50 protein-coding genes (1 of these 50 running past the window's edge) are annotated in these 57671 nt (G+C 66.1%); 40 read left to right on the top strand and 10 right to left on the bottom strand.

The genetic code is table 11. From position 1 onward, the window contains the following. Positions 1-90: the final stretch of a 50S ribosomal protein L1 gene (gene rplA / locus A8G08_RS19700; RefSeq protein ID WP_068277997.1), read on the top strand. Its footprint begins 627 nt before the window's first position; the window shows 90 of its 717 coding nt (coding positions 628-717); its start codon lies beyond the left edge, outside the window; the stop codon is at positions 88-90. A gap of 66 nt (positions 91-156) precedes the next feature. Here rplA and A8G08_RS19695 read toward each other — a convergent pair whose 3' ends face one another. After that, positions 157-1068 carry an alpha/beta fold hydrolase gene (locus tag A8G08_RS19695; RefSeq protein ID WP_068277996.1) on the bottom strand — a complete coding sequence of 304 codons (912 nt, stop codon included), beginning with the start codon at positions 1066-1068 and terminating at the stop codon, positions 157-159. Positions 1069-1391: 323 nt separating this feature from the next. Between A8G08_RS19695 and rplJ the strand changes: the two genes are divergently transcribed. The 17 genes from rplJ (at position 1392) to A8G08_RS19610 (ending at position 22846) form a co-directional block, all read left to right on the top strand. After that, positions 1392-1925, top strand: coding sequence for a 50S ribosomal protein L10 (gene rplJ / locus A8G08_RS19690; protein WP_068277995.1), 534 nt, complete (start codon positions 1392-1394; stop codon positions 1923-1925). A gap of 74 nt (positions 1926-1999) precedes the next feature. Next, positions 2000-2386, top strand: a complete 387-nt coding sequence (gene rplL, locus A8G08_RS19685; protein ID WP_068277991.1) for a 50S ribosomal protein L7/L12 — start codon at positions 2000-2002, stop codon at positions 2384-2386. Between the two features lie 314 nt (positions 2387-2700). Continuing rightward, positions 2701-3759, top strand: a complete 1059-nt coding sequence (locus A8G08_RS19680) for an ABC transporter ATP-binding protein (RefSeq protein WP_068278071.1) — start codon at positions 2701-2703, stop codon at positions 3757-3759. Between the two features lie 4 nt (positions 3760-3763). Further along, on the top strand, positions 3764-4561 hold the full coding sequence (locus A8G08_RS19675) for an MlaE family ABC transporter permease (RefSeq protein WP_068277988.1): 798 nt from the start codon (positions 3764-3766) through the stop codon (positions 4559-4561). Between the two features lie 4 nt (positions 4562-4565). Further along, positions 4566-5426 (top strand): MlaE family ABC transporter permease, encoded by an 861-nt coding sequence (locus A8G08_RS19670; RefSeq protein ID WP_068277985.1) that lies wholly within the window; start codon positions 4566-4568, stop codon positions 5424-5426. Continuing rightward, positions 5423-6742, top strand: coding sequence for an MCE family protein (locus tag A8G08_RS19665; RefSeq protein ID WP_068277984.1), 1320 nt, complete (start codon positions 5423-5425; stop codon positions 6740-6742). The genes A8G08_RS19670 and A8G08_RS19665 overlap by 4 nt, the downstream gene beginning before the upstream one ends. Further along, positions 6739-7803: an MCE family protein gene (locus A8G08_RS19660; RefSeq protein WP_068278070.1), complete on the top strand. Its 1065-nt coding sequence runs from the start codon at positions 6739-6741 to the stop codon at positions 7801-7803. The genes A8G08_RS19665 and A8G08_RS19660 overlap by 4 nt, the downstream gene beginning before the upstream one ends. Further along, on the top strand, positions 7803-8810 hold the full coding sequence (locus tag A8G08_RS19655) for an MCE family protein (protein WP_068277983.1): 1008 nt from the start codon (positions 7803-7805) through the stop codon (positions 8808-8810). Before A8G08_RS19660 ends, A8G08_RS19655 begins: the two co-directional genes overlap by 1 nt. Then, a complete protein-coding gene (locus A8G08_RS19650) occupies positions 8810-10078 on the top strand; it encodes an MCE family protein (protein ID WP_068277981.1) in 1269 nt (422 codons plus the stop codon). Before A8G08_RS19655 ends, A8G08_RS19650 begins: the two co-directional genes overlap by 1 nt. Further along, a complete protein-coding gene (locus A8G08_RS19645; protein WP_068277979.1) occupies positions 10075-11298 on the top strand; it encodes an MCE family protein in 1224 nt (407 codons plus the stop codon). Before A8G08_RS19650 ends, A8G08_RS19645 begins: the two co-directional genes overlap by 4 nt. After that, positions 11295-12542, top strand: coding sequence for an MCE family protein (locus A8G08_RS19640; protein ID WP_068277977.1), 1248 nt, complete (start codon positions 11295-11297; stop codon positions 12540-12542). Before A8G08_RS19645 ends, A8G08_RS19640 begins: the two co-directional genes overlap by 4 nt. A 43-nt stretch (positions 12543-12585) precedes the next feature. Beyond that, the gene (locus A8G08_RS19635; RefSeq protein ID WP_084436562.1) at positions 12586-13200 is read left to right on the top strand and encodes a hypothetical protein; all 615 of its coding nucleotides are present in this window, start codon (positions 12586-12588) and stop codon (positions 13198-13200) included. A 46-nt stretch (positions 13201-13246) separates the two neighbouring features. Beyond that, positions 13247-14017, top strand: a complete 771-nt coding sequence (locus A8G08_RS19630) for a hypothetical protein (RefSeq protein WP_068277974.1) — start codon at positions 13247-13249, stop codon at positions 14015-14017. Positions 14018-14382: 365 nt separating this feature from the next. Then, positions 14383-17904 carry a DNA-directed RNA polymerase subunit beta gene (rpoB, locus tag A8G08_RS19625; RefSeq protein WP_068278068.1) on the top strand — a complete coding sequence of 1174 codons (3522 nt, stop codon included), beginning with the start codon at positions 14383-14385 and terminating at the stop codon, positions 17902-17904. Positions 17905-17994: 90 nt separating this feature from the next. Continuing rightward, the gene (locus A8G08_RS19620) at positions 17995-21948 is read left to right on the top strand and encodes a DNA-directed RNA polymerase subunit beta' (RefSeq protein WP_068277971.1); all 3954 of its coding nucleotides are present in this window, start codon (positions 17995-17997) and stop codon (positions 21946-21948) included. Positions 21949-22222: 274 nt separating this feature from the next. After that, a complete protein-coding gene (locus tag A8G08_RS19615; protein ID WP_068278067.1) occupies positions 22223-22639 on the top strand; it encodes a VOC family protein in 417 nt (138 codons plus the stop codon). A gap of 9 nt (positions 22640-22648) precedes the next feature. Next, complete coding sequence (locus tag A8G08_RS19610) at positions 22649-22846, top strand: hypothetical protein (protein ID WP_068277968.1); 198 nt, start codon at positions 22649-22651, stop codon at positions 22844-22846. A gap of 76 nt (positions 22847-22922) precedes the next feature. Here A8G08_RS19610 and A8G08_RS19605 read toward each other — a convergent pair whose 3' ends face one another. After that, entirely contained in the window at positions 22923-23318 is a 396-nt protein-coding gene (locus tag A8G08_RS19605) for a VOC family protein (protein WP_068278066.1), read from the bottom strand. A gap of 141 nt (positions 23319-23459) precedes the next feature. On the opposite strand from A8G08_RS19605, the gene A8G08_RS19600 reads away from it, so the two are divergent. Next, complete coding sequence (locus A8G08_RS19600) at positions 23460-25112, top strand: hypothetical protein (protein WP_245672910.1); 1653 nt, start codon at positions 23460-23462, stop codon at positions 25110-25112. Positions 25113-25184: 72 nt separating this feature from the next. Here the strand turns inward: A8G08_RS19600 and A8G08_RS19595 are convergent, their stop codons facing one another. Both A8G08_RS19595 and A8G08_RS19590 read right to left on the bottom strand, forming a co-directional pair. Next, positions 25185-25679 carry a SixA phosphatase family protein gene (locus A8G08_RS19595; protein ID WP_068277962.1) on the bottom strand — a complete coding sequence of 165 codons (495 nt, stop codon included), beginning with the start codon at positions 25677-25679 and terminating at the stop codon, positions 25185-25187. Beyond that, entirely contained in the window at positions 25676-26479 is an 804-nt protein-coding gene (locus A8G08_RS19590; protein ID WP_068277959.1) for an acyl-[acyl-carrier-protein] thioesterase, read from the bottom strand. Before A8G08_RS19590 ends, A8G08_RS19595 begins: the two co-directional genes overlap by 4 nt. 124 nt (positions 26480-26603) lie before the next feature. Here A8G08_RS19590 and A8G08_RS19585 point away from each other — a divergent pair, with 124 nt between their 5' ends. Continuing rightward, on the top strand, positions 26604-27683 hold the full coding sequence (locus A8G08_RS19585; protein ID WP_068277956.1) for a DNA polymerase IV: 1080 nt from the start codon (positions 26604-26606) through the stop codon (positions 27681-27683). Between the two features lie 15 nt (positions 27684-27698). Here the strand turns inward: A8G08_RS19585 and A8G08_RS19580 are convergent, their stop codons facing one another. Next, complete coding sequence (locus tag A8G08_RS19580; RefSeq protein ID WP_187344492.1) at positions 27699-28712, bottom strand: zinc-binding alcohol dehydrogenase family protein; 1014 nt, start codon at positions 28710-28712, stop codon at positions 27699-27701. A 76-nt stretch (positions 28713-28788) separates the two neighbouring features. Here A8G08_RS19580 and A8G08_RS19575 point away from each other — a divergent pair, with 76 nt between their 5' ends. From A8G08_RS19575 to tuf, 11 genes are all read left to right on the top strand, one after another. After that, positions 28789-29763, top strand: coding sequence for an NADPH:quinone oxidoreductase family protein (locus tag A8G08_RS19575; protein ID WP_068277950.1), 975 nt, complete (start codon positions 28789-28791; stop codon positions 29761-29763). Positions 29764-29771: 8 nt separating this feature from the next. Next, positions 29772-30875 (top strand): winged helix DNA-binding domain-containing protein, encoded by a 1104-nt coding sequence (locus A8G08_RS19570; RefSeq protein WP_068277946.1) that lies wholly within the window; start codon positions 29772-29774, stop codon positions 30873-30875. Between the two features lie 162 nt (positions 30876-31037). Then, positions 31038-33617 carry a carboxylate--amine ligase/circularly permuted type 2 ATP-grasp protein gene (locus tag A8G08_RS19565; RefSeq protein WP_245672909.1) on the top strand — a complete coding sequence of 860 codons (2580 nt, stop codon included), beginning with the start codon at positions 31038-31040 and terminating at the stop codon, positions 33615-33617. Between the two features lie 80 nt (positions 33618-33697). After that, positions 33698-35497, top strand: coding sequence for an N-acetylglutaminylglutamine amidotransferase (locus tag A8G08_RS19560; protein WP_068277943.1), 1800 nt, complete (start codon positions 33698-33700; stop codon positions 35495-35497). Next, positions 35484-37382, top strand: coding sequence for an alpha/beta hydrolase family protein (locus A8G08_RS19555; RefSeq protein WP_068277938.1), 1899 nt, complete (start codon positions 35484-35486; stop codon positions 37380-37382). The genes A8G08_RS19560 and A8G08_RS19555 overlap by 14 nt, the downstream gene beginning before the upstream one ends. Positions 37383-37392: 10 nt before the next feature. Further along, a complete protein-coding gene (locus tag A8G08_RS19550) occupies positions 37393-37917 on the top strand; it encodes a DUF3558 domain-containing protein (RefSeq protein ID WP_157108674.1) in 525 nt (174 codons plus the stop codon). Then, complete coding sequence (locus A8G08_RS19545) at positions 37917-38456, top strand: DUF3558 domain-containing protein (protein WP_068277934.1); 540 nt, start codon at positions 37917-37919, stop codon at positions 38454-38456. Before A8G08_RS19550 ends, A8G08_RS19545 begins: the two co-directional genes overlap by 1 nt. 269 nt (positions 38457-38725) lie before the next feature. After that, entirely contained in the window at positions 38726-39100 is a 375-nt protein-coding gene (rpsL, locus tag A8G08_RS19540; RefSeq protein WP_068277931.1) for a 30S ribosomal protein S12, read from the top strand. 1 nt (position 39101) lies between these two features. Next, positions 39102-39572 carry a 30S ribosomal protein S7 gene (rpsG, locus tag A8G08_RS19535; RefSeq protein WP_068277928.1) on the top strand — a complete coding sequence of 157 codons (471 nt, stop codon included), beginning with the start codon at positions 39102-39104 and terminating at the stop codon, positions 39570-39572. Between the two features lie 107 nt (positions 39573-39679). Then, positions 39680-41782 (top strand): elongation factor G, encoded by a 2103-nt coding sequence (gene fusA, locus A8G08_RS19530; RefSeq protein WP_068277925.1) that lies wholly within the window; start codon positions 39680-39682, stop codon positions 41780-41782. 108 nt (positions 41783-41890) lie between these two features. Continuing rightward, positions 41891-43081, top strand: a complete 1191-nt coding sequence (tuf, locus tag A8G08_RS19525) for an elongation factor Tu (RefSeq protein WP_068277922.1) — start codon at positions 41891-41893, stop codon at positions 43079-43081. A 196-nt stretch (positions 43082-43277) separates the two neighbouring features. Here tuf and A8G08_RS19520 read toward each other — a convergent pair whose 3' ends face one another. Together A8G08_RS19520 and A8G08_RS19515 are read right to left on the bottom strand one after the other, a co-directional pair. Then, a complete protein-coding gene (locus A8G08_RS19520; protein ID WP_068277919.1) occupies positions 43278-43907 on the bottom strand; it encodes a TetR/AcrR family transcriptional regulator in 630 nt (209 codons plus the stop codon). A gap of 11 nt (positions 43908-43918) precedes the next feature. After that, positions 43919-44284, bottom strand: a complete 366-nt coding sequence (locus A8G08_RS19515) for an SPW repeat protein (RefSeq protein WP_068277916.1) — start codon at positions 44282-44284, stop codon at positions 43919-43921. Positions 44285-44494: 210 nt separating this feature from the next. Between A8G08_RS19515 and A8G08_RS19510 the strand changes: the two genes are divergently transcribed. From A8G08_RS19510 to A8G08_RS19495, 4 genes are read left to right on the top strand one after another with little or no spacing between them, the layout of a single operon-like run. Then, positions 44495-45190 (top strand): SDR family NAD(P)-dependent oxidoreductase, encoded by a 696-nt coding sequence (locus A8G08_RS19510; protein WP_068278063.1) that lies wholly within the window; start codon positions 44495-44497, stop codon positions 45188-45190. Next, positions 45187-46374 (top strand): NAD(P)/FAD-dependent oxidoreductase, encoded by a 1188-nt coding sequence (locus A8G08_RS19505; protein WP_068277913.1) that lies wholly within the window; start codon positions 45187-45189, stop codon positions 46372-46374. Before A8G08_RS19510 ends, A8G08_RS19505 begins: the two co-directional genes overlap by 4 nt. A 51-nt stretch (positions 46375-46425) precedes the next feature. Further along, positions 46426-47223, top strand: coding sequence for a glutamate racemase (locus A8G08_RS19500; RefSeq protein WP_068278062.1), 798 nt, complete (start codon positions 46426-46428; stop codon positions 47221-47223). Then, positions 47220-47987: a DNA alkylation repair protein gene (locus A8G08_RS19495; RefSeq protein ID WP_425394584.1), complete on the top strand. Its 768-nt coding sequence runs from the start codon at positions 47220-47222 to the stop codon at positions 47985-47987. Before A8G08_RS19500 ends, A8G08_RS19495 begins: the two co-directional genes overlap by 4 nt. 6 nt (positions 47988-47993) lie before the next feature. Here A8G08_RS19495 and A8G08_RS19490 read toward each other — a convergent pair whose 3' ends face one another. The 3 genes from A8G08_RS19490 to mftR form a co-directional block, all read right to left on the bottom strand. Further along, the gene (locus A8G08_RS19490; protein WP_068277910.1) at positions 47994-48443 is read right to left on the bottom strand and encodes a nitroreductase/quinone reductase family protein; all 450 of its coding nucleotides are present in this window, start codon (positions 48441-48443) and stop codon (positions 47994-47996) included. A gap of 156 nt (positions 48444-48599) precedes the next feature. Further along, positions 48600-49655 carry a ferredoxin--NADP reductase gene (locus tag A8G08_RS19485; protein WP_068277907.1) on the bottom strand — a complete coding sequence of 352 codons (1056 nt, stop codon included), beginning with the start codon at positions 49653-49655 and terminating at the stop codon, positions 48600-48602. A 101-nt stretch (positions 49656-49756) separates the two neighbouring features. Next, the gene (gene mftR / locus A8G08_RS19480) at positions 49757-50440 is read right to left on the bottom strand and encodes a mycofactocin system transcriptional regulator (RefSeq protein ID WP_084436574.1); all 684 of its coding nucleotides are present in this window, start codon (positions 50438-50440) and stop codon (positions 49757-49759) included. Positions 50441-50571: 131 nt separating this feature from the next. On the opposite strand from mftR, the gene A8G08_RS19475 reads away from it, so the two are divergent. From A8G08_RS19475 to A8G08_RS19455, 5 genes are all read left to right on the top strand, one after another. Further along, positions 50572-52539: a mycofactocin system FadH/OYE family oxidoreductase 1 gene (locus tag A8G08_RS19475; protein WP_068277904.1), complete on the top strand. Its 1968-nt coding sequence runs from the start codon at positions 50572-50574 to the stop codon at positions 52537-52539. Then, a complete protein-coding gene (locus A8G08_RS19470) occupies positions 52536-54494 on the top strand; it encodes a mycofactocin system FadH/OYE family oxidoreductase 2 (RefSeq protein ID WP_068277901.1) in 1959 nt (652 codons plus the stop codon). The genes A8G08_RS19475 and A8G08_RS19470 overlap by 4 nt, the downstream gene beginning before the upstream one ends. Beyond that, positions 54491-55174, top strand: coding sequence for a mycofactocin biosynthesis peptidyl-dipeptidase MftE (gene mftE / locus A8G08_RS19465; RefSeq protein ID WP_068277899.1), 684 nt, complete (start codon positions 54491-54493; stop codon positions 55172-55174). The genes A8G08_RS19470 and mftE overlap by 4 nt, the downstream gene beginning before the upstream one ends. A gap of 62 nt (positions 55175-55236) precedes the next feature. Continuing rightward, positions 55237-56634, top strand: a complete 1398-nt coding sequence (mftF, locus tag A8G08_RS19460) for a mycofactocin biosynthesis glycosyltransferase MftF (RefSeq protein ID WP_068277897.1) — start codon at positions 55237-55239, stop codon at positions 56632-56634. Beyond that, the coding region (locus tag A8G08_RS19455) for a GMC family oxidoreductase N-terminal domain-containing protein (RefSeq protein WP_068277894.1) at positions 56627-57671 on the top strand (1045 nt) is incomplete at its 3' end. The genes mftF and A8G08_RS19455, both read left to right, overlap by 8 nt.

Here is a 57671-nt window from a genome sequence, read left to right as displayed (position 1 = left end):
AAGAAGATCACGGTTTCGACCACCACCGGACCGGGCATCCCGGTGGACCCGAACCGTACCCGCAACCTTCTCGAAGAGGCTGCAGAGTAGGCACCCGCACCAACGACGAGGGCCGGCACGGACTTTCCGTGTCGGCCCTCGTCGTTCTTGCTGTGGTCAGCCGAGCGCGAAGTTCTTCAGCAGCTCACCCGTGATCTCAGGGATCAGCGGCGCGGGCAGATCGTGGCCCATGCCATCGATCATGTGCAGCCGGGATCCCTTGACCGCCTTGGCAACGGCTCGCCCGCCCGCCGGGCGGATCAGCGGGTCTTCCTTGCCGTGGATGACGACGGTGGGGGAGCCGATCCGTCGGGAGTAGTCGAGCAGACTGCCGGTGCCGCTCACCGCGGCGAATTGGCGTACCACACCGGCGGGGTAGTAGCTGCGGTCGTAATCACGTGCGGCGTCCGCGCTCACCAGATCGTCGGACTCGGGGTACCGCGGGCTGCCGATGACCTTGCGAGCACGCACCGATTGCGCGATCACCTGATCACGGGTCGGGTTCGCGCCGGGGCTGGCAAGCAGTGCTTTCAGCGCCGCCGGGGCGGGCGGCGGCAGCAGCGGCTGGTTGGTGCTGGAGAAGACGATGCCGAGGGTCCGCACGCGATCCGCATACTCGGCGGCAAAGATCTGCGCGATCATGCCGCCCATCGACGCGCCGACGATATGGGCGGAGTCGATGCCGAGGTGATCGAGCAGGCCGACGGTGTCCTTGGCCATGTCGTGCAGGGTGTACGGCACCGAACTCGCCCGTCCCAGTTGGAATTTCGCCAGCCGGCGCCATAGCGCGCCATCCACCCGAACACCGTCAAGTTTGCTGGACAGCCCGATATCGCGGTTGTCGAACCGGATGACCCGGTAGCCGCCGTCGACGAGGGCCGCGCAGAACTCGTCGGGCCATAGCGTCAACTGCGCGCTGAAGCCCATGATCAACAGGACGGGTGGGTTGCCGGGATCGCCCATATCCTCGTAGGCGAACTCGAGCCCGTTCGCCGGGGCAGTACCGCGTCGGATGTCGGGAAGGGTCATGGGGTTAGTTCTACACGGCTCGTTTTGGCAGTTCGCCCAGGTTGCCGCTATGCTGTCTCGCGGTGTTCGTTTATCGGACGCCAACCCAATCACGTTCTACCCAAGACCGTTGGTTACCGCGCTTGCGCGGTTGAAGGTCCGGAAGTTTCCGGCGGCCCACGCAGGTTGATCGAGGTAGGGATATTGCCCGCAATGCGGCGTTGTATCTCGTAAGCCCCGGTGTGCCCTGCGCCCGGGGCGTTTGTTTTTTCCGCCTTCCTTCCGGTCCGCAAGTGGAGCAATGGTCCTTCACCGGACCAGACCGTCAAGAGAGGAGGCGAAGTATGGCAAAGGCTGAAAAGGTCACCGCGGTTGCGGAGATCGCTGAGCAGTTCAAGGGTTCGACGGCTGCTGTGGTCACGGAATACCGTGGTCTGTCGGTCGGCAAGATCACCGAGCTGCGTCGGGCACTCGGTGCCGGCGCTACTTACTCCGTCGCCAAGAACACCCTTGTCAAGCGCGCAGCCGTTGAGGCTGGCGTCGAGGGCCTCGAAGATCTGTTCGTCGGTCCGACCGCCATTGCGTTCATCGCGGGCGAGCCGGTCGACGCAGCGAAGGCGATCAAGACCTTCGCGAAGGACAACAAGGCACTCGTCATCAAGGGCGGCTACATGGACGGCCGCGCGCTGTCCGTGGACGAGGTCAACAAGATCGCGGACCTCGAGTCCCGCGAAATCCTGTTGGCCAAGCTCGCCGGCGCGATGAAGGGCAACTTGGCAAAGGCCGCAGGCCTGTTCAATGCTCCCGCCTCGCAGGTGGCCCGCCTGGCCGCCGCGCTGCAGGAGAAGAAGGCGTCCGAGGGCGCCACCGAAAGCTGATCCGCACCAAGCGCATCACCAAACCCATCCCGGTCGCGGATCGCTGACAGGGACTTAAAGGAAGGACCGCCACCATGGCGAAGCTCAGCACTGACGAGCTGCTCGACGCGTTCAAGGAACTGACCCTGCTCGAGCTCTCGGAGTTCGTGAAGGCATTCGAGGAGACCTTCGAGGTCACCGCTGCTGCCCCGGTTGCCGTTGCCGCCGCGGGTGCCGCTCCGGCCGCCGCCGACGCTGCCGAAGAGCAGGACGAGTTCGACGTCATCCTCGAGGGTGCCGGCGACAAGAAGATCCAGGTCATCAAGGTCGTCCGCGAGATCGTTGCGGGCCTCGGCCTGAAGGAAGCCAAGGACCTCGTCGAGGGTGCGCCGAAGGCGATCCTGGAGAAGGTGGCCAAGGACGCCGCCGAGGCCGCCAAGGAGAAGCTGGAAGCCGCTGGCGCCCAGATCACCATCAAGTAGTCCTCGCCTCGGCGCAACGCGCCGAGCTGCGGTACTGCATGAACGGCAGGGTGGTTCCCGTAAGGGAGCCACCCTGTCGTTTTTGGTCGTAAGCCCAGCTGTTCGAGGGGAGACCCCCAATTGTCTGGAACTTTTACTTTGAAGTAAGTTCTGTCCGAACCCCGGGGTGATCGTGGTCGAACAAACCGTCCGCACAAAGTTACTCATCGGTAGTGCCGACGGCGACGAACGGCACGGCCATACGCTAGAGTGACGCGAACCATACCGGGGGTAAGGATTCGTTGCAGCTCAAGTGGGCTGAATCGGGCGGAGGAATAGTGGGCGTCGAAGTCAGCACGCGGGGTGTCACGAAGCGATTCGGGTCGCAGACGATCTGGCAGGACGTGTCCCTGACATTGCCGTCCGGTGAGGTGTCCGCGCTGCTTGGCCCGTCCGGTACGGGTAAGTCCGTGTTCCTGAAGTCGTTGATCGGTCTCCTGAAGCCCGAAGAGGGCTCGATCTTCATCGACGGTGTGGACATCACCCAGTGCTCGCACAAGGAGCTCTACGAGATCCGCAAGCTGTTCGGTGTGCTGTTCCAGGACGGCGCTCTGTTCGGCTCGATGGACCTTTACGACAATGTCGCCTTCCCGCTGCGTGAGCACACCAAGAAGTCCGAGTCCGAGATCCGCCAGATCGTCATGGAGAAGCTGGATCTCACCGGCCTCATCGGGGCCGAGAACAAGCTCCCGGGCGAGATCTCCGGCGGTATGCGTAAGCGCGCCGGCCTGGCGCGGGCGCTCGTGCTCGATCCCCAGATCATCCTCGTCGACGAGCCGGACTCGGGTCTGGACCCGGTGCGTACCGCGTACCTGTCGCAGCTGTTGATCGATATCAACGCGCAGATCGATGCCACGATCCTGATCGTCACGCACAACATTTCGCTGGCGCGCACGGTGCCGGACAACATCGGCATGCTGTTCCGCCGCGGGCTGGTCATGATGGGTCCCCGTGAGGTGCTGCTCACCAGCGATGAGCCGGTCGTGCGGCAGTTCATCAACGGCCGCCGTCTCGGCCCCATCGGTATGTCCGAGGAGAAGGACGACGCCCAGATCGCCCAGGAGCAGGCGATGGTCGACGCCGGCCACTCCGACGGCGGCGCCGAGGAAATCACAGGCATCATCCCGCAGATCCGCGCGACCCCCGGAATGCCCGAGCGCAAAGCGGTGGCGCGGCGCCGCGAGCGGGTACGAGAAATCATGCACACCCTGCCCGCAGAGGCTCAGGCCGCGATCCAGGTCAGCCTTGAAGAGTCCGAGGACGCCGGCACGTACTACACCGGTGACCCGGATACCGAGGTGATTCCGGTCGTCTCCGCCGCTGCGGGCCGGTAGCCGAATGGCAAGTAAAGCCCAGTCCAGGCTGATGAGACCGATCAACGGCGGTCTCGCTCAGGCGGGCAATATTTTCGAGCTCTTCGTCGACGTGTTCCGCAAGCTTTTCGTGCGGCCATTCCAGTGGCGCGAGTTCATCGAGCAGTCGTGGTTCATCGCGAGCGTCTCGATCCTGCCGACCGCGCTCGTCGCGATCCCGTTCGGCGCCGTCGTCTCGCTGCAGACCGGTTCGCTGATCAAGCAGCTCGGCGCGGAGTCGTTCACCGGCGCGGTGAGCGTGTTGGCCACCGTGCAGCAGGCCGCGCCCGTCGTCACTGCGTTGTTGATCGCCGGTGCCGCCGGCTCCGCTGTTGCGGCAGATCTGGGCTCGCGGACCATCCGCGAGGAGATCGACGCGATGCAGGTGCTCGGCATCGATCCGATCCAGCGCCTGGTCGTGCCGCGGGTGATCGGCATGGTGCTTGTCGCGATCCTGCTCAACGGTCTCGTGTCGGTCGTTGGTATCGCCGGCGGCTACTTCTTCAACGTCTTCATGCAGGACGGAACGCCGGGTGCCTACCTGTCCTCGTTCTCCGCACTTGCTCAGCTGCCCGACCTCTACGTCGGTGAACTCAAGGCGGCGATTTTCGGTCTCATCGCGGGCGTCATCGCGTGCTACAAGGGTCTGCACCCCAATCCCGGCCCCAAGGGCGTCGGCGAAGCGGTGAACCAGTCGGTCGTGATCACGTTCCTGGTGCTGTTCTTCGCGAACCTCATCCTGACGCTGGTCTACCTGCAGATCGTTCCGCCCAAGGGGGCCTGACGCGATGACAATTGCGCACGGTCGCTACGACCGGACCCTCGCTCGTGCCCGAAATGTCGCGCGGATACCGCTCAATGTGGTCGACCGCGCTGGCGAGCAGATGTCGTTCTACACGCGCGCCATCGCCTGGATGCCGCGCACGCTGCAGCACTACCGCAAGGAAACGCTTCGCCTGCTCGCCGAGGTCACTTTCGGCAGCGGCGCGCTCGCCGTCATCGGCGGCACCGTCGGCGTCATCCTGCTGATGTCAGGTGCGGTCGGCGTGGTCGTCGGCCTGCAGGGCTTCGCTGCCCTGGATCAGCTTGGTAGCTCTGTGCTCACCGGCTTCATCACCGCGTACGCCAACACCCGTGAGCTCGCGCCGCTGGTCGCGGCGTTGGCGTTGTCGGCCACCGTCGGGTGTGGTTTCACCGCGCAGCTCGGCGCGATGCGTATCTCCGAGGAGATTGACGCGCTCGAGGTCATGGCGGTGCCCAGCGTGCCGTTCCTGGTCTCTACCCGCGTGATTGCCGGATTCATCGCGGTGATCCCGCTGTATATTGTCGGCCTGCTCTCGGCGTTCCTGGCCTCGCGGTTGGTGAACACCTGGTTCAACGGCCAATCGACTGGGTCCTACGACCACTACTTCAACTTGTTCCTGCCCCCGCAGGACGTGCTCTATTCGTTCGCGAAGGTGCTCATCTTCGCGTTCGTGATCATCCTGATCCACTGCTACTACGGCTTCCATGCCACCGGCGGTCCGGCCGGTGTCGGCGTGGCCGTTGGCCGCGCGGTGCGTGCCGCGATCGTGGTGATCAACGTGCTGGACTTCTTCCTCAGCCTCGCGATCTGGGGCACGACCACGACGGTGCGGGTGGCCGGATGATCAGATCTGGGTCCGCTTTCACCCGGCGCATCTTCGGTATCGCGTTCTTCCTCGTTGTTGCGCTTTTCATCTGGCTCACGATCTCGATGTACAACAAAAGCTTCAAAGAGGTCGTCAAGGTCGACATGATCACCGACAGCGTCGGCAACGCGTTGCCGCAGTACGCCGACGTCAAGATGCGCGGGGTCCTCGTCGGTGAGGTGCGCTCGGCCGAGCCGCAGGGCGAGCAGGTCAAGTCGGTGCTCGCGCTGGAGCCCGGCCAGGTGTCGGAGATTCCGTCCAACGTGACGGCGCGACTGCTGCCCAAGACGCTGTTCGGCGAGCGCTACGTCGATCTCGTTGTGCCCGCCGAGCCCAGTGGCGAGCCGATCGCCGCGGGCGACACGGTCATGCAGGATGTCAGCGGCAACGCCGTCGAGGTCGGGAAGCTGCTCGACAGCGTCCTTCCGCTGCTGGAGGCTGTGCCGCCGCAGGATCTTTCCGTCACGCTGAGCGCGCTCGCGCAGGCGCTCGAGGGGCGCGGCGAGCAGCTCGGCATCACCATCGACCGGCTCGAGACGATCTTCCGCGAGGTCAACACCGAGATGCCGGCACTGCAGTCGGCGATCCAGGATTTCGCGACGTTCACCGAGACCTACGCCGATGCCGCGCCGCAGCTGGTCAGTGCGCTGAACAACCTGCGCACGACCAACGCGACGATCGTTCAGCGCCGCCCGCAGGTCGACGTGCTGATCGCGAGCCTGACGCAGACGGCGCCAACGGTGACCGACTTCCTTGCGGCCAACCGGGACAACATCGTCTCGATCGCGGCCGACTCGGAAGAGGCCTTGACCCTGCTGGCCACCTATTCGCCGAGCTTCCCCTGCACGCTGCACAACTTCGCGCAGCTGTCGCCGCGAATCGATGAGCTGATGGGTGTCGGTACGCCCTACCGCGGCCCGCACGTAACGATCGAGCTGACCAACCCGCGGGGGCGCTACCTGCCCAACCAGGACGAGCCGCGCTGGTTCGATACACGCGGGCCATGGTGTGAACCCGAGCCACCGCTCGGTGTCGACCCGGGCCAGTACCCGGGCGGCTCGATCAACGACGGTTCGTACCAGCCGCCGACCCGTAACCCGGGCGCGGACCCGACCATGTACCCGATCCCGCAGTTCAAGGCGATGCATACGACCTCGATCGGTTCGCCGCTCGAGCGGGCAAGTCTGTCCACGGTGTATGGCGTCGCGAGTGGGGTAGCACCGGAAGACATTCCGGAATGGACAACGGCAATCGGTGCACCGGCGCTGCGCGGGAAGGAGGTGAGCGTTCGATGAGAGGTCTGACCGGCCCCTTGGTGAAGCTGATCATCTTCGCCGTGGTGACGCTCTTCTTCACCGGCATCCTGTTCGTGTCGATCGCGAACTTCGGCGGCGGCGGTACTTCGTTCAAGGCGCGATTTGCCGATGTAACCTCCCTCAACGAGGGCGATGAGGTCCGTATCGCGGGTGTGCGTGTCGGCAAGGTGACCAAGATCGAGGTCGCCGAGAAGCGCGAGGCCGAGGTCGAGTTCGAGCTCAGTGATCGCGACTGGTTGCCGGCCAGCACGACGGCCGCGATCCGGTTCCGCAACCTGGTCGGCCAGCGATACATCGCGCTCGACCAGGGCTCGGGGCAGCAGGGTTTCAAGCTGTCCGACGGCGGCACCATTCCGCTGGAGCACACCAAGTCCGCGGTCAACCTCACCACGCTGTTCAACGGCTTCCGGCCGCTGTTCCAAACGCTGTCCGCCGAGGACGTGAACAAGCTCTCGTTCGAGATCATTCAGGTCTTCCAAGGCGAGCGCGGCACGATCACAGACCTGGTGCGCGACACCGCGAACCTGACCAACAAGATCGCCGACAAGGACGCCGTCATCGGTGATGTGGTCAACAACCTGAACGTCATCCTCGAGACCGTCAACGCGCGCGACGATCAGCTGAGCGATCTGCTCGTCAAGACCAGCCAGCTTGTCGAGGGCCTTGCCCGCGACCGCGGCACGATCGGCAGCGCAGTGACTTCGCTCGCGAACCTGACCGACGCGACCGCCGATCTGCTCGAGCCGACCCGGCCGTCGCTGCAGGGATCGATTGCGGGCCTGAACCAGGTCACCGGCGAATTGAACAAGCGCAGCGACGAGGTCAACGTCGCGCTTGCCAACCTGCCGATCAAGATGGAGAGCCTTGGCCGGGTGGGTAGCTACGGGTCGTGGTTCCAGTTCTACCTGTGCGGTATCGATCTCGTGGTCGGTGGCGGCGCGCAGGATGCGCCGCAGCTGAACCTGCCCACCGGAATCCCCACCCTGAATGCCGCGATCTATCAGAACGCCGCGCCCCGGTGTAACCAGGACGGTGAGTGATGATCACGCAAAGTCGTAGGGGCCCAGTCGCACTCGGCGCCATCGGTCTGTTCATGGTGTTGCTGGTGACGGTGTCGATGTTCTTTCTCGACTCGTTGCCGATCATCGGCGCGAGCACGAAGTTCACCGCGGAGTTCAAGGAGGCCGCCGGCCTGCGCCAAGGCGCTGAGGTCCGGATCGCCGGTGTGAAGGTCGGCAAGGTGTCCGACGTTCGACTCGACGGTGACAAGGTGCTGGTCGACTTCAACACGCGCAATGCGTGGGTCGGCGACGAGACCACCGCCGCGATCGAGATCAAGTCGGTGCTCGGCTTGAAGTACATGTCGCTCGACCCACGCGGAGACGACACGCTGAGCCCTGGCGACACGATTCCGTTGGCCCGCACCACGTCGCCGTACGACGTGATCGAGGCCTTCAGCGCCGCCGCGTCCACCATCGGCGAGATCGACACCACCCAGCTGGCCGAAAGCATGGAGGTGCTCGCGGATGCGTTCACCGACACCCCGGCCGATATCCGTGCGTCCTTCGACGGCGTCGCTCGGCTGTCGGAGACGCTCGCCAAGCGCGATCAGGAACTGAAAAAGCTGTTCGCCGCGACCAAGCAGACGACGCAGGTCCTCGCCGACCGCAGTGCCGAGTTCGAGAAGCTGCTGGCGAACGGTGGCCAATTGCTCGCGGAGCTGAACAACCGGCAGCAGTCGATCGCGCTCCTGCTGGACGGCACCAAGCGCGTCAGCGCGGAGCTTTCGGCGTTCGTGCGCGACAACGAGGAGCAGATCCGGCCGACGCTGGAAAACCTGCAGGCCGTGGTGAACATCCTCAACGACAACCTGGACAACGTGAACAAGACGCTCGAGTTGGCGGCGCCGTTCTACGGCATCTACGCCGACGTGCTCGGCAACGGTCGGTGGTTCGACGCGGTCGTGGTCAACCTCGTTCCGCCGGGCCTGCCGAACTCGCTACTTCCCGACCGCCCGCCGCTTCGCACCGGGATCGGGGGTCACTGATGAGCGAGCAGAGCACTTCGACGAGCGAGCGCAACCGCCGGTGGCTGCCGATCACGCTGATCGTCATCGCGGCCGTGATCGTGGCCAGTGTGGGCTGGATGCTTTACAACCGGTTCACCACCACCAAGATCACCGCGTACTTCGATCGGTCGGTCGGCATCTATGAGGGCTCGGAGGTGCGGATCCTCGGTGTCCCGGTCGGCTCGGTCGACAAGGTCGAACCGCAGGGTGATCAGGTCAAGGTCGTCATGAGTGTCGATCGCGGCTACGACATCCCGGTCGATGCCAAGGCCATGCAGATCACGCCGTCGGTCGTGGCCGACCGCTACATCCAGATCGCGCCGCCGTACACCGGTGGCGAGAAGATGGGTCGCGACGCGACGATCACGCGCGAGAACACCGCGACTCCGGTCGAGGTCGATGAGCTGTACGCGAGTATCGCGAAGCTGTCCAATGACCTCGGCCCGAACGGGGCCAACGCCAACGGCGCCGTGTCCGACCTGCTCACGGTGAGTTCGGCCAACCTCGAAAACAACGGACAAGCGTTGGGCGCCAGCATCACTCAGCTGTCGCGCGCGTCGCGGTACCTGTCCGATGCGCGTGGCGACATCTTCGACACGATCAAGAACCTGCAGGTATTCGTCAGCATGCTCGCCGAGAACGATTCGCAGGTGCGCGAATTCAACGCGCAGCTCGCGGATATCAGCACGTTCCTGGCCGGCGAGCGGCAGAACCTCGGCGAGGCGCTGAACCTGCTTTCGATCTCCCTCGGCGATGTCGCGCGGTTCGTCAACGACAACCGCGCCCAGATCCAGGGCAATGCGGAGGCGCTCACCGCGCTCACGCAGACGCTGGCGAACCAGGCCGACAACGTTGCCGCGGCACTGCCGGTGCTTCCGGTGGCGCTGAGCAACCTGGTCAATGTGCACGACGCGGAGTCGGGAACTCTCGACATGCGCGCCAACATCCCCGAGATCGCCGAGCCGTTCAGCCTGTTCTGCAAGCTGCTCGAGGTGGGCAAGCTCAAGCCGGGCGACCCGGTGTTCGAAGAACTCGGTAGGACCTACCGCCCGGTCGTGGACGCGTGCTTCGCCGTCACCGAGCAGCTCGCGGCGGGCGTCAAGTCGCCGACGCTGAACCTGCCCTTCGGCATTCTCAGCAAGGAGAACCAGCAGGCCAATCCGGTGCCGGGAACCGTCCCGGGCAACCCGTCGCCGCGCCAGACCGACGGTGTCGCGCCGTCCGAGCAGGAAGAGGGAGGACAGTGAAGCGCACCCGTCTCCGCGTTACCTCCCTCGCCCTCGGCGGATGCGTCCTCGCCTCGGTAGCGACCGGTTGCTCCGGTGGCATCTACAGCCTTCCGCTGCCCGGCGGGCCAGACGTCGGTTCGGATCCGATGCACATCAAGATGGACTTCGATGACGTCCTGGACCTGGTTCCGGAATCCGCCGTGAAAGTCAACGGTGTCGCGGTCGGCCGTGTCACGGACATCGCGATCGGCGGCGATGGGTGGACCGCGACGGTCGACACCGAGGTGAAGAACGACATTGACCTGCCGGCCAATGCGGTCGCGCGGATCAAGCAGACCAACCTGCTCGGTGAGAAGTACATCGACCTGGCTGCGCCGGAGGCGGATCCCTCTCCCGAGCAGCTCGAGAGCGGTGCCACCATCGGCATCGAGCGCACCAGCCATGCCACCGAGATCGAGCAAGTGCTCGGCGCGTTGTCGCTGCTGCTCAACGGCGGCGGCGTCGCCCAGTTGCAGCCGATCGTCGTGGAGTTGAACAAGGCGCTCGGCGGTCGCGAGCCGCGCGTGCGCTCGCTGCTCGAACAGGCCAACACGCTTATCGATGGGCTCAATCAAGAGGTCGACTCGATCACCCGCGCGCTCGACGGGCTCGATGTGCTCAGCACCCGGGTGGCCGAACAGACCGAGGAGATCGCGGGCGTCCTGGACGAATTGCCCAAGGGCGTGCAAATTCTCGAGGAGCAGCGGCCGCAGTTCATCGGGCTCCTGGCCCAGCTCGACAGGCTCGGCGAGGTTGGCTACGACGTGGTCAACACGTCCAAGGACGACCTGATCACCGATCTGCGGGCACTGCGGCCGACGCTGCAGGCGCTCGGTGCAGCGGCACCGGATCTGGTGACCGCGTTCCCGTTGATTCCCACGTATCCGTTCCCGGACTCGGTGCTCCCGGCCGCGATCGGTGGCCAGGTGAATACCTGGTTGTCGGTGGATCTGCAGATCGGCACGACGCTGAGCAACCTCGGTGTCGGCAAGCCTGACCCGGTGTACGTGCCGCCGGTCGGTCCGCAGCCGAATATCAATCCGGCCAACCCGTACTACAACGGCAATGGGCCGTACCCGGGCTGGCCGACCATCTCGCTCGTTCCGCTGCCCCCGATCGTGCCCGCCGGTGCTCCGGTGCCTTCGCCGCTCGATCCGCTCGGTTCGATCCTCGAGAAGTTGGGGGGTGGCGGCCAATGAGGTCGAGACTCGTTCGATGGCAGTTGGTCGCCTTCGTGGTGGTCGCGGTCCTCGGGGTCGTCTACGTCGGTGCGCGCTACGTGCGGATGGACAACCTGCTCGGCTTCGGGCAGTACACGGTCAAGGTCGAGATGACCACGGCCGGCGGGCTCTACCCCGAGGCCGAGGTCACCTACCGCGGTGTCGGCGTCGGACGCGTGGGGGATATGCGCCTCACCGATGACGGACTCGTCGTGGACGCGTTGCTCGACAGCGGCGGCCCGAAGATCCCGGCGTCGGCGAAGGCCGTGGTCGCGAACCGGTCGGCGATCGGTGAGCAGTACCTGGATCTGCAGCCGGACACCGACGAGGGCCCCTACCTCGAGGACGGGTCGGTCATCTCCGCGCAGGACGTGACGACTCCGATGCCCGTTGAGGATGTCGTCCGCAGTGTCGATACCTTCGCGCAGTCGGTGCCGCTCGAAGAGCTGCGCACGACGATCACGGAACTCGGCACGGCGTTCAACGGCAAGGGTGACGACCTGCAGATTCTGGTCGACTCGCTGAACAGCTTCACCGAGACCGGGATCGAGGCGCTGCCCGAGACGCTGCAGCTGATCCGGGACGGCCAGATCGTGCTCGAGACCCAGGCCGAACAGGCCGACGCCATCCGCGCGTACGCCGACGGGTTGGACAAGGTCACCGCTCAGCTGCGGGCGAGCGATCCCGATATCCGGCGCCTGATCGCTACGGGTACCGATTTCAGCGACCAGGCCGGCACGCTCATCGAGGAGAGCGGTCCCGCCCTCACGCAGGACCTCACGAACCTGAATGTGCTGCTGAAGGAAGTGGCGCCGAAGTCGTTCAACCTCAAGCCGATACTGCAGCTGCTGCCCGGACTCTCCATCGGTGGTTCGTCAACGGTGCCCGGCGACGGTACGACGCACTTCGGCATCGTGCTCGAGACGAACAACCCGATCGCCTGTACCCGCGGCTACGAGAGCACCTACGAGGAGCTCCGCAAGCTGAAGGAACAGAACCCGGACTTCGACGACACGCAGGACAACTTCCCGTTCAACACCAAGGCCGGATGCAAGGTGCCGCAAGGCAATCCGACGTCGGTGCGTGGTGGGGCGCGCTCGATCTACACGGACCCGACCGTGCCGCAGCCCTGGGACGACAACCCGAAGACGATGCCGGACACGCTGAACCTCAGCCCGGCAGCGGAACAGCTCGCGGTGTTGCTCGGCGTTGTGCCGCGGTGAGCGGCCGCGTAGCGCCGAACCGACTCGCCAGTAAGGTAGCGGTGTGACCGACCCAGCTGTGCCCACCCAATCCTCCGACCGGAAGGGCTCGATCCCACAGATCCTCGCCGTCGCAGTCGCTGCTGCGGTTGCCGTTGCCGTGCTGGTGACGGCGGGCTGGTTCGGGGTCCGGTGGGCCCTCACGGACACCAACGCCGCGGACGCGCGAGATTCGGCGCTCGACGGAGCCCGTCAGGCCGCGATCAACCTGAACTCGATCAATCCCGACGATGTGGCGGGCAGCGTCGCGCTGATGGAGTCCTCCACGACGGGGGACATGCACGACCAGATCGAGAAGAGCCGCGACCAGGTCACGCAGCTCGCCACGCAGAGCAAGACCCGCCTCGAGGCGACTGTGCTCAGCGCCGCGCTGACCGAGCTCAACACCGATGAGGACACCGCCGCGGCGCTCGTCGTCGTCGCGCAGACCAGCACATACCCGGACAAGCCGCCTACGAGGCAGCGGGTGACCTGGACGATGAACATGCACGAGACCGACGGCGTCTGGAAGGCCGCGCAGGCGACCACGCTGGGTCAGCCGGTGCTTTTGGACGACCCGGGCGCCCAGGCTCCCGCTCCCGCGCCTGCACCCGAGGACACCGAAGAGGGTGGTTCGTAGGTCTGTCGGCTTCCGACGAACCTGCACACCGAAGGAGTAGTACCCAATGCCACCGAATCGCCGCGTCAATCAGCCCGGTCCCGTACGTCGACGTCCGAAGATCGCCGGCACCGGCCGATCCATCGCGCCGCGCACACCGGCGGAATCGGCCGAGTCGGTCGCCGAACCGCAGGCTGTGACGTCCGAGGTCGAACCGCAACCGGCCGAAGCGCCACAGGTGGAAGCACCTGTTGCGGCGAAGCAGACCGAACCTGCCTTCGCAGAGCCACAGGCAGAGGACGAATCAGTTCCGGTCGAACCTGCCGTCGAGGCCGAGAAGAGGCCCCGCAATCCACTCCAGCTCGCCGCCGCACTGTTCGTCGTCGCCCTGGTGCTGATCGGCATCGGGTCCGTGATCGCGAAGGTCGCTCTGGACTCCGCGATCTCCAATCAGGCCTTCGTCGACAACGCCGCGACCGATGAGGTGAAGGCGGCGGCAGAAAACGCCCTGACGACCATCACGGCGTACAAGTTCGATGACATGGACGCCTGGGCCGACCGGTCGCGCGAGGTGCTCAATGAGGACATGCGCGCCGATTTCGACAAGACCGTCGATGTGACGAAATCCGCTGCGCAGCAATCGAAGACGAGCACCGAGGCCAAGGTCGACCCGACCGGCGTCACGCTCCTCGACGGCGATCAGGCCGAGGTGCTGGCGTTTCTCACGGTCAGCGTTACCAACAACGGGGTCGCTCAGGGCAGCTCGTCGGGCCCGGAAGTGGCCCGGATGACGAAGGTGGACGGCAAATGGGTGCTGTCGGAGATCGTTCTGCAGTGACTCCCGCAACTTTTTGGGCGGGAAACGCGGGCGCTAAGCCTTGACGTCGCGGAGCCGAAGCGTCACTCTATTGGCACGAACATGCGAGATTTCGCGGGCCGTGCACTGGTGACCAGCGCCGAAACGGCACGGACGCCCCACTCGGATGCTTATCATGCTGCCTGGCTGGACATGATCCAGCTATTGGTGTAAGTTTGGACGTTGCGCTGGCTGCCTCCTGTCCACCCCTCGATTGCAAAGGTCGACTTCACGTTCTCTGGACGTGAATTTTCTGCCCTGCTCTTCGAGTCTCGTTCGGGTTGTAACCAGCGAGATTCGTAGCAGATTAAGCGATGGTCGCGCATTTCGGACGCGGCCCGCGTGAGGTGCTGGAAGGACGCATCTTGGCAGTCTCCACCCAGACCAAGGCAATTACCGGAATCCCCGGAGCCCCCGAGCGGGTGTCATTCGCGAAGATCCGTGAACCGCTGGAGGTGCCCGGGCTTCTCGATCTTCAAACTAATTCGTTCGATTGGCTGGTTGGCTCACCGGAATGGCGCGAGCGCCAGGCCGCGAAGGCCGATACCGGCTTGAACGCCCCGCCTCCCACGGGAGGCCTCGAGGAAGTTCTCACGGAGCTGTCTCCGATCGAGGATTTCTCGGGCTCGATGTCCCTGTCGTTCTCCGACCCGCGCTTCGACGAGGTCAAGGCCTCGGTTGACGAGTGCAAAGACAAGGACATGACGTACGCGGCACCGCTGTTCGTCACCGCGGAGTTCATCAACAACAACACCGGTGAGATCAAGAGCCAGACGGTCTTCATGGGCGACTTCCCGATGATGACCGACAAGGGCACGTTCATCATCAACGGCACCGAGCGCGTCGTTGTCTCGCAGCTCGTTCGCTCCCCGGGTGTCTACTTCGACCACACGGTCGACAAGACCACCGAGAAGGATCTGCACAGCGTCCGCGTGATCCCCGGTCGTGGCGCATGGCTCGAGTTCGACGTCGACAAGCGCGACACCGTTGGTGTCCGCATCGACCGCAAGCGTCGTCAGCCGGTCACCACGCTGCTCAAGGCGCTGGAGATGACCGACGAGGAGATCCGCGAGCGGTTCGGCTTCTCCGAGATCATGATGACCACGCTCGAGAAGGACCCGGCGAAGAACACCGACGAGGCCCTGCTCGACATCTACCGGAAGCTGCGTCCGGGCGAGCCGCCGACGCGTGAGAGCGCGCAGAACCTGCTGGAGAACCTGTTCTTCAAGGAGAAGCGCTACGACCTCGCGCGCGTTGGTCGCTACAAGATCAACAAGAAGCTGGGCGTCAACCCCGGCGAGGCGATCACCTCCACCGTGCTCACGCGCGAGGACATCGTCGCCACCATCGAGTACCTGGTGCGTCTGCACGCCGGTGACAAGGCGATGACCGTTCCCGGCGGCGTCGAGGTTCCGATCGAGGTCGACGACATCGACCACTTCGGCAACCGTCGTCTGCGTACCGTCGGCGAGCTGATCCAGAACCAGATCCGCGTCGGCCTGTCCCGCATGGAGCGCGTCGTCCGCGAGCGCATGACCACGCAGGACGTCGAGGCGATCACGCCGCAGTCCTTGATCAACATTCGTCCCGTTGTGGCCGCGATCAAGGAGTTCTTCGGAACGTCGCAGCTGTCGCAGTTCATGGACCAGAACAACCCGCTGTCGGGTCTGACCCACAAGCGTCGTCTCTCGGCGCTCGGCCCGGGTGGTCTGTCCCGTGAGCGCGCCGGCCTCGAGGTCCGCGACGTGCACCCGTCGCACTACGGCCGCATGTGCCCGATCGAGACGCCGGAAGGCCCGAACATCGGCCTGATCGGCTCGCTGTCGGTGTACGCGCGGGTGAACCCGTTCGGCTTCATCGAGACGCCGTACCGCAAGGTCGAGAACGGTCGGATCACCGACCAGATCGAGTACCTGACCGCGGATGAGGAAGACCGCTACGTCAAGGCCCAGGCGAACGCCAAGGTCGACGCGAACGGCACCTTCACCGAGGAGCGCGTGCTCTGCCGTCGTAAGGGTGGCGAGGTCGAACTCGTCACGCCGAGCGAGGTCGAGTACATGGACATCTCGCCGCGCCAGATGGTTTCGGTCGCGACCGCGATGATTCCGTTCCTCGAGCACGACGACGCCAACCGTGCCCTGATGGGCGCGAACATGCAGCGTCAGGCCGTGCCGCTGGTCCGTTCCGAGGCGCCGCTCGTCGGCACCGGCATGGAACTGCGCGCCGCGGTGGACGCCGGCGACGTCGTTGTCACCGAGAAGGCCGGTGTGGTCGAAGAGGTTTCGGCCGACTTCGTCACCGTCATGGCCGACGACGGCACCCGCCGCAGCTACCGGATGCGCAAGTTCGCGCGGTCCAACCAGGGCACGTGCGCCAACCAGCGTCCGATCGTGGACGAGGGTCAGCGCGTCGAGACCGGCCAGGTCCTCGCCGACGGCCCCTGCACCGAGAACGGTGAGATGGCGCTCGGCAAGAACCTGCTCGTGGCGATCATGCCGTGGGAAGGCCACAACTACGAGGACGCGATCATCCTGTCGCAGCGCCTCGTCGAAGAGGACGTGCTCACCTCGATCCACATCGAGGAGCACGAGATCGATGCTCGCGACACCAAGCTCGGTGCCGAGGAGATCACCCGGGACATCCCGAACGTCTCCGACGAGGTCCTCGCGGATCTCGACGAGCGCGGCATCATCCGCATCGGTGCCGAGGTTCGTGACGGCGACGTGCTCGTCGGCAAGGTCACGCCGAAGGGCGAGACCGAGCTGACGCCGGAAGAGCGCCTCCTGCGTGCGATCTTCGGTGAGAAGGCGCGCGAGGTTCGCGATACCTCTCTGAAGGTGCCGCACGGTGAGTCCGGCAAGGTCATCGGCATCCGCGTGTTCTCTCGCGAGGACGACGACGATCTGCCTCCGGGCGTGAACGAGTTGGTGCGCGTGTACGTGGCGCAGAAGCGCAAGATTCAGGACGGCGACAAGCTCGCCGGCCGGCACGGCAACAAGGGCGTCATCGGCAAGATCCTCCCGCAGGAGGACATGCCGTTCCTGCCCGACGGCACCCCGGTCGACATCATCCTGAACACGCACGGCGTGCCGCGTCGTATGAACATCGGTCAGATCCTCGAGACCCATCTCGGTTGGATCGGCAAGACCGGCTGGAACGTGCAGATCGCCGGCGACGGCACTCGACCGGACTGGGCGGAGACGCTGCCGGAGGAGATGCTGGCGGCCGGTCCGGACACCAACATCGCCACCCCGGTCTTCGACGGTGCGCGCGAGGAGGAGCTCACTGGCCTCCTCTCGTCGACGCTGCCGAACCGCGACGGTGAGGTCATGGTGAGCCAGGAGGGCAAGGCGACCCTGTTCGACGGTCGTTCCGGTGAGCCGTTCCCGTACCCGGTTTCGGTCGGCTACATGTACATCATCAAGCTGCATCACTTGGTCGACGACAAGATCCACGCGCGTTCGACGGGTCCGTACTCGATGATCACCCAGCAGCCCCTCGGCGGTAAGGCCCAGTTCGGTGGCCAGCGCTTCGGCGAGATGGAGTGCTGGGCGATGCAGGCCTACGGCGCGGCCTACACGCTGCAGGAGCTGCTCACCATCAAGTCGGACGACGTGGTCGGCCGCGTGAAGGTGTACGAGGCGATCGTCAAGGGCGAGAACATCCCTGAGCCGGGCATCCCGGAGTCGTTCAAGGTGTTGCTCAAGGAGCTGCAGTCGCTGTGCCTCAACGTTGAGGTGCTCTCCAGCGACGGCGCGGCGATCGAGATGCGTGATGGCGACGACGAGGACCTGGAGCGCGCTGCTGCCAACCTCGGAATCAACCTGTCCCGCAACGAGGCCGCCACGGTCGACGACCTGGCGAACTAGTCCGGCGGCGGCGGCCGCGCATTGTGGCCGCCGCCTCTAGTCCTTGTCGAACTTGCTAGAACAATCCCACTTTTGGGGAAAGGAAGTTACGTGTTAGACGTCAACTTCTTCGATGAACTCCGAATCGGTCTTGCCACGGCCGACGACATCCGCCGTTGGTCCTTCGGCGAGGTCAAGAAGCCGGAGACCATCAACTACCGCACGCTCAAGCCGGAGAAGGATGGCTTGTTCTGCGAGAAGATCTTCGGTCCCACCCGGGACTGGGAGTGCTACTGCGGTAAGTACAAGCGTGTCCGCTTCAAGGGCATCATCTGTGAGCGCTGTGGCGTCGAGGTCACTCGCGCCAAGGTGCGCCGCGAGCGGATGGGCCACATCGAACTGGCCGCGCCGGTTACGCACATCTGGTACTTCAAGGGTGTGCCGAGCCGCCTCGGCTACCTGCTCGACCTGGCGCCGAAGGATCTCGAGAAGATCATCTACTTCGCGTCCTACGTGATCACCTCGGTCGACAAGGACATGCGGCACAACGAGCTGTCCACGCTCGAGGCCGAGATGGAGGTCGAGAAGAAGGCGCTCGCCGATCAGCGCGACGCCGATCTCGCTGCACGCCAGACGAAGCTCGAGTCCGACCTGGCCGAGCTCGAGGCCGAGGGTGCCAAGTCGGACGTGCGCCGCAAGGTGCGCGACGGCGGCGAGCGCGAGATGCGCCAGCTGCGTGACCGTGCCCAGCGCGAGCTCGACCGGCTCGACGAGATCTGGACGACCTTCACCAAGCTCTCGCCGAAGGATCTGATCCCGGACGAGATGATCTACCGTGAGCTGATCGATCGCTACGGCGAGTACTTCACCGGCGGCATGGGTGCCGAGTCGATCCAGATGCTCATGCGGAACTTCGACATCCAGGCCGAGGCCGAGTTGCTGCGCGAGACCATCCGCAGCGGCAAGGGCCAGAAGAAGCTGCGCGCGCTCAAGCGACTCAAGGTTGTGGCGGCGTTCCAGATGTCCGGAAACTCGCCGATGGGCATGGTCCTCGACGCTGTTCCGGTGATCCCGCCGGAGCTGCGCCCGATGGTTCAGCTCGACGGTGGCCGCTTCGCCACCTCGGACCTGAACGACCTGTACCGCCGCGTCATCAACCGCAACAACCGCCTCAAGCGACTGATCGACCTCGGTGCACCCGAGATCATCGTCAACAACGAGAAGCGGATGCTGCAGGAGTCGGTTGACGCACTGTTCGACAACGGCCGCCGCGGCCGTCCGGTCACCGGACCTGGCAACCGCCCGCTCAAGTCGCTGTCGGATCTGCTCAAGGGCAAGCAGGGCCGGTTCCGTCAGAACCTGCTCGGTAAGCGCGTCGACTACTCCGGCCGTTCGGTCATCGTCGTCGGCCCGCAGCTCAAGCTGCACCAGTGCGGTCTGCCCAAGCTGATGGCGCTCGAGCTGTTCAAGCCGTTCGTGATGAAACGTCTCGTCGACCTGAACCACGCGCAGAACATCAAGTCCGCCAAGCGGATGGTCGAGCGTCAGCGTCCGCAGGTGTGGGACGTGCTCGAAGAGGTCATCGGCGAGCACCCCGTGCTGCTCAACCGTGCACCGACGCTGCACCGCCTCGGCATCCAGGCCTTCGAGCCGCAGCTCGTCGAGGGCAAGGCCATTCAGCTGCACCCGCTCGTTTGTGAGGCGTTCAACGCCGACTTCGACGGTGACCAGATGGCCGTGCACCTCCCGCTGTCCGCGGAGGCGCAGGCCGAGGCCCGCATCCTGATGCTGTCCTCGAACAACATCCTGTCGCCGGCATCGGGCCGTCCGCTCGCCATGCCGCGTCTGGATATGGTCACCGGCCTCTACCACCTGACCCGTCAGGAAGAGGGCGCGCTGGGCGAGTTCAAGCCCGCGACCAAGAACGAGGCCGAGCAGGGCGTGTACTCCTCGCCCGCCGAGGCGATCATGGCCGTGGATCGCGGTGTGCTGTCCGTCCGCGCCACCATCAAGGTGCGGCTGACGCAGCAGCGTCCGCAGGCCGAGGTCGAGGCCGAGCTGTTCCCCGAGGGCTGGACCCGCGGTGACGCTTGGACCACCGAGACCACGCTCGGCCGTGTGCTGTTCAACGAGCTGCTCCCGGCGGACTACCCGTTCATCAACGAGCAGATGCCGAAGAAGCGGCAGGCGACGATCATCAACGATCTCGCCGAGCGCTACCCGATGATCGTGGTTGCGCAGACCGTCGACAAGCTCAAGGACGCCGGCTTCTACTGGGCCACGCGTTCCGGTGTCACCGTGTCGATCTCGGACGTTCTGGTTCCGCCGGAGAAGCCCGAGATCATGGAGCGCTTCGAGGCGCAGGCCGATCAGATCGAGAAGAAGTACCAGCGTGGCGCGCTCAACCACTCCGAGCGCAACAGCGCGCTGGTCAAGATCTGGTCGGAGGCCACCGACGAGGTCGGCCGGGCCATGGAGTCGCACTTCCCCGACGACAACCCGATCCCCGTGATCGTGAAGTCGGGCGCTGCGGGCAACATGACCCAGGTCCGCTCGCTCGCGGGTATGAAGGGCCTGGTGACAAACCCGAAGGGTGAGTTCATCCCGCGTCCGATCAAGTCTTCCTTCAAGGAAGGCCTGACCGTTCTCGAGTACTTCATCAACACTCACGGTGCGCGTAAGGGTCTGGCAGACACCGCGCTTCGTACCGCCGACTCGGGTTACCTGACCCGTCGTCTGGTGGACGTGTCGCAGGACGTCATCGTGCGCGAGCACGACTGTGGCACCGAGCGCGGTATCAACACCACGATCGCCGAGAAGCTGGCCGACGGCACGCTGGTGCGCGACGCGCACGTCGAGACCTCGACGTACGCCCGCACGCTGGCCTCCGACGCGGTGGACGAGAAGGGCAACGTCATCGTTGAGGCGGGCGCCGATCTTGGCGACCCGGCCATCGAGGCGCTGCTCGGCGCCGGCATCACCGAGGTGAAGGTCCGCTCCGTGCTGACCTGCACCACCGGTACCGGCGTGTGCGCGACCTGCTACGGCCGCTCGATGGCCACCGGCAAGCTCGTCGACATCGGCGAGGCGGTCGGCATTGTCGCCGCGCAGTCGATCGGTGAGCCCGGTACCCAGCTGACCATGCGTACCTTCCACCAGGGTGGTGTCGCGGGTGAGGACATCACGGGCGGTCTGCCGCGTGTCCAGGAGCTGTTCGAGGCGCGTGTGCCGAAGGGCCTCGCCCCGATCGCCGAGGTCAGTGGCCGCGTGCGCATCGAGGACGACGACCGCTTCTACAAGATCACCATCATCCCGGATGACGGTGGCGAGGAAGTTGTCTACGACAAGCTCTCGAAGCGTCAGCGTCTGCGTGTCTTCAAGCACGACGACAACTCCGAGCGCGTGCTCGCCGACGGTGACCACGTCGAGGTCGGCCAGCAGCTGCTGGAAGGCTCGGCGTCGCCGCACGAGGTGCTCCGCGTGATGGGCCCCCGCCAGGTGCAGATCCACCTGGTCAAGGAGGTTCAGGAGGTGTACCGCAGCCAGGGTGTGTCGATCCACGACAAGCACATCGAGGTGATCGTTCGCCAGATGCTGCGTCGCGTGACCATCATCGACTCGGGTTCGACGGAGTTCCTGCCCGGCTCGCTCACCGAGCGTGCCGAGTTCGAGGCCGCGAACCGTCGGGTTGTCGCCGAAGGCGGCGAGCCGGCAGCGGGTCGTCCGGTGCTCATGGGTATCACCAAGGCATCGCTGGCCACCGACTCGTGGCTGTCGGCGGCGTCCTTCCAGGAGACCACTCGCGTGCTGACCGACGCGGCAATCAACTGCCGCTCGGACAAGCTGATCGGTCTCAAGGAGAACGTCATCATCGGCAAGCTGATCCCGGCCGGCACCGGCATCAACCGGTACCGGAACATCCAGGTTCAGCCGACCGAAGAGGCTCGCGCCGCGGCGTACGCTGTGCCGTCCTACGACGACCAGTACTACAGCCCGGAGGGCTTCGGCACCGGCACCGGCGCTGCAGTTCCGTTGGACGACTACGGATTCAGCGACTACCGGTAGTCAGCTAACCAGAGCGGCCCCGCACTCGTTTCGAGTGCGGGGCCGCTCTGGTTTACGTGCCCTTTTCGAGTGCAAATCTTCTCCGTGGGTGCGAAACTTCGTCCCTGTAAACACAATTCGTACCCGTTTGCTCTGGTTTGGCGGCCGCTACCCCCGGTGCGCCCGCCACGGCCATCCCGATACCGAGTGCTACCGCCGCGTGACCATCCCAGGATTCTGGGATATGGCCGCCGCGGAACGCGATTCTCCGGCCAAGCCTGGCAGCATGGATCGCATGACGATCAACACGACGTCCATTTCCCACGTTCGGCTCACGGTCACCGATATCGAGCGGTCGCGACGGTTCTATGACGGTGTGTTCGGTTGGCCGGTTCTCATCGAGATGCCGGCCGACGCCGACGACAAACTTCGCGAGCAGCTCGCATTCCTGTACGGCGGCGTCATCTACAACATCGGGGACGCACTGATCGGGCTGAGGCCCGTCGCCGAGGACAACTTCGACGAGGACCGGACGGGCCTCGACCATCTTGCGTTCAACGTGGGCAGCAAGGCGGAATTGGATTCGGCAGCTACGCACCTCGATGACCTGGGCATCGCGCATGAGCCGATCAAAGACATCGGAATCTCGTACATACTGGAGTTCCGCGATCCGGACAACATCGCGCTGGAACTGGCCGCACCGAAGGGATAGGAGTCGAGGATGGCTGGGAAGAAGCTCGACCGGCAGACTGGACGTGCCGGGCTGGAAACGATCAAACAAAGCCCCGTGATGGTTGCGGTGCTCGGTGCCCCGGCCTTGATCGGCTTTGCGCTGATCTGGTGGCTCGCGGGCTTCGGCTGGGCAATCCTCGCCGGACTCCTGCTCGTAGGGTTCGTCGCCTACAAGGTCACGCGGTAACCGTTCGCACGCGCTCCCGGGTGCAAAATTTGTTCCCGGGGACGAAACTTCGCCCCCGGGAACATAATTCGCACCGTCAGTTCGGCAGGTTCGGCGGCGGGGCACCGTAGCGGTAGGGCAGGTACTGCATTTGCCACCCGTTTCCATCCGGGTCGGTGAAATACACAAAGTGTCCCCAGGGCTGCACGTCCACCTCGCTGGCGTCGACGCCGGCGTCGAGCAGCGTCTTGCGCCCTTCCTCGATGTCGGAGACGCAAACAGTCAGACCCTTGTACGAGCCCGGCACCGCATCGGTGATGTTCTTGCCGATCGCGATCGAGCAGTTCGAGCCCGGGGGAGTGAGTTGAACGAAGCGCAGATCCTCGGTCACCGTGTGGTCGTGGTCGGCGTTGAAACCGATCGATGTGTAGAAGTCCTTGGCCCGGTCGACGTCGGTCACGGGCAGAGTGACGAGTTCGAGCGTCCAGTCCATCGTGATCACCTCTCGTTGTCGGTAATCCTGAGTCTTGTCGCTATTGCGGACAGGTTCAGTCCTCGTTCCCAAAACGGCTGGAAAAATGTCCCCGGCACGGTTGAATGCGTCATGCGCACTCAGTGGTTGCTGGGATGTGGTGTGTCGATCGTATTGGCGATGTCGGGCGTCGCACCCGCGAACGCTCAAGAGGGACGAGCCGAAACCGCGGTGCGTTCCACGTCGCCGGTAACCGATGTCATCGAGACGGTCGTCAGCCTGCCTGCGCCGTTGCCGCCTGCGGCCGGCCAGCATCCGCCGGAGTGTGACCGGCTGTCCTACCTCCGGTTCCGTGCCGCGAACGGCCCTGCCGATGCCGCGGACGCCGACCGCATCCTGGTCGCCCAGCCGGGCATCTTCGAGGGTGCCGGTGCTTTCGAAAGCGTTGCACGCAACACGGTTTCGACGGCCGCCGCGGCCGGCAGGTACATCGAGTTCTGGGCGCTCGACCGGCGCTCGAACTGCCTGGAAGACCACGCCGGGGTCGCTGCGGCATTGCGTACCGGCGACCTCGATGTCGCCACCGACTATTACTTTCATAAGCGCGAGGTCGATGGGCGGCGCTTCGCTGGGTACGCCGACGGTGCACAAACCGAGTGGCTTCGCGGCGTAGGGCTCGAGCAGACCCTTCGCGACCAGTACGAACTGCTGCGCCGCGAGCTGCCCGACCCCGCTGTGCGGGCGAACAAGGTGCTCTGCGGCGGCCATTCGCTCGGCGGCTTCGTCACCGGGTTCTTCGCGCAGTGGGACTTCGATGGCAATCCAGCCACTCTCGATGACGCCGGGTTCGCCCAGTGCGCGGGCTATTTCGCGCTCGACACCGTGGTGGACGCGGCGCTGCCGGTGCCCGGGTTCGGGCCGTTGGATCTACCGGCGCCGGTGGCCGCGCCGCTCGCAGCGGTAGGCGGCGTCGCCACCGGGGCGTTGCCGGTGCTGCGCCTGCCTGCGGTGATCAACCCCGAGACCACCAACCTGCTCGCGCTGACCGGACTCGCGGCTCGGCTGAATCCCGAGGGCGTCAACGACATCGTGGCGCGGTTGCCGCACAACACCAACGTCGACCTCTCGCTGCGGACGTTGCTCGCCGGCAATTTCGCGATGTTCGCCACCGGAAGTCCGGACGTTCGCACGCTGAACGCGACCAACGACGCGGTACTGGGCTCGATCATGGACGACAACTCGATGATCCTGGGCTTCATCCAGGCCAGCGTCGGTTTTGTGCGTGGACCGGTGGTGCCGAAGTCATTCCCAGTGCCCAACGAGGTGTTGTCGAACCCGTTGATGCGCAGCGCATTCGGCAATGCGCCCAAGGTGTCACCGGCCGAGTTCAGTAACCCCGTCGTGGTCTACGGCTGGGACGACTACGACGAGGTCGTACCGGGGCCGTTCACCGGGCCGGCGAACGAGATCACCTCGATCCGTCAGCTGGCCCGCAGCCTGTGCGAGCAACCGCTCGACTTCACCGAGTGGTACTTCCCGACGCAACTCGTCACCGATTTGAGTGCGGGCAACGCGCCCGCGCTCGCCGCGCACCGGCTGCATCGCGACGGCGTGCTGCGGCATCCGGTGTTCACCGCCGAGGCCAAGGACGGCCTGATCGACCCGCCGCGAGCCCGGGCAGGGGACGTGGTGCTGGTGATGCCCGGCTACAACCACATCGATTTGCTCACCGCCGCGGCCAAGCAAAACGATGGGCGCCCGGAGCAGGTCTCGACCGCTCTCGCTGCCTTCGCGACCCGTCCCGTCTTGCGGTGATCACGAACGAATGGCCCCAATTTCGTGCAATTTCCCGGCCATTTGCTCGTGATCACGGAAGCGGCAGCTCGGCTAGCGCGGGACGTGAAAGACCACCAACTCGCCGGTCCCGGGGTCGATATCCGCCCACGGCCGGTCGAACTCGATCACCGCGAGCGCGGAGGTCGGGAACTTCTCCTCGAGCTGTTGAGCTTGCGGCGAACTGCGGTTGTGCGCGAGTTCCCAAGCAGTCCAAGGTATTCCGGGAACATGTCCAACCAGCAGCAGCGTCTGCACGGCCTCGTCGACGATGTTGATCACCTCGACGAGCTCGCGCGGCGAGCCGCCGTAGATCGAGCGGTCGAATTCCACCGGGGCATCGACCGCGGTCGCAGCCAGCGTCTCCCGGGTTCGGGTGGACGTCGAGCACCGCACCGCATCTATAACCGGCTGGGTGGTGCGCAGCCAGTCACCGGCCATTGCGGCCTGCAGCTGCCCGCGCGGCGCGAGGGGGCGCTCGTGGTCGGCGACCCCGTCGGGGTAGGCGGACTTGCCGTGCCGCATCAAGATCAGCGTCCGGGTGCTCATTGTGCGGCGGCGCCCTCACCGTCGCTCGGCAGCGGACGGATGCACACCGCCGTGCGCACGGCGTCTCCGACCATGAACCACAGCCGCAGGGTGGTGGGCTGCGCGCCCCCGACGGATTCCAGGCGGCCGCGCACCATGATGTTCTCGCCGGACAGCGTCGGCGCGTTGTACTCGATGATCGCCCGGTACTGCTGCGCGATCAGCGAGGGGTAGTCCACCAGGTACTGCTCGACGGCCTGCAGATACGCGGCATTGTTGACATGGTTGAACTGGTCGATGTCCGTGGCACGCAGTGGAAAGTGCAGATCCGAGCTGGATTCGGGCGGCGCAGGCTCACTCAGCCAGGGGCGCCATTTGAGCCGGTGCTCGTCGGTCATTGCCTGCAGGAAGCCGAGGCCTTCGTCGCTGATCCGCGTCGGCATACCGGTGGATTCGCTGATGTTGATCCAGAACGCCTCGGTCTCGATCAGGCCGCCCTGGTCGCTGGCGATTCGCACCCGCATCGCGGTCCATCGCGTGGACAGCGCATCGCACCAGCGACGCAGGTGCAGTTGGTCGGGCCAGGTGATCGGCCGGATGACGTCGATGACCGTTCGGCGCACGATCCAGAACGGATCGGAAGTTTTGAATCCGGTCGCCTGCAGGTTCTCCCAGGCGATTTCTTCGAGATACTTCGCGACCCCATCGAGGCGCAGGCGGGAATCCGGATCGGTATCCGGTGTGCGGACCTGCCAGGACAAGGCAAAGCCCAGGTCTGGGGCGCGCAATGGAGCCAGCGGGTCGTCGACCGAGGTGGCCACGAGTCCTCCTTCACAGACCTGTCGGTGACCGTCAGCTTCGGTAGCCGACTTTACGTGCGTCTGGAGACTTTCCGCGCGTAACGACTTCCCGGAGAGGTAAGGAGATAGTGAAATCGGAGGCCAAATGACCGCATGGATCCTGCACGTCGACCTGGATCAATTCCAGGCGGCGGTGGAGCGGCTGCGCAATCCCGAGCTGGTCGGTAAACCGGTGATCGTCGGTGGGTCGGGCGATCCGACGCAGTCCAGGGTGGTGGTCACCTGCGCGTCCTACGAGGCGCGCGAGCACGGAGTCCGCGCCGGGATGCCGTTGCGATCCGCTGTGCGGCGCTGCCCGGATGCCGCCTTCCTGCCGGTCGATCTGGACGCGTACGAGGGCGCATCCGAGCAGGTCATGGACGCGCTGCGACAGTTTGGGCCGGTCGAGGTGCTCGGCTGGGACGAGGCCTTCGTCGGCATCGACACCGATGATCCGGAGGACGTCGCGCAGCGCATCCGCGTCCGGGTCTACGAGGAGACCGGTTTGCGCTGCTCGGTCGGAGTGGGCGACAACACGCACCGGGCGAAGCTCGCCACCGGCTTTGTGAAGCCCAAGGGCACCGGCGCACCGGCCCTGTCAGGGGTTTTCCGGCTGACCGCGCAGAACTGGGCCGAGGTGATGGCCGACCGCGGCCCGGACGCGTTGTGGGGCGTGGGGGCGCGCACCGCAAAACGCCTGGCGGACCTGGGCATCACAACGGTGGGACAGTTGGGAGCCGCGGACCGGAACGAGCTCGCCGCGGCGTTCGGGCCACGGACCGGGCCATACCTGCGACTGCTCGGCACGGGGGCCGGGCGCATTGAGGTGGCGACCGAGCCGCGGGTGGCGCGGGGCCGGAGCCACTCGCGCACGTTCCCCCAAGACCTCACCGATATCGCCGACATCCGCGCCGGGGTTGTGGAGCTGGCGACCGCCGTGGCACACGAGGTCATTGCTTCCGGCCGCACGATCGAGCGGGTCGCCGTCACCGTGCGAACCAAGACGTTCTTCACCAGCAGCCACGCGCACAAACTTCCGGCACCGTCTACGGATGTGGACGAGGTCGTCACGGTCGCGCTCACCCTGCTCGGCATGTTCCCGCTCGATCGGCCGGTGCGGTTACTCGGTGTCCGGCTCGACCTCACCGATCTCGATCAGCCACCCGAGATGCCCTCGAATGATTGACGTTTCGACCCTGTGTCAGGGCACGAGAACTGCCGCGCCGGTGATCCGGCCCTCCGCGAGGTCGGTCAGTGCGCGGTCCGCCTCGCCGCGCGGATACGGCGTTGTGCTCAGCCGGATGCGATGCTCGGCGACGAAGTCGAGGAACGCGCGCGCGTCGGCGCGGGTGTTCGAGGTGACCGATCGCAGCCGACGTTCCTGGAACAGGTGCTGCTGATAGTTGAGTACCGGGATGTCGGACAGGTGGATCCCGGCGACGGCGAGCGTCCCGCCGCGATCGAGTGCTGCCAGCGCGGGCAGTACGAGCTCGCCCACCGGCGCGAACAAGATCGCGGAATCCAGCAGGACCGGTGGTGGATCCCCGGCACCCTGGACCGACGCGGCACCGAGGTCGAGTGCGAGTTCGCGCGCACCGGCGCCGCGCGTCATCACGTGCACCTCGGCGCCCCGGGCGATCGCCACCTGCGCGCAGATATGCGCGCTGCCGCCGAAGCCGTAGATGCCGAGCCGCCCGCCCGGCGGCACGTTCGCGCACAGCAGCGCGCGATAGCCGATGATGCCCGCGCACAGCAGGGGAGCGAGCTCCTCGTCGCGGTACCCGGTGGGTAGCCGGTGCACGAAGGCGGCGGGCGCGACTGCGAACTCGGCGTAGCCGCCGTCGAAATCCCATCCGGTGTAGCGCGATTCCGGACACAGGTTCTCGTCGCCACGCAGGCAGTAGCGGCAGCGGCCGCAGGTATGCCGCAGCCACGCGACTCCGACGAGCGCGCCGACATCGAAAGCGTTCACTTCGGCGCCCGTTGCGACAACCTCGCCGACCACCTCGTGGCCGGGCACCACAAGCTCGCGATGAACGGCGAGATCACCCTCGGCGACATGCAGGTCGGTGCGGCACACACCGCAGCAGCGCACCTGCACCAGCACTTCATCGGGCCCCGGCTCGGGCACCGCGATCTCGACCCGGCGCAGCGGTTGCGAGCGCATCGGACCCGGCTGTTCCACCTGCCACGCGGTCATCGTGGTGGGGACCATGCCCTCCATATCGAAAACGTACGTTAAGTTCGCGACAAGACGAAGCACCAGGCATGAAACGACCGGAAGGACGCCCATGCGCGCCGTACAGCTCACCGAACTCGCCGGACCCGAATCGGTACGGGTGGTCGAGATCGACGAACCGGATGCTGCGGGCGGCCAGGTGGTGATCGAGGTGCACGCCGCGGGTGTCGCGTTCCCCGATGTGCTGATGAGTAAGGGCCTCTACCAGTACAAGCCGGAGCTGCCGTTCGTCTTCGGCGGTGAGGTGTCCGGCATCGTGCGTTCGGCACCGGAGGGTGCGCGAGTCAAGGCGGGCGATCGGGTCGCCGCGCTCACCGGTCTCGGTGGTGGCATGGCCGAGGTCGCCGTGGCCGCACCGGATCTGGTGTTCCCGCTGCCGGACGCGGTCTCGTTGCCGGCGGGCGCGGGCCTGCTCTTCAACGACCTCACCATGGACTTCGCCTACAACGTTCGCGGTCGCCTGCGCGCGGGTGACACGGTGCTCGTGCACGGTGCCGCCGGCGGCGTCGGCACGTCCGCGCTGCGGCTTGCCCGGGCCTTCGATGCAGCTCGTGTCATCGCCGTCGTGAGTACCGAGGAGAAGGCCGACGTCGCGCGGGCCGCGGGAGCGACCGATGTCGTTCTGGTCGACGGCTGGCTCGATCAGGTACGCGCGCTGACCGAGGGCAAGGGCGTCGACATCGTTGTGGACCCGGTGGGTGGCGACCGTTTCACCGACAGCCTCCGCTCGCTTGCCCGGGGAGGGCGCGTGCTGGTCATCGGATTCACCGCCGGAGGCATTCCCGAGGTGAAGGTGAACCGCCTGCTGCTCAACAACATCGAGGTCGTCGGTGTCGGCTGGGGCGCATGGTGGATGGGTGACCCGAGCATGCTGCCCTCGCAGTGGGAGCGCATCCAGCCGTTGCTGGCCTCCGGCAAGCTCGCCGCTCCTGAGCCGGACACCCGCCCGTTCGAGGATGCGGCCGCCGCGATCGCGTCATTGGAAGATCGCAGCGCCCGCGGCAAGGTCGTGCTCACGGTCCGCTAGGAATCGGGATGACGGAGGTGCTGTCGAACAGGGTGCTCAACCGCACCCTGCTCGCGCGCCAGCATCTGCTCGATCGCACAACGCTCGACGCGGCGCAGATGTGCACGCATCTGGTTGGACTACAGGCCCAGGAAGTGCGGCCACCGTTCATCGGATTGTGGAGTCGCATAGCCGATTTCGACCCGATCGTAATATCGGATGGGCTCGAGGACCGCAGCCTCGTTCGAATCACGTTGATGCGCGGCACGATTCACCTGGTGACCGCGAGTGACGCGGTCCGGATCGCGCCGCTGATTCAGCCCGAACTGGAGAAGGCGCCGTTCCGTAAGGGCTTCTTTTTCGGTGCCACGGTCGGCATGGACCGCGAGGATGTGCGCGCCCGCGGTGAGCGAATCCTCGGCGATGAGCCCATGACCACTGCCGAACTGCGCAAGCTGATCACCGCGGAGTGGCCCGACCGCGATCCCGGCGCGGTGTTGCAAGCCCTCCTGTATCTCCTGCCGGTGCTGCAGACGCCGCCCCGCGGCAAGTGGGGGCACAACGAGCGGCCGCGTTGGGCGCGGATCTCAACGTGGCTGGGCCGCCCGCTCGAATCGGACTACCCGGCCGAGGAACTGGTGCTGCGCTACCTGCGCGCGTTCGGGCCGGCCTCGACGATGGATATGCAGACGTGGTCGCGGCTGACCGGGTTGCGTCCCGCGGTCGAGCGGCTAGGTGATCGGGTCCGCACCTACACCGACGAACGCGGCCGTGTGCTCTACGACGCGGCGGACGCCGAGCTCGCCGATCCCGAACTGCCTGCTCCGGTGCGCTATCTCGGGGTCTACGACAACGCGCTGCTGTCGCATCAGGATCGGACGAGGATCGTGCCCGAGACGGGAGCGAAGGTCTCGCAGTCGTTCTCGCCCGCGCCGTCACCCGTACTGTTCGACGGGTTCGTCGCCGCGTGGTACCGGATCGACGCCGCCGCGGATTCGGCCAGGTTGGTGGTGGCGCCGGGCGCGCGCATATCGAAGAAGACCGCCGCCGCGATCGAAGCGGAGGGGATGCGGATGCTCGCCTTCCTCGAGCCGGACAAGCGGGCCGAGTTCGAGCTGGCCCCGCCACGGTAGTTGCGCGCGCTCGCCGCCCAGGACCGGTACCGGCGCAACGATATGCCGACTTTCGATGCATGGGGTTGCGGACGGTGCCGGGTGGATACCCGGTGGGGGTGAAACCCACCACACCTCGCGTTCTTAACTCCGACGTCACCTCGCGTGACTAGCCTGGCCCAAGTGTTGCCCCCAGCCCGCCGCAACATCGGTGTCGAGGAAGAGTTCAACCTCATCGACACGGTTACTCGACGTCTGACGCCGCGGGCGCCGGAACTGCTCGCGCGCCTGCCTGAAGACGTCTACGTCGACGAGTTGCAGCGCTGCGTTGTGGAGACCAACAGCGCGGTGCATACCGATCTTGCGGGACTTCGCGCGGACGTCGTCACACACCGCCGGGTCCTGCGCGATGCCGCCGCCGAGCTGGGCATGTCGGTTGTCGCGGCCGGCGCGGTTCCGCTCGCCGTGCCGGCAGAGATGGAGGTCACCGAGACACCGCGCTACCGGCGCATGCTGGCCGACTACCAACTGCTCGCGCGCGAACAGCTCATCTGCGGCACCCAGGTGCACGTCGAACTGCCCGACCGCGACGAGGCGGTGCAGGTGGCGAGTCGGGTTGCGCCGTACCTGCCGATCTTCCTCGCGCTGAGTGCGAGCTCGCCGTTCTGGGCCGACGGCTCGGACACCGGATATGCGAGCGCGCGGACGCTGATTTGGCAGCGGTGGCCGACCACCGGGCCGCCGCCGCGGGTGAAGAGCGCTGCCGAGTACGACGCCGCGATCGCCGCCCTGGTCGCGAGCGGCGTCATCACCGACCCAGGCATGGTCTATTTCGACGTGCGCCCATCGGCCACCATGCCCACGTTGGAGTTGCGGGTGTGCGACTCGTGCCCGAGCGTGGACACCGTCATCCTCATCGCCGGCCTGTTCCGGGCGCTCGTCGAGCGGGAACTCGCCCGTTGTCGTGCCGGCGAGCCGGGCCTGCAGCTGCCCTCCGCCATGGTCCGGGCCGCCTTGTGGCGCGCGGCGCGATCCGGGCTCGAGGGCGATCTCGTGGACGTCGAGGACCCGCGCCCGCTGCCCGCAGACCGGGTCGTCCGCGGCTTCGTCGCCGGGCTGCGTGGGCAGCTCGAGACCGCCGGTGACTGGGACGAAATCTTTCTGCTCACCGAGCGGGCGTTGGAGCTTGGCAGCTCGGCCACGCGGCAGCGGCGGATGTTGCGGCGACGCGGCAAGCTCATCGACGTTGTCGACCTGCTCATCGATGACACCGCAAGCCTCGAGGTGGCGCTGCCGCGGATCAACGACCCGGACCACACCATGCTGCACGGTTACCAGCCGATCGCCGATCGCCGCGAATCCGGATTCGACGAGGCGCTCGACGCGCAGGGCCGACCCCGGCGCGAATACGCCGGGGTCCTCGGCGCGGCAGCCGCGCTGGGCGCGCCCACGTTGCGGCAAATCCAGTCCACCATCGAACACGAGCAGAGCGTGCAGGGCATGACCTTCCGGGTGAGCGGGGAGGGCCGCGCCCAACTGTTTCCGATGGATCTGCTGCCGCGGATCGTGTCCGCCGAGCAATGGGATCGACTCGCACCCGGCCTGGCGCAGCGTGCGCTCGCGCTCGACTCGTTCATCGCCGACGTCTACGGCGAGCGCGCCGCGATCCGGGACGGGATCGTCCCCGAGGAGGTGGTCGACCGTGCGCCCGGGCTGCGCGACAGCGGCCATGCCGTACCGAAAGGCGCAGTCCGCGCACATATCTGTGGTCTCGACCTGGTGTGCTCCGACGCGGGCCGATGGATCGTGCTCGAGGACAACCTACGGGTGCCCTCGGGGATCGGCTACGCGATGGCCAACCGGGCGCTGATGACCGATCTCGCCGTGGACATACCGATGCCCGCGGTGCGCGACATCGACGTGGTCCCGGACATGATCCGGGACACGCTGATCGCCGCGGCGCCGCCGAACGCTCCGGACGATGTCATGGTCGCGGTGCTCTCGTCGGGGTGGGCGGACTCGGCGTGGTTCGAGCACAAGATGATCGCCGATCGGGCGAAGCTGCCCATGGTGCGAACCGAGGACCTACTCGTCGTCGATGGCCACCTGCAGTTGCGTGGCGGCGGCCGCAGCGACCGCATCGACGTGCTGTACATCCGGATGGAGGAGGACATGCTGTTGTCCTCGACCGGGCAGGACGGACGCCCGTTGCGATCCGGATTGCTCGGCGCCATCCGGGGTGGCAACCTCACCCTCGCCAACTGCCTTGGCAATGGCGTCGGCGACGACAAGGCCGTGTATGCCTATGTGCCCCAATTTATTTCCTATTATCTCGGCGAGGATCCGATCCTCGAGCAGGTGCCGACCTACCTCTGTGCCGAACGCGAGCAGCGCGATTGGGTGCTCGACCGGCTCGACCGTCTGGTGGTGAAACCGGTCGACGGCTTCGGCGGTTACGGCATCACCATTGGCCCCGAATGCAGCGAAGCCGAGCTCAATCAGCGCCGGGTCGAATTGCTCACGCAGCCGGAACGTTTCGTCGCTCAGGAGGTGGTCGACCTGTCTACGCACCCCACCTTCGACGGCACCGGCTTCCATCCGCATCACGTCGATCTGCGCGCCTTCGTACATCTGCGGGCCGACGCAGGCGGTCGCATCGCGCATGTCGCACCGGCGGCGCTCACCCGGGTCGCGCCGCCGGGCAGCCTGATTGTCAACTCGTCTAAGGGCGGCGGCGGCAAGGACACCTGGATTCTGGAGTGACGACGCGCTCGGGCGCGACAGTGACGACGCGCCGCGCCGCGACTGCTGCGCCCGGCGTGCGCGGGAGGAGGAAGCAGCAAATGTGCGGACTGTGCGGGGAGATCCGGTTCGACGGGTCATCGCCCGATCTTGCCGCCGTCGGCCGGATGTGTGCGGCGATGGTTCCTCGCGGACCCGATGGTGCGGGTGTGCACCTGCAGGGTGCGGCCGCGCTCGGCCATCGCAGGTTGTCGATCATCGACCTGTCTACCCGGGGCGGTCAGCCGATGGTTGACAGCGAACTCGGGCTCGCACTGGTGTTCAACGGGTGCATCTACAACTATCGCGAGCTGCGCGACGAACTCTCCGGGCGCGGCTACCGGTTCTTCTCCACCGCCGACAGCGAAGTGGTGCTCAAGGGATTTCACGCTTGGGGCGACCGGTGCGTGGACCGCTTCAAGGGCATGTTCGCCTTCGTCGTCGTCGAGCAGGAGTCCGGCACAGTCACCCTTGCGCGCGACCGGCTCGGCATCAAACCGCTATACCTCGCGGAGACACCCGGGCGGCTGCGCTTCGCCTCGACGATCCCGGCGCTATTGCGTTCCGGTGGCATCGACACCGGCATTGACCGGGTCGCGTTGCATCACTATCTGACCTTCCACTCCGTCGTGCCGGCGCCGCACACGATCTACAACGGGGTGCGCAAGCTGCCTCCCGCGACAATCCGCACCATCGACGCACACGGCCGAACCACCTCGCGCCGGTACTGGGAGCCGACCTTCGCACCGGCCCCTGAGCGGCGGGACTGGTCCGCGCAGGACTGGCAGGAGGCGTTGCTCGATTCGCTGCGCAGCGCGGTCGCGCGGCGGATGGTCGCCGACGTTCCGGTGGGTGTGCTGCTCTCCGGCGGTATCGACTCCAGCCTGGTGGTTGCGCTGCTCGCCGAGCAGGGGCAGCGTGACCTCGCAACGTTCTCCATCGGGTTCGATTCGGCGGGCGGTGAATCGGGGGACGAGTACGCCTATTCCGACCTCGTTGCCGAGACCTTCGCGACCAGCCATCACAAGATCCACATCGACGGATCCCGGTTGTTGCCCGCCGTGCCGCGCACCGTGGCAGCGATGAGCGAGCCCATGGTGAGCCACGACTGCGTGGCCTTCTACCTGCTATCGGAGGAGGTCAGCAAGTCGGTCAAGGTCGTGCAGTCCGGGCAGGGCGCCGACGAGATCCTGGGCGGATACGACTGGTATCCACCACTGCTCGGTGTGGATCGCAGCCAGACCACCGAGGCCTACGCGAAGGTCTTTTTCGACCGCTCCCATCAGGATGTCAATGCGCTGCTCACCCGGGAGTACCACCTCGACTACGACCCGAGCCGACAGTTCGCCTCGACGCACCACCGCGCGCCCGGTGCAGAGACCTCCGTCGATGCCGCCCTGCGCCTCGACACCACGGTTATGCTCATCGACGACCCGGTGAAGCGGGTGGACAACATGACGATGGCGTGGGGACTCGAGGCGCGCGTGCCGTTCCTCGACCATGAGTTCGTAGAACTCGCGGCCACCTGCCCGCCCGAGCTGAAACTGGCCTCCGGCGGCAAAGGAGTCCTCAAGGACGCAAGCCGCGGACTACTCCCCGTGGAAGTAATCGATCGTACGAAGGGATATTTCCCGGTACCGGGAATCCGGCATCTCGAGGGCGAGGTGCTCAACCTGGTGCGTGACGCGCTCGGCAGTCCTCGCGCCCGGAACCGGGCGATCTACCGGCCGGAAATCGTGGAGCGACTGCTCGCGGCGCCGAACAAGACGCGCACGACTCTCGGCAGCAACGCACTGTGGCAGGTCGCGATGCTCGAGATGTGGTTGCAGACGATGGAGGAGAACAACATTGGCGGCGGATGAGGTCGATCTCGACCGCATCCGGTTCACCTCCGGTGCTTCGCTCTCGCCCGACGGGTCGGCCTTCGCCTGCATCGTCGACGACGGCGGCTATCCGCGCGCGGTGCAGCGATTCCTGTCCGGGCGGCGCACCACGTCCGCCCGCTGGGTGGAGTTGCCGGTGCCGGGGTCGATCACCCGGGTGATCCATTCGGCCGACGGTCATATGCTCGCTTGCCAGCTCGCGCCGCATGGTGCCAACCGAACCCAGGTCTGGGTGGTCACCACCGATCCGGAGGACCGCGCGGCGCGGCGGCTCGGTTCGGCCGACGATTCGACGGTCGAGCTGATCGGCTGGGACGGCACGCATGTCGCGCTGGTCGCCACCGACGAGGAAGGCGTGTCGGAGTCGCGGCTGGTGGATCCCGTTACCCAGGACGTGGTCGTGCTCGACCGCCGGGTCGGCGGCCACCTCGTCGATGCCTGGCGCGCCGATGCCGAGGATGGGTACGCGCTCCTGCGGGTGGGCCCGCGCGGCTATCGCGAGCTACTGCTGCGCACGCGCGGTGAGAAAGTTCCGTTGCTGCCGGCCGATCCCGGTTCGACCACCGATATGGCGATCATCCTCGACGGACACCGCCCGGTCGGCCCGAGCAATCCGTACCGCTCCGCCGGTTTGCTCGGCGCCCGTGCCTACGGCGACCGGATTCTCGTGCGCAGCGACAACGGATGCGAGTTCGCTCGATTGCTCGAGGTGGTCGTCTCCGCAGAGGGCACCTCGTTTCGCGTGCTCGCCCAGCGCGTTGATTGCGAGCTCGACGAGTTCATCGTCAGCGACGACAACAGCACCATCGTGCTGCTCTGGAATATCAAGGGCTGCAGCGAGTTACAGATCCTCAATCTCGTCGACGGTTCCCTCAACGACCCGATCGAGCTGCCCGGCACGGTCGCTTCCGAGCTGTCCATCAGCGCGGACGGGTCGCTGCTCGCTGTGACGGTGCAGGGCCCAGGGATGCCGCCATCGGTTGAATTGGTCGACCCGCGCACCGGCGAGTGGGGACCGGTCGAGCCGGCCCGGACCGAGGTCGAGCGCATGCACGTGCCGCAGTTGCTCGAGTTCGAGGCGCGCGACGGGACGCGGCTGTCGGGTTGGCTGCACCGCGCCGATCCCAGTGCTGCCCAACCTTGTCCGATGCTGCTGTATTTCCACGGCGGGCCCGAGTCGCAGGAACGGCCCGGCTACAACTTTCTATTTCCCGGGCTCGTCGCGTCTGGGATCAGCGTGTTCGCGCCGAATGTGCGCGGCTCGAGCGGCTACGGGCGTACCTTTGCCCACGCTGACGATCGATACGGCCGCTTCGCCGGTATCGACGACGTCGCCGACTGTGTGGCCCACCTCGTGTCCTGCGGCATCGCGGATCCCGCCCGAGTGGCGTGTGCCGGCCGGTCCTACGGCGGCTATCTCACGTTCGCGTCGTTGACCTTTCATGCCGCCTTGTTCGCGACCGGTATCGCGATCTGCGGCATGAGCGATCTGGAGAGTTTCTACGCAAACACCGAGCCCTGGATCGCCGCCGCGGCCTATCCGAAGTACGGCCATCCGGAGTTCGACCGCGAATTGCTGCGCGAGCTGTCGCCGATTCACCGGATCGACGATCTCGTCGCACCACTGCTCGTCGTGCACGGTCAACAGGACACCAACGTGCCGGTATCGGAGTCCGAGCAGATCGTTGCCGCCCTTCGCGCGCGCGGCGGCCGCGCGGAGTTGCTGTTCTTCGACGACGAGGGGCACGAGATCGTGAAGCGGGAGAACAAGGCGATCATGGCCGCCACAATCGTGCAGTGGCTCACCGAGATTCTCGCCCCGGCACCGTTGCACGCCCCGCAGGACCGCGCAGTGCATCGGTAGAGTTCGGGGCGTGCGAAGCAAGCTGGCGATCGGCGCGGTGATCGCGTGTGGCCTGCTGCTCACCGGCTGCGGGGGCGATGGCGACGGAGACGATTCGGATGGGCCGGCCACAACCGGACCGGTGATCTCGGCGCCGGGTCCGTTTTTCGGCGAGTGCGGCTCGGTGACCGACGAGGAAGTCGAGGCCGCCTTCGCGATCCCAGATCTGCCCGTCGTGACGCGAGATTCGGTGGGCTGCGTGTGGGAGACGGGCGATGTGCTCGGACCCAGCGTCAGCTTCAGCTGGTACCGCGGGTCGCCGATAGGCCGGGAGGCCGCAGGCTCGGGCCTGATCGGGCGGCCGCCGGAGAAGATCGAGATCGCGGGGCACGAGGGATTTCGCGGTTCGATCGCGGACGAACTCTGCGAGATCGGTGTGCAGTACGGCGACAGCTTCTTCCACTGGTCGGTCAGTTACAGCGATACACCCGCGACCGCGGACCCGTGCGCGGTCGCCGGCGACCTGGCCAACCTGACCGCCGAGAGGACCAAGTGATGCGGCGGCAGCGCAGCTGGGTCGCCGCACTGCTGGCGACCGTGGCCATCGCCGGCACCGTCACCGGTTGCTCCCGCACCATCGAGGGCACGGCCGTCCCGGTCGGTGCGTCGGGCGAGCACGGGGAGTTCCGCAACCTGCTCACCGAGTGCGACGCCGTCTCCGATGACCAGATCGCGGAGGTTGTCGGGGCGGATGCGATCTCCCGTTCCTTCTTCGGCGCGATCTGCCGGTGGGACGCCAACGGCCCGAGCGGGCGGATCAAGATCGTCTTCAATTGGTTCGAGACCGGTTCGCTCGAGGTGGAGCGCCAGACCAACACCCAGCTCGGCTACCGCGTCGAGGACGTCCTGATCCAGGGCCGGAAGGCGATCCTCCTGAATCGTCCTGGGGACAGCGACTCCTGCGGCATAAGTGCGGGTGCGCCGGATCAGGGTGTGATCGGATGGTGGGTGCACTACCGGCCGGGCTCACCGCATCCGGATCCGTGCGAAGCAGTACGGAAGCTGGCCGAACTGACGCTGAGTCTGAGCCGGTAAAACTGCTGTACAGAGCCGGTGCAGCCGAGCGCGTTTTGCCGACAAGAGCGGCGGCGGGTATTGTGGAACATTGTGCCCGGAGCGTTCGGGCAGTGTGAATGCGGTGCGTAGGCCAGCGAGAGCGGCTGACTTAGAATGTCATGCCCGAAAATGCTGGCTATTGCTGCGTCCGACACGCCCGACCCCGGGATACGGGACAACGGTGCGAGGTCCTGCACGAGACGCTCGGTATTTAGAGACAGACGTAACGACACGAAGAAAGCCGGTCTATGCCAACCATCCAGCAGCTGGTCCGCAAGGGTCGCCGCGACAAGGTCTCCAAGACCAAGACCGCGGCCCTCAAGGGGAGCCCGCAGCGGCGCGGCGTGTGCACGCGTGTGTACACCACCACTCCGAAGAAGCCGAACTCCGCGCTCCGGAAGGTGGCTCGTGTTCGCCTGACCAGCTCGGTCGAGGTCACGGCGTACATCCCCGGTGAGGGCCACAACCTGCAGGAGCACTCGATGGTGCTTGTGCGTGGCGGTCGTGTGAAGGACCTCCCCGGTGTTCGCTACAAGATCATCCGCGGTTCGCTCGATACCCAGGGTGTGAAGAACCGCAAGCAGGCGCGCAGCCGTTACGGCGCGAAGAAGGAGAAGAGCTGATATGCCACGCAAGGGCCCCGCACCCAAGCGTCCGCTGATCAACGACCCGGTTTACGGGTCGCCGCTGGTCAGTCAGCTGGTTAACAAGATCCTGCTGGACGGCAAGAAGTCCACCGCCGAGCGCATCGTGTACGGCGCGCTCGAGGTTGCGCGCGACAAGACCGGCACCGATCCGGTCGTCACCCTCAAGCGTGCACTCGACAACGTCAAGCCGGCCCTCGAGGTGAAGTCCCGCCGCGTCGGTGGTGCCACCTACCAGGTGCCCGTCGAGGTCCGTCCGGGCCGCGCCAACACCCTGGCGCTGCGCTGGCTGGTGACCTTCGCTCGGCAGCGTCGTGAGAAGACGATGATCGAGCGTCTCGCCAACGAGCTGCTCGACGCGAGCAACGGCCTTGGTGCCGCTGTGAAGCGCCGGGAAGACACGCACAAGATGGCCGACGCCAACAAGGCCTTCGCGCACTACCGCTGGTGACGGCAGGCCGGGGCGGAGCGCTTCCGCACCGTCCCGGCACCTAACGAAGAGGCGCGTTACTTGCGCCCACAAACTCGAACTACAAGCTACGAGCGGGGAAGAATCCTGTGGCACAGGACGTGCTCACCGACCTGAACAAGGTCCGCAATATCGGCATCATGGCGCACATCGATGCCGGCAAGACCACTACTACCGAACGCATCCTCTTCTACACCGGTATCACTTACAAGATCGGTGAAGTTCACGATGGCGCTGCCACGATGGACTGGATGGCGCAGGAGCAGGAACGCGGCATCACGATCACGTCGGCCGCGACGACCTGCTACTGGAACAACAACCAGATCAACATCATCGACACCCCGGGTCACGTCGACTTCACCGTCGAGGTCGAGCGTTCGCTCCGCGTGCTCGATGGTGCAGTCGCCGTGTTCGACGGCAAAGAGGGTGTTGAGCCGCAGTCCGAGCAGGTGTGGCGTCAGGCCGACAAGTACGACGTGCCGCGTATCTGCTTCGTCAACAAGATGGACAAGCTCGGCGCGGACTTCTACTTCACGGTGCAGACCATCAAGGATCGCCTTGGCGCGCGGCCGCTGGTCATCCAGCTGCCGATCGGCGCTGAGGACACCTTCGAGGGCATCATCGACCTGGTCGAGTACAACGCCAAGGTGTGGCGTGGCGAGACCAAGCTCGGTGAGCAGTACGAGGTTGTCGAGATCCCGGCCGATCTGAAGGAGCGGGCCGAGCAGTACCGTCAGGAGCTGCTCGAGACCGTCGCCGAGTCGGACGAGGCGCTGCTCGAGAAGTTCTTCGGCGGTGAGGAGCTCTCGATCGAGGAGATCAAGGGCGCTATCCGCAAGATGACCGTCAACTCCGAGCTCTACCCGGTGCTGTGCGGTTCGGCGTTCAAGAACAAGGGCGTTCAGCCCATGCTCGACGCCGTCGTCGACTACCTGCCGACCCCGCTGGACGTCGAGTCCGTGCAGGGCCACGTGCCGGACAAGGAAGACGAGGTGCTCACCCGCAAGCCGTCGGTCGACGAGCCGTTCGCGGCGCTGGCGTTCAAGATCGCCACGCACCCGTTCTTCGGCAAGCTGACCTACGTGCGCGTGTACTCGGGCAAGGTCGACTCCGGCGCCCAGGTCATCAACGCGACCAAGGGCAAGAAGGAGCGCCTGGGCAAGCTGTTCCAGATGCACTCCAACAAGGAGAACCCGGTTCCCGAGGCCATCGCGGGCCACATCTATGCGGTCATCGGCCTCAAGGACACCACCACCGGTGACACCCTGTGCGATCCGCAGAACCAGATCGTGCTCGAGTCCATGACCTTCCCGGACCCGGTTATCCAGGTCTCCATCGAGCCGAAGACCAAGGCCGACCAGGAGAAGCTCGGTACCGCGATCCAGAAGCTCGCCGAAGAGGATCCGACCTTCTCGGTGAAGCTGGACGAGGAGACCGGCCAGACCGTCATCGGCGGCATGGGCGAGCTCCACCTCGATATCCTCGTCGACCGCATGCGGCGCGAGTTCAAGGTTGAGGCGAACGTCGGTAAGCCGCAGGTTGCGTACCGCGAGACCATCACCAAGACGGTCGAGAAGCTCGAGTTCACCCACAAGAAGCAGACCGGTGGTTCCGGTCAGTTCGCGAAGGTGATCATCGGTCTCGAGCCGTTCGTCGGTGAAGACGGTGCCCAGTACGAGTTCGAGAACAAGGTCACTGGTGGCCGCGTTCCGCGCGAGTACATCCCGTCGGTCGATGCCGGCGCCCAGGACGCCATGCAGTACGGCGTGCTGGCGGGCTACCCGCTGGTGAACCTGAAGGTGACTCTGATCGACGGCGCGTACCACGACGTCGACTCGTCGGAAATGGCCTTCAAGATCGCCGGTTCTCAGGCTCTGAAGGAAGCCGCCCGCAAGGCCGGGCCGGTTATCCTCGAGCCGCTGATGGCTGTCGAGGTCATCACCCCTGAGGATTACATGGGTGATGTGATCGGCGACTTGAACTCCCGCCGTGGCCAGATTCAGGCTATGGAGGAGCGCAGTGGTGCCCGCGTCGTGAAGGCGTTGGTTCCGCTGTCGGAGATGTTCGGATACATCGGTGACCTGCGGTCGAAGACCCAGGGCCGGGCGAACTACTCCATGGTGTTCGACTCGTACGCGGAGGTTCCGGCCAACGTGTCCAAGGAGATCATCGCGAAGGCGACTGGCGAATAGCCTGTTGCCGGCGCTGGCCGAGTAGATCTGGCCCTGGTACACCCCAAGTAACAAACCAACCGCACTGCTGCAACACAGCAAGTACAACAAGTCCAGGAGGACAAAGAAGTGGCGAAGGCGAAGTTCGAGCGGACGAAGCCGCACGTCAACATCGGGACCATTGGTCACGTTGACCACGGCAAGACGACGCTGACCGCGGCCATCACCAAGGTGCTGGCGGACAAGTACCCCGATCTCAACGAGAGCTTCGCGTTCGATCAGATCGACAAGGCTCCCGAGGAGAAGGCGCGCGGTATCACGATCAACATCTCGCATGTTGAGTACCAGACCGACAAGCGCCACTACGCGCACGTCGATGCGCCGGGTCACGCTGACTACATCAAGAACATGATCACCGGTGCGGCGCAGATGGACGGCGCCATCCTGGTTGTTGCGGCCACCGATGGCCCGATGCCCCAGACCCGTGAGCACGTGCTGCTCGCCCGTCAGGTTGGCGTGCCCTACATCCTGGTCGCGCTGAACAAGGCCGACATGGTCGACGATGACGAAATCATCGAGCTCGTCGAGATGGAGGTCCGTGAGCTGCTCGCGGCCCAGGAGTTCGACGAGGACGCGCCGGTCATCAAGGTCTCGGCGCTGAAGGCGCTCGAGGGCGACCCGGAGTGGGCGAAGTCGGTCGAGGATCTCATGGCTGCCGTCGACGAGTCGATTCCGGACCCGGTCCGCGAAACCGACAAGCCGTTCCTGATGCCGGTTGAGGATGTCTTCACGATCACCGGTCGTGGCACCGTCGTCACCGGTCGTATCGAGCGCGGCGTCGTCAACGTGAACGAGGAAGTTGAGATCGTCGGCATCCGCCCGACCTCGACCAAGACCACGGTCACGGGTATCGAGATGTTCCGCAAGCTGCTCGACAACGGCCAGGCTGGTGACAACGTCGGTCTGCTCGTGCGTGGCATCAAGCGTGAGGACGTCGAGCGTGGCCAGGTTGTGGTCAAGCCCGGCACCACCACCCCGCACACCGAGTTCGAGGGCCAGGCGTACATTCTGTCCAAGGACGAGGGCGGCCGCCACACCCCGTTCTTCAACAACTACCGCCCGCAGTTCTACTTCCGTACCACGGACGTTACGGGCGTCGTGACCCTCCCCGAGGGCACCGAGATGGTCATGCCCGGTGACAACACCGAGATGTCCGTCAAGCTGATCCAGCCGGTCGCCATGGACGATGGCCTCCGCTTCGCGATCCGCGAGGGTGGCCGCACCGTCGGCGCCGGTCGCGTCACGAAGATCATCAAGTGATTTAGTTCCTCACTTGCTGATCTGACGATCTGCAAACAGAACGGCGTCGCCCGCAAGGGCGGCGCCGTTCTGCTGTCTGTGGGTGTGGATAACGTGGTCCACTTTTCCGGAGTGAACGGAAGCGTTCACTCCGTCTAACGCAACGAATCTTCCGTTCACGACCACGGCCGGTCGCCCGGAGCCTGTGGATAACCCTTCACCCCAGTTGCACCATTCCCGCGGCCACCACCCGGGCCACCCGGTCGAGTTCATCGTTGGCCGTCCGGGTCAGTCCGTCCATCGCGCGCAGCCGATCGGTGCTGGCCACGGACAGCATCGCCGACACCCACGTCGCCGCACACGCCCGTAGTGTGGCCGGCTGCACGGGCGCGGGGGCGCTGGCTTGCAGCACCCGCACGGTCGCCTCGAACAGCTGAGTCCGCATCTGCCGCAATTGGTTTCGCACATCCGGATGGGTGGCGGCCTCGCGCCAGAGAATCACCCGCAGCACGGCCGAGCGATGGTCGCGCAGGTTGATGGCGGTATCGAGATTGATCAGGCTCGCGGCCGGGTCGCCCGGGCTGACGAGCAGTTCGATGTTTTCGACGCCGTAGCGCGGTACCCGTTCGGCCAGCAATACGGTGAGGATCGATTCCTTGGCCGGGAAGTAGTAGAAGACAAGCCCTTTGGGCACGCCGGCGGCGCGGGCGATCGCCGCGGTAGAGGTCGCGTCGAAACCGCTCGACGCGAAAAGCCGTTCTGCCGCATCGAGAATCGTTGCCCGCGCGTCACCGTCGACCTTTGCATTACGCCGACGGGTGACCTGCGGTGGCGCTGCGCCCCGCATCGGGTGATCGGTCAGGAATGGGCGACGGGGTTGCCGTGCATCATTCCGTTAACTGCGGGTAGGGCGGCGAACGCGACGACCATCGTGAGCACGCCGATGATCCACGCTGTCCACGCTGCGCCCGCATACTCCGTGAACCCCATCACCCATGGCGATAGGAACAGCAGGAATCCGAGCACGCCCATCACGACGTCGGCGATCGAGAGGTCCGGCGACAGCATCTGAGCCAGGCCCGACGCGGCGATGAGTACGCCGAGCACGATCAGCGACGAGTTGGCCGCATCGTTCGTGTCGACCCACAGGGGCGTGAGCGCCGTGATCGCACCGAGGACGACAGCGGCGACGTCCTGCGCGCGGCTCGAGGTGTAGACATTCATGGGCGAATCTCCGCGGGGAGGGGGTGATGTACGCCCTCGTTATGCCACTGATTGACCGCCCGATCAACGAAATCCTGTGAGTCGACTCACATTCGTGACCTGCGGATTTCGTCGTTACCTGCTCGTTTCCGGAGCGGGGTTCAGTGACGCAGCCCGACGGGCATCGACGCCAATGAAATGGACCACACCCGGGTGGTAGACACTGTGATCATGGATCGAAGCGCTCTGGTCACCGGTGGTACCGGTGGGCTCGGGGTTGCGGTCACGGCCAAGTTGCTCGCGGATGGGTGGCGCGTCGTCGTGCCGTGGATCGCCGAGCACGAACTCGAACGGCTCGACGCCCATCCGGGCCTCGAGCTGGTCAAGGCCGACCTCTTCGATCCCGAGAGCGTCGCCGAGGTCGTCGGCGTTGCCGGTGAGCGACCGGACGCACCACTGCGCGCGGTGGCGAATCTCGTCGGCGGATACGACACGGCTGGCAAGGTCCACGAAACGTCGATCGACGATTTCGAGGCGATGCTTCGGCTCAACCTGCGGCCGACCTACCTGACAACGCAGGCGGCGTTGCCGTTGCTTACGGCCGCCGGTGGCGGATCGATCGTGGCGATGTCCGCGAAGCCGGCGTTCGCGCCGATCGCGGGTGCTGCGGGTTATGTCACCGCGAAGGCCGCTGTCTGGGCGCTGGTGAGCGCGCTGGCCGTGGAATATCGTGCCGCCGGCATCCGGGCGAACGCGATCGTGCCCGCGATGATCGATACGCCGGGGAACCGCGAGGCCGATCCCGACGCATCGCGCAAGCGGTGGGTCTCGCCTCGTGAGGTCGCAGATGTGATCGCTTTTCTCTTCAGTGATGCGGCGGTGTCGATCACCGGCGCACAGGTTCCAGTCCCAGGAGTGGGTGTATGAGCGAGAAGACAATCGTGGTCGTAGGTGCTGGCTTGGCCGGCCTGCGAACCGCTGAGGAACTGCGTCTTGGTGGGTTCGACGGGACGGTGATCCTGGTCGGCAACGAGAAGCATCTGCCGTACGACCGCCCGCCGTTGTCCAAGGACGTCGTCCGCGGTGAAACGCACGACACCACGCTGCGCCCGGCGGAGTTCTTCGAGGAGAACAAGATCGAGCTGCGCCTCGGCGTCGGCGCGGCGAACGTCGACACCGCGGCCCAGAGGGTCGCGCTGGCCGATGGCGGCGAGATCGCCTATGACGAGCTGGTTATCGCGACCGGCCTCGTGCCCAAGCGCATCCCCGGCCTGCCAGAGCTCGCCGGCATCCACGAACTGCGCACCATGGACGACGCGCTCACCCTGCGCGGCGAACTCGCCGAGGGACAGAAGGCGCTCGTTGTCGGTGCCGGATTCATCGGCTGCGAGCTGGCGGCGAGCTTCCGCAAGCTCGGCGTCGACGTGATCCTGCTGGAACCCCAGCCCACCCCGCTTGCCGGTGTGCTCGGCCAGCAGGTCGGCGAACTGGTAGCGCGACTGCACCGCGAAGAGGGCGTCGACGTGCGTTGCGGCGTCGGCCTGGACTCGCTGTCCGGCGACGATCGGGTGCGCTCGGCGAAGCTCAGCGACGGCAGCGAACTGGACGTCGACGTGGTGGTCGTCGGTGTCGGCTCGAACCCCGTCACCGAGTGGCTCGCCGAGTCCGGCATCGCGCTGGCCGACCGGTCCGCCGGTGGCGGTGTCCTTGCCGACGAGCAGGGTCGCACCGGCACGCCGCATGTGTGGGCGCTCGGCGACGTCGCCGCGTGGCAGCACCAGACCGGCAGGCAGAAGCGCGTAGAGCACTGGACCAGCGCCGGTGAGCAGGCCCGCGTCGTCGTTGCCGCGATGCTCGGTGCGGACACCGCGCCTTCGGCGCAGGTGCCCTACTTCTGGAGCGACCAGTACGAGATCAAGATCCAGGCGCTGGGCACCCCGGCCGCCGACGACGACGTGCACATCGTCGAGGACGACGGCCGCAAGTTCCTGGCCTACTACTCGCGCGAGGGTGCGCTGACCGCTGTGGTCGGTGCCGGCCTGCCGGGCAAGGTGATGAAGACTCGCATGAAGGTCGCCAACGGCGTGCCGGTCGCGGAGTTGCTCGGCTGAAGGCGCGTGCCCGATCCGTGCCCGCGGATCGCTGGCACTACCGTTGTCGTCGTGAATCCGGATCAGTCGCCCGTCGATGAGCCGCGGGTAACCGTTGCGCTCATCGACTCGGGGCTCGGGTCGCTGCCGACTTCGGCATGGCTGCGCAAGCTGCGGCCCGAGTTGGACCTGCTGCTGATGCTCGACCCGGACGGCGCGCCCTGGGGCCCCAAGCCGGAGGAGTGGGTGATCGAGCGGGTGGTGAACACCGCCCGCGCAGCCGTCGCGCGCGGCGCAGACGCTGTCGTGTTGCCCTGCAATACGGCAAGCGTCACCGCGCTCGAGCATGTCCGCGCCGATCTCGGCCCACAGGTGCCGGTAGTCGGCACGGTCCCCGCGATCAAGCCGGCCGCCGCGGTGTGCCGTTCGGTGGCGGTGTGGGCGACGGCGGCGACTACGGCTAGCCGATATCAGGCGGAGCTGATCGAGCGCTTCGGCAACGGCGCAGACGTGGTCGGGGTCGCCTGCCACGGGCTGGCCGATGCGATCGACCGAGGGGACCTACCCGCGGTCGACACGGCCATTGCCGCGGCGGTCGAGGCGACCCCGTCCGACGTGGAGGGCGTTGTGCTCGGCTGCACGCACTACCCGTTGGTGGTTGGCGGGATCACGGCTGCGCTTCCAATCGGCGTGCGGCTGTTCGACAGCGCGGAAGCCGTCGCCGCGCAGACGGTGCGGCGGATCGACGAACTCGGCCGGGCGGCCGGAACGACGCCGGGCTCCGTTCGAGTGATCGTGAGCGGCCGGGAAGGCGAATTGCCGCCCGGTGCAGCAGCATTCGAGGCCGGTCGCGCGCTGGGCGCACGGTGACGACGAAGTCTCGGTCCGGCTCGGGCGAACCGCAGACCGCGGTTTCGGTGACGGCGGCGTTGGCCGAGTGTTCCGATCCTGCGGACGCGATCCATCTGCAGCGCTTCTTCAAGACCGGGCCCGGGGAGTACGGCGAGGGCGATGTCTTCATCGGTGTGCGCGTGCCGGCGACCCGGGCGGTAGCCAAGCGGTTCACCGAACTTCCTCCCGCAGAGGTGGATTCACTCCTCGACAGTGACGTGCACGAGCATCGGCTCGCTGCCCTGTTGATTCTGAATGCCCAGTTCGCGCGGGTGTCGCGGCCACGGACCGCCGATCCCGTTGCTCGCGAGCGGATCGTCGAGCAGTACCTCGCGGCGGTGCGCAGGGGACGGGTCAATAACTGGGATCTGGTGGACTCGTCGTCCGAATACGTGCTCGGCGCATGGTTGCTCGACCGCCCGCGCGATCTACTCGATGAACTAGCGGCCAGTGATGTGTTGTGGGAGCGGCGCGTTGCGATGCTGGCGACATTCGCGTTCATCAAGGCCGGCGACGCCAGCACGACACTGGTCCTCGCCGAACGATTCCTACCCGACCGCGCCGACCTGATGCAGAAGGCTGTCGGCTGGATGCTGCGCGAGGTGGGCAAGCGGGTCGATCGGGCGGTGCTGCTGGACTTCCTCGAGCAGCATGCCCACGAAATGGGCCGCACCGCATTGAGTTACGCCACCGAGCATTTCGACGCCGAGACGCGGGCGCGGCTCCGGGCCCTTACCGGTTGAACCCAATCACGCTGTTTCGACACGGAATACGGCGCAGCGGCCGGCGAGCTTCTCGAACGCATCGGGCGTGACATCCTCGACGACTCCGGCGTTGAGCATGATCTTTGCCCCGTCGCCGTCCTGTGCGGGCCAGGCGCGCAGCACTGGTTTGGCTTCGGCCGCGTCCACCTCTACGAGGCGCACGCGCTCGATCGACTTACCCGATGACAGTTCGGCCAGGCCATCGGCGGCACGGACGTTGCGCGGCCAGTCGGCGCCGGGGAACCCCTCAACCACATAGCGGGATCCGCCGACCGTGGCGACGGTCAGTGGTGTACGCCGGGGCTTGCCGCTGCGGCGACCGGGAACGGTGAGTACATGCAGTTCCCGCATCACACCGACGCGGCGCACCAATAGCAGGACGCGGTTCATCGGCTTGAGCCAGCGCGGCGGCGTAATGCGGTCCGGGTTCGTCATTCGCGTCCTCCCGTGTGCAAACTTTGCTGCCGGGTGCGAAGTTTCGCACCCACGAACAAGTTTTGCACTCAGGAGCCAGGTCAAACGAGAGCAAATTGTGTTTGAGCGGGTGCGCACCCCGCGTTCGAGAGTGGGTGCACCCGTTGCGCCGGCGTGTTAGAACTCGATCTTCAGACTGTCGCTCGTCGGGCGGGCCTGGCAGCCGAGGATGATCCCGTCCGCGATATCGGCGGGGTCGAGGATCTCGTCGTTCTCCATGTCGACCTTCCCCTCGAGGATGGTGCAGGCGCAGGAGCCGCACTCACCTTCGTTGCAGGAGTAGGGCACATCGAGGCCCTTGGCCAGCATGATGTCGACCAACGTCTGCCGGCGCGGCCACTTCAGCGTGTGCGTTTCACCATCCAGCGCCACCTCGACGGTCGCGGCGTCTGCCTCGTCCTCAGCGGTGATCTCGATCGGCGCGGAATCGGCGAACGGGTCACCGGCCAGCGAGTTGAACACCTCGGCGTGCACGCGGGTACGCGGCATTTCGAGCTTGGCGAGCGCATCGTGCACCGCGTCCATGAACGGACCGGGCCCGCACATGAACGCGTTGTACTCGGTGAACGGCGCTGCGAGAGTGGCGAGCTGGGTCGCGGTCGGCAGACCCTGCACCGTTTCGATCCAGTGCACGATGGTGAGCCTGTCGGGGTACTCGCGAGCAAGTTCGCGGAGTTCGCCGGCGAAGATGACGGAGTCCTGGTCGCGGTTGGCGTAGACCAGTACGACCTTGCCGCGGCCCTGCTCGAGCGCGGACTTGAGGATCGACATGACCGGCGTGATGCCCGAGCCGGCGCCGAAGAGAAGGAAATCGACGTCGAGATCCTTCGGGGTGAACGTGCCCGACGGCGGCAGCACCTCGATTTGGTCACCCGGCAGCAGGTTGTCGCAGACCCAGTTGGAGCCGTAGCCGTCCTTGGTGCGCTTGATCGTCACCTTGGGCAGCTCGTCGATATGCGGGGAGGACGCCAGCGAGTAGCAGCGCGCGACAGACCCGGTGCGATCACTCGGAATGCGCAGCGTGAGGAACTGGCCCGGCTTGTAGGCGAACCGAGCGCGATGCTCGTCGGGGATGTCGAACACCACTGACTTGGCGTCGGAGGTCTCGGCGATGACATCCGCGACGGTCACGATGACCGAGCGGGAGCCGTGCGGCGCGTCAACGGTGGTCATCGCGGCAAAATCCTCCCAATCCCGAGGGCAAAACTAGAACGTGTTCTAGTTAGATGGTACTGACCGAGCCATCCGGTGACAAGCGGAACGATCGTGCCTGGTCAGCGGCTCTCGGGGGCGAGTCCGGCCAGGCCCTCGTGAAGACTGCGTGCCCCAATTCCGAGCAGTTCGGACAGGGATGCGTCGTCGTCACGCAGCCATTGTTCGTACGCCGAAACCGCGACGCCAAGCATGAGCCAGCCGATCGTGCGCGGGACGTGATCGGTAGGGGCGCCGCCGGTGCGAACCGCAACGTAGTCGGCGATGACACCACGCCAGCCCTCGTACATGACCATCGAGTACGCCTGCAGTGACGGCACGGTGAGGATCAACGACATGCGGGCTCGGTGCAGTGCGACCTGGTCGGGCGGGACGTCGTTGAAGTCGAGTAATGCGCGGGTCAGCGCGTCGGCAAGCGGTGTGTCCGCGGGGATTTCGGCCAGCTGGCGGCGCATCTCGGCCAGGTGCACATCGAAGTCGCCCCAGGGAAGGGCGTTCTTCGACGGGAAATACCGGAAGAAGGTCCGGCGCGCGATGCCGGCAGCCTCGGCGACCTCATCGATGCTGGTTTCCTCGAAGCCGCGCGTGGTGAACAGCTCGATGCCGATACCGCTGATCCGGTCCTTCGTGGTCGCCGGGCGTCGGCCGATATGGCCCGATGGGCCCCGCCCGCTGGTGCCCACAGAACGACGGCGCAGATGATCGGTCACCTCGGTTCGTCCCACCGTTCTCGCGCTGTCGGTCATATCGCCATCTTCGCAGGCCACACGGCGCCCCGCCGTTGGTTTGTGCACTCGATGCCATTAAAGTGGTGAGCCAGCTCACAGCGCAAGGAGATGTCGATGTCCGGTCATGCCGCACGCGGGCAATCGTGCCCATGAGCGGCGTCGAATCGGAGTTGAACCGGCTGTCGTTGACCGAGCCGTTCCGACTCGCCGGCCGGATCGCAGGGTCCCGAGTGATGTTCGGCCCGCACGAGACCAATCTGTGCACGGGCCGTGCACTCTCACCGGAGTCCGTCGCCTATTACGAACGCCGTGCGCGCGGGGGAGCAGGGATCGTCGTGACCGAGTACGCGTCCGTGCACCACGATGACTGGCCCTACGAGCGCGCGCCGCTCGCCACCGAATGCGTCGAGGGCTGGCGTGCCGCCGCGACCGCTTGCCAGGCCCACGGCGCCCTCCTCCTTGCCGGGCTGACCCACACCGGCTCGCAGGGTTCGACCGCGTACTCGCGCGGCGTCCTGTTGGCACCCTCCCGCGTGCCGGACCCGGCTTCGCGCGAGTTGCCGCGCGAGATGGACGACGGTGATATTGCTGCGGTGATTGCGGGCTTCGCCGATGCGGCGGAACTCGCGGTGCGCGCCGGGGCCGACGGAGTCGAACTCGATGCTGGCGCGACAGGACTGCTCCGTCAGTTCCGGTCGGGGCTGACCAACCGCCGGACCGACGCGTACGGTGCCGATCGGTTGCGGTTCACCCGTGAGGTGATCGCCGCCGTCCGCGCCCGTATCGGAACGGATTCTGTTCTCGCACTGCGGATGTGCTGTGACGAACTCGCGCCATGGGCGGGCATCACGCCCGAAGGTGGTGCCGAAGATGCTGTTGCACTGAGGGATTCGATCGATCTGCTGACCGTGGTGCGGGGTGGTCCGATGCGTTCCTCGGCATACCGGCCCGACGCACACGTCTCACCAGGCTTCAACACCGAGCTGTGCCGAACGATCCGCGCCCGGGCCGGCGGAGCGGTACCCGTCGTCCTGCAGGGCAGCATGGTCGACCCGGTAGAGGCGCAGTATTCGATCGACGCGGGCGTCGCCGACGTGGTGGAAATGACGCGGGCGCAGATCGCCGACCCGGATCTGGTGCGCAAGACCCGGGCGGGGCGTGCCCCTCGCCCGTGCGTGCTGTGCAATCAGGCCTGCCTGGTACGCGATGTGCGCAATCCGGTGGTGGGTTGCATCGGGAACCCCGAGGCGCGCCACGAAGCCGATCGCATCGAAACGGAACCCGCCTCATCGGTATCCGGCTCTGCGCTTGTGGTGGGTGCCGGCCCGGCCGGTTTGGAGGCGGCAAGGGTGATGGCTGCCAAGGGCCTGACGGTCATTGTGCGCGAGCGTGATGGCCGACTCGGCGGCATGACTACGACGGCCGCCGTGGGGGAGGGACGCGAGCGTCTGGCCCGGCTCACCGAGTGGCTCGCCGACGAATGCCATGCGCACGGCGTCCGCTTCGAGATCGGAACCGAGGTTGCCGCAGTGGATCTCGCGATTGCTAGCAACGTCGGGACCGCGGTGGTCGTCGCGACCGGCAGTCGCGCTGCTACGCCGGGCTACCGGGTGGACCGGCCGGTCAGGCTCCTGACCGCGCCGATGGTGCTCGCCGGCGCGCACCTTCCCGACGGCCCGATCCTGCTCGACGATCCGATCGGCGGTCCGATCGCCGTCGCGCTTGCCGAATTGCTCGTCGCGCGCGGATGCCAGGTTGCGCTCGCCACCGGTGACCGGCTGGTGGGAAGTCAGCTGGCGATGTCCGGAGATCTCGTCGATGCCAACCATCGGCTCATAAGGGCCGGTGTCACAAGGTATCTCGGCGTCGTTATCCGCCAGGTTGGCTCGGACGGCGCGGTTCTCGAGGACGTCAACACCGGAATCCGCCGCACCGTCGAGTGCGCAACGGTGGTCGACTGTGGCTACCGACTGCCCGAGGACGAGTTGTGGCGCACCCACCCCGAGGCGGCACGGGTAGGGGATTGCCTCGCGCCGCGCACCATCGCCGAAGCAATCCGGGAAGGCCGGGCCGCCGCGCTCGCCGTCGTCGCTTCATCGACGGGGCGGCCCGCATGACCCCCGAGCCCTACCCGCGTCTGCTCTCCCCGATCCGAGTAGGCACGCACACGCTGGCCAACCGCATCGTATTCTGCGCGCATCTGACCAACTATGCGACGAACGGACTGCCCACCGTGCAGCACGCCGCCTACTACGAGGCGCGCGCGAAAGGTGGTGCGGGCCTGATCATTACCGAGGAACACACCACCCACCCCACCGACCGGCCATACGAGAAACTGATCCGCGGGTACGACCGGAGCGTGATCCAGGGCTATCGTGCGATCACCGACGCCGTGCATCGCCACGGCGCCACGATCCTCGCGCAGCTCAATCACAACGGCGGCCAGGGCACCGGCATGTACTCGCGCCTGCCCCTGTGGGCGCCGAGTCCGATCGCGGACCCGATGTTCCGTGAGGTGCCCAAGCAGATCGGTGACCACGAGATCGACGAGGTGATCGACGGCTTCGCTCGTGTCGCGGCGAACTGCCGCGAGGGCGGCTTCGACGGCGTCGAGTTGCAGTGCTCCCAATCGTCGATCCTGCGCGCGTTCCTTTCCCCGGCGACGAATCATCGTGGGGATCGCTACGGCGGAAGTATCGAGAACCGGACGCGTCTGCTGCTCGATGTGATCGCGGCGGTGCGCACCGCGATGGGCCCCGATGCCATTCTCGGGGTGCGGCTGTGCGGCGACGAAAAGATCGAGGGCGGAACGGAACTCGATGACGCGGTCGCAACGGCGAAGGTGGTAGCCGCAACCGGTGCGGTCGACTACATCAATACCGCGATCGGTGTCGCAACCGCGTCGCTGCACACCATCGAGGCGTCGATGTCGACGCCGCGCGGGTACGCGAACTACATCCCCGCCGCGATCCGGCGGGCAGTGGAACTACCGGTCATTGGGGTCGGCCGGTTCGGCCATCCGGACCAGGCCGAGCGCGCACTGGCCGACGGGGTCTGCGACCTGGTCGGCGTCGTGCGTGGTCAGATCGCCGATCCCGAGTTCGCCACCACGGCCCGTGCCGGGCGCGGTCCGGTGCGTACCTGCCTGGCGTGCAACCAGGACTGCATCGGCCGGGTCGGGCTCAACCAGGCCCTCGGCTGCGTCGTGAATGCTCGCACCGGAGTCGAGGCACTCCCGGCGCCGACCGTCCGCTCAGGCGGCAAGCGAGTCGTCGTGATCGGCGCGGGACCGGCAGGGCTGCAGGCAGCGGCCACTGCGGCAGAACGCGGACATCGCGTGACGGTGTTCGAGCGAGAAGCGACCGTTGGCGGACAGATCACGCTCGCCGCGGGGGCGCCGTATCGCAGCGAATTGAGCTCTGTAACAGACGATCTGAACCAACGATGCCTAATCGCGGGAGTCGAGTTCGTGTTCGGCACCACCGCCGATGAGGCGCTCGTCGCGGGTGCCGATCCGGACGCAGTTGTGGTGGCGACCGGTGCTCGGTCAAGGCGCCCGGACTGGGCGGGCGACATCCCCGCCGTCGTGGACGTGCGCGACGTGCTCTCCGGCGGATCCGGCGCGGGGGGCGGGCGCGTCCTCGTCTACGACGAACTCGGGTTTCATCAGGGCACTTCCGTCGCCGAGTTGCTGGCGGACCAGGGATGCGCGGTGACCCTCGCGACCAATGCGCTCGTGGTGGGTCAGGATCTCGGACTCACCCTGGACCTGCCCGGGTGGCTGCAGCGGGCGTCGGCGAAGCGGATTGCTACCCGCACCGACGTCGTTCCGATGGGCGCGCGCGCCGAAGGCGGCCGCGTCGTGATCGACCTCATGCATCATCCGACCGGATACACGAGCGCCGAGTCTTTCGACCTCGTCGTGTGCGCCGTGCATCAGGAGCCGATAGACGAACTTCGGAAAGTGCTGGCAGGCAATGTCTTCGAGCTGTTCTGTATCGGAGACGCTTTCGCGCCGCGGCGCATCGACGCCGCGGTGCGCGAGGGCTATCGAGTGGGGGTATCGCTATGACGGATCGGTTGGCTGGACACCGGTGGCCGGAGTTGGCTGACTCGGACGCGACGCTCGTGGTCCCGGTCGGCTCGGTCGAGCAACACGGGCCGCATCTGCCACTGTCGACCGACACCGCGATCGCGGCCGCGATCGCCGACCGGTTGCCGGGCGTCGTCGCACCGCCGGTGGCATTCGGTGCCAGCGGGGAGCACGAGGGTTTCGCGGGAACGGTGTCGATCGGCACTGAGGCGCTGCGCTCGGTCCTGGTCGAAATGGGCCGCTCTGGCTGTCGGTGGGCGAGCCGGATCTGCTTCGTGAACGGGCACGGTGGGAACGCGTCCGCGGTGTCGGATGCGGTGCGGCTCTTGCGATTCGAGGGCCGCGATGCAAGCTGGTTGCCGTGCGCTGTGCCTGGCGCTGACGCCCACGCCGGCCGCACCGAGACGGCACTGATGTTGTACCTCGACCCCGAGTCTGTGCGCATCGATCTGGCCGAGGCCGGCAACACCGAACCGATCGCCGCCCTGTTGCCCCGACTTCGTGCCGGCGGCATGGCCGCGGTCACCGACAACGGCGTCCTCGGCGACCCGGCCGGGGCGACCGCAGCCGAGGGTGAAGAAATCTTTGAGCGAATGGTCGCGCTCGCGAACGACGGTTTCGCCAGGTGGGAGCCAGACGAATCCGGGCGGCTGCGGTAATCGGCAAATTCTTTGCGGGGTTGCCGTGTCCCACTGAGCCCGGATCGAATAGCATCGCTTGAATGCGTCACGGCCGACTTCCCGACGGGTTCGGGGTGCGGATCGATCCACGTGTGCGCTCGTTCTCCGAAGGCCGAGTGCTGATCGGCGGTTCTCCAACCAGGATGCTGAAGTTGGCGCCGGCGGCCGCGGCAATGATCGGGGATGGGTTCCTCGAGGTCAGTGATCAGCAGACCGCTCAGGTAGCTCGTCGGCTGCTCGACTCGGGCGTCGGGAACCCCCGCCCTCGTTTGATGCCGGCCGTGGAAGACGTCACCGTGGTCGTGCCGGCGCGCAACAACCGGGACGGACTCGAGCGACTGCTCAGCGCTGTCCGCGGGCACCCCGTAATCATCGTCGACGACGGCTCCGACGCCCCGATCGATAGCTCGACCTTCTCCACCTGTGGTTCCCGGGTCACCGTGCTCCGGCACGACGTCGCCCGCGGACCCGCCGCGGCACGGAATGCCGGAATGCGAGCAGCGACAACTGAATTCGTCGCGTTCCTGGATTCCGACGTCGTTCCCCGGGCAGGCTGGCTGGAGGTGATGCTCGGCCATTTCAGCGATCCGTCCGTGGCGCTCGTTGCGCCGCGGATCGTCGCACTGGACATCGAATCGAACGACCTCGCCCGCTACGAGCACAGCCGGTCATCGCTGGACCTCGGTCCGCGCGAGGCACAGATCCGGGCGCGCAGTGCGGTGTCCTACGTGCCGAGCGCCGCGATGCTGGCTCGCCGCCGGGTGCTCCTCGATGAGGGCGGCTTCGACGAGACCATGCACGTGGCCGAGGACGTCGACCTGTGCTGGCGCCTCGAGGAGGCCGGCTGGCGGTTGCGATACGAGCCGGCCGCGCAGGTTGCGCACGATCACCGCGTCACGTTCATGCAATGGTTCAGCCGGAAGATGTTCTATGGCACCGGCGCCGCGCCGCTTGGAGAGCGGCACGCGAGCGCGGTAGCTCCACTGAACGTCTCGCCGTGGACCTTCGCCGCCGCTGCCCTGCTCGCGACGCTGACCAAATGGGGCATCTTCGGTGCGCTCGTCGCGATGGGCACGACGGTGCTGCGCCTTCGCCGCACGTTCGTCGAACTCGACCAACCGACCCGGGTCGCTGCCATCTATGCGGCGAAGGGGTTCTGGGCCGGGCTGTGGCAACTCGCCTCCGCCGCGTGTCGGCACTACTGGCCAGTGACGCTACTGGCGATGATTTTCTCGAGCCGGATCCGGCAGATCACCATCGCGCTCGCGATCGGTGAGGGTCTCGCAGACTGGTGGAAGCACAAGGAATCCGGCGGTCTCGATCCGGTCCGCTACGTCGCCTACAAGCGGCTCGATGACATTGCTTACGGCGCAGGGTTGTGGCGCGGCGCCGTCCGCGCGCGGAGCGTAGAGGCGCTCAAACCAACATTCGGTGGCTGACTTCCTGATCGTCGGCGCGGGCAGCAGCGGAAGTGTGCTCGCCGCACGACTGTCGGCACTCGGTGCGACGGTGACGCTCCTCGAGGCGGGACCGGCCTGGCCGCACTCCGCTGTTCCGGCCGAGTTGCTCGATCCCGCCACGCTGCCGATCGGACCCGATTCCCGATGGGTCCGGCATTTCCCGGTTGATGTCGGATTCGGCATAACCGGTGATGTGCCGCGCGGGCGAGTGCTCGGGGGATCGAGCGCGGTCAACGGTGCCTACTTCGTGCGCGGCACGCCCGATGACTTCGCGAGCTGGCCCGCGGGCTGGTCCTTCGATGAGGTGTTGCCGTACTTCCGGCGCTGCGAGACCGATCACGACTTCGGTGATGACTTCCACGGCCGGTCCGGTCCGGTCCCCGTGCGCAGGCAGGCGCCGGATCTGCTGTCGGTGACGTGCGCCGCGTTCACCCAGGCGTGCCTCGATGCCGGCCACGACTACTGTGCCGATCACAACGCACCGCACGCACACGGGGTGGGTCCCATCCCGCTCAATGTTGATAACGGCAACCGAATCAACACTGCTGCAGTGTATTTCGGGTCGGTGGCAAACCACGACAACCTGCGCGTGCTCGGAGCGACACGGGTGCTCGGCGTCGAGTTCGATGGCACCACGGCGATCGGCGTGCGCGCGGTGCGTGACGGAGTCGAGGAGCTCATCGCCGCCGATCAGGTGGTGCTGTGTGCCGGCGCGATCGAATCGGCGCAACTGCTGTTGTGTTCGGGGATCGGGCCGCCGGCTCAGCTGCGCGAGCACGGTATCGAGGTCGTCGCGCCGCTCGCGGGAGTGGGCGCGCGTATGGCCGACCATGCCGAGATCGGTCTGCCCTACTGGTTGCGTGCGGGCCTGCGCGATGGTGACGGTCCGATCCTGCAGGCGATGCTCAACGACAGCACCGTCGAATTACGTCCTTACACAAGATCATTCGACCACTTTGCCGACCACGCCGTCGAGTCCAGGCGCGTACTGGGCCTCGCGCTCATGGCCCCAGAGT

It is taken from the genome of Aldersonia kunmingensis (genome assembly GCF_001646865.1).
Taxonomy (GTDB): Bacteria; Actinomycetota; Actinomycetes; order Mycobacteriales; family Mycobacteriaceae; genus Aldersonia; species Aldersonia kunmingensis.
The sequence above is the reverse complement of the archived record's forward strand: the minus strand, read 5'-3'. Positions and strand labels throughout refer to the sequence as shown.

Bases quoted from the DNA above. Each gene is read 5' to 3' on its own strand.
- A8G08_RS19695 (WP_068277996.1), bottom strand. From the start codon at position 1,068: ATGACCCTTCCCGACATCCGACGCGGTACTGCCCCGGCGAACGGGCTC.
- rplJ (WP_068277995.1), top strand. From the start codon at position 1,392: ATGGCAAAGGCTGAAAAGGTCACCGCGGTTGCGGAGATCGCTGAGCAG.
- rplL (WP_068277991.1), top strand. From the start codon at position 2,000: ATGGCGAAGCTCAGCACTGACGAGCTGCTCGACGCGTTCAAGGAACTG.
- A8G08_RS19675 (WP_068277988.1), top strand. From the start codon at position 3,764: ATGGCAAGTAAAGCCCAGTCCAGGCTGATGAGACCGATCAACGGCGGT.
- A8G08_RS19670 (WP_068277985.1), top strand. From the start codon at position 4,566: ATGACAATTGCGCACGGTCGCTACGACCGGACCCTCGCTCGTGCCCGA.
- A8G08_RS19665 (WP_068277984.1), top strand. From the start codon at position 5,423: ATGATCAGATCTGGGTCCGCTTTCACCCGGCGCATCTTCGGTATCGCG.
- A8G08_RS19660 (WP_068278070.1), top strand. From the start codon at position 6,739: ATGAGAGGTCTGACCGGCCCCTTGGTGAAGCTGATCATCTTCGCCGTG.
- A8G08_RS19655 (WP_068277983.1), top strand. From the start codon at position 7,803: ATGATCACGCAAAGTCGTAGGGGCCCAGTCGCACTCGGCGCCATCGGT.
- A8G08_RS19650 (WP_068277981.1), top strand. From the start codon at position 8,810: ATGAGCGAGCAGAGCACTTCGACGAGCGAGCGCAACCGCCGGTGGCTG.
- A8G08_RS19640 (WP_068277977.1), top strand. From the start codon at position 11,295: ATGAGGTCGAGACTCGTTCGATGGCAGTTGGTCGCCTTCGTGGTGGTC.
- A8G08_RS19630 (WP_068277974.1), top strand. From the start codon at position 13,247: ATGCCACCGAATCGCCGCGTCAATCAGCCCGGTCCCGTACGTCGACGT.
- A8G08_RS19615 (WP_068278067.1), top strand. From the start codon at position 22,223: ATGACGATCAACACGACGTCCATTTCCCACGTTCGGCTCACGGTCACC.
- A8G08_RS19610 (WP_068277968.1), top strand. From the start codon at position 22,649: ATGGCTGGGAAGAAGCTCGACCGGCAGACTGGACGTGCCGGGCTGGAA.
- A8G08_RS19605 (WP_068278066.1), bottom strand. From the start codon at position 23,318: ATGGACTGGACGCTCGAACTCGTCACTCTGCCCGTGACCGACGTCGAC.
- A8G08_RS19595 (WP_068277962.1), bottom strand. From the start codon at position 25,679: ATGAGCACCCGGACGCTGATCTTGATGCGGCACGGCAAGTCCGCCTAC.
- A8G08_RS19585 (WP_068277956.1), top strand. From the start codon at position 26,604: ATGACCGCATGGATCCTGCACGTCGACCTGGATCAATTCCAGGCGGCG.
- A8G08_RS19580 (WP_187344492.1), bottom strand. From the start codon at position 28,712: ATGGTCCCCACCACGATGACCGCGTGGCAGGTGGAACAGCCGGGTCCG.
- A8G08_RS19575 (WP_068277950.1), top strand. From the start codon at position 28,789: ATGCGCGCCGTACAGCTCACCGAACTCGCCGGACCCGAATCGGTACGG.
- A8G08_RS19570 (WP_068277946.1), top strand. From the start codon at position 29,772: ATGACGGAGGTGCTGTCGAACAGGGTGCTCAACCGCACCCTGCTCGCG.
- A8G08_RS19560 (WP_068277943.1), top strand. From the start codon at position 33,698: ATGTGCGGACTGTGCGGGGAGATCCGGTTCGACGGGTCATCGCCCGAT.
- A8G08_RS19545 (WP_068277934.1), top strand. From the start codon at position 37,917: ATGCGGCGGCAGCGCAGCTGGGTCGCCGCACTGCTGGCGACCGTGGCC.
- rpsL (WP_068277931.1), top strand. From the start codon at position 38,726: ATGCCAACCATCCAGCAGCTGGTCCGCAAGGGTCGCCGCGACAAGGTC.
- rpsG (WP_068277928.1), top strand. From the start codon at position 39,102: ATGCCACGCAAGGGCCCCGCACCCAAGCGTCCGCTGATCAACGACCCG.
- A8G08_RS19520 (WP_068277919.1), bottom strand. From the start codon at position 43,907: ATGCGGGGCGCAGCGCCACCGCAGGTCACCCGTCGGCGTAATGCAAAG.
- A8G08_RS19515 (WP_068277916.1), bottom strand. From the start codon at position 44,284: ATGAATGTCTACACCTCGAGCCGCGCGCAGGACGTCGCCGCTGTCGTC.
- A8G08_RS19510 (WP_068278063.1), top strand. From the start codon at position 44,495: ATGGATCGAAGCGCTCTGGTCACCGGTGGTACCGGTGGGCTCGGGGTT.
- A8G08_RS19505 (WP_068277913.1), top strand. From the start codon at position 45,187: ATGAGCGAGAAGACAATCGTGGTCGTAGGTGCTGGCTTGGCCGGCCTG.
- A8G08_RS19490 (WP_068277910.1), bottom strand. From the start codon at position 48,443: ATGACGAACCCGGACCGCATTACGCCGCCGCGCTGGCTCAAGCCGATG.
- A8G08_RS19485 (WP_068277907.1), bottom strand. From the start codon at position 49,655: ATGACCACCGTTGACGCGCCGCACGGCTCCCGCTCGGTCATCGTGACC.
- mftR (WP_084436574.1), bottom strand. From the start codon at position 50,440: ATGACCGACAGCGCGAGAACGGTGGGACGAACCGAGGTGACCGATCAT.
- A8G08_RS19475 (WP_068277904.1), top strand. From the start codon at position 50,572: ATGAGCGGCGTCGAATCGGAGTTGAACCGGCTGTCGTTGACCGAGCCG.
- A8G08_RS19470 (WP_068277901.1), top strand. From the start codon at position 52,536: ATGACCCCCGAGCCCTACCCGCGTCTGCTCTCCCCGATCCGAGTAGGC.
- mftE (WP_068277899.1), top strand. From the start codon at position 54,491: ATGACGGATCGGTTGGCTGGACACCGGTGGCCGGAGTTGGCTGACTCG.
- mftF (WP_068277897.1), top strand. From the start codon at position 55,237: ATGCGTCACGGCCGACTTCCCGACGGGTTCGGGGTGCGGATCGATCCA.